The organism is Streptococcus devriesei DSM 19639, from assembly GCF_000423725.1.
In the GTDB taxonomy this organism is placed as follows: domain Bacteria; phylum Bacillota; class Bacilli; order Lactobacillales; family Streptococcaceae; genus Streptococcus; species Streptococcus devriesei.
Genome location: NZ_AUIN01000002.1, coordinates 1 through 56,543 on the forward strand (window position 1 = coordinate 1; position 56,543 = coordinate 56,543).

49 protein-coding genes, 1 other RNA gene and 1 pseudogene are annotated in these 56,543 nt (G+C 42.3%); 44 read left to right on the forward strand and 7 right to left on the reverse strand.

Annotation, left to right across the window (positions count from 1 at the left end; all coding sequences use genetic code 11):
* The first annotated feature begins 202 nt into the window (after nt 1–202).
* Together G573_RS0100385 and G573_RS0100390 are read left to right on the forward strand one after the other, a co-directional pair.
* On the forward strand, nt 203–457 hold the full coding sequence (locus tag G573_RS0100385; RefSeq protein WP_027974867.1) for a DUF896 family protein: 255 nt from the start codon (nt 203–205) through the stop codon (nt 455–457).
* Between the two features lie 152 nt (nt 458–609).
* Nucleotides 610–972 carry a PepSY domain-containing protein gene (locus G573_RS0100390; RefSeq protein WP_027974868.1) on the forward strand — a complete coding sequence of 121 codons (363 nt, stop codon included), beginning with the start codon at nt 610–612 and terminating at the stop codon, nt 970–972.
* A gap of 140 nt (nt 973–1,112) precedes the next feature.
* On the opposite strand, the gene G573_RS0100395 is transcribed toward G573_RS0100390, so the two are convergent.
* Entirely contained in the window at nt 1,113–2,714 is a 1,602-nt protein-coding gene (locus tag G573_RS0100395; protein WP_027974869.1) for an LPXTG cell wall anchor domain-containing protein, read from the reverse strand.
* 199 nt (nt 2,715–2,913) lie between these two features.
* Here G573_RS0100395 and proB point away from each other — a divergent pair, with 199 nt between their 5' ends.
* From proB to pepC, 15 genes are all read left to right on the forward strand, one after another.
* Nucleotides 2,914–3,729, forward strand: a complete 816-nt coding sequence (gene proB / locus G573_RS0100400; protein ID WP_027974870.1) for a glutamate 5-kinase — start codon at nt 2,914–2,916, stop codon at nt 3,727–3,729.
* On the forward strand, nt 3,729–4,979 hold the full coding sequence (locus tag G573_RS0100405; RefSeq protein WP_027974871.1) for a glutamate-5-semialdehyde dehydrogenase: 1,251 nt from the start codon (nt 3,729–3,731) through the stop codon (nt 4,977–4,979). The genes proB and G573_RS0100405 overlap by 1 nt, the downstream gene beginning before the upstream one ends.
* 241 nt (nt 4,980–5,220) lie before the next feature.
* Nucleotides 5,221–6,171, forward strand: coding sequence for a 16S rRNA (cytosine(1402)-N(4))-methyltransferase RsmH (gene rsmH / locus G573_RS0100410; protein ID WP_027974872.1), 951 nt, complete (start codon nt 5,221–5,223; stop codon nt 6,169–6,171).
* Between the two features lie 9 nt (nt 6,172–6,180).
* Nucleotides 6,181–6,504 carry a cell division protein FtsL gene (gene ftsL, locus G573_RS0100415; RefSeq protein ID WP_027974873.1) on the forward strand — a complete coding sequence of 108 codons (324 nt, stop codon included), beginning with the start codon at nt 6,181–6,183 and terminating at the stop codon, nt 6,502–6,504.
* A 3-nt stretch (nt 6,505–6,507) separates the two neighbouring features.
* The gene (gene pbp2x / locus G573_RS0100420) at nt 6,508–8,757 is read left to right on the forward strand and encodes a penicillin-binding protein PBP2X (RefSeq protein WP_027974874.1); all 2,250 of its coding nucleotides are present in this window, start codon (nt 6,508–6,510) and stop codon (nt 8,755–8,757) included.
* Nucleotide 8,758: 1 nt separating this feature from the next.
* Entirely contained in the window at nt 8,759–9,778 is a 1,020-nt protein-coding gene (mraY, locus tag G573_RS0100425; RefSeq protein WP_027974875.1) for a phospho-N-acetylmuramoyl-pentapeptide-transferase, read from the forward strand.
* Nucleotides 9,779–9,911: 133 nt separating this feature from the next.
* On the forward strand, nt 9,912–11,255 hold the full coding sequence (locus G573_RS0100430) for a DEAD/DEAH box helicase (RefSeq protein WP_027974876.1): 1,344 nt from the start codon (nt 9,912–9,914) through the stop codon (nt 11,253–11,255).
* Between the two features lie 225 nt (nt 11,256–11,480).
* Complete coding sequence (locus tag G573_RS0100435) at nt 11,481–12,296, forward strand: transporter substrate-binding domain-containing protein (RefSeq protein ID WP_027974877.1); 816 nt, start codon at nt 11,481–11,483, stop codon at nt 12,294–12,296.
* 15 nt (nt 12,297–12,311) lie between these two features.
* On the forward strand, nt 12,312–13,115 hold the full coding sequence (locus G573_RS0100440; RefSeq protein WP_027974878.1) for an amino acid ABC transporter permease: 804 nt from the start codon (nt 12,312–12,314) through the stop codon (nt 13,113–13,115).
* The gene (locus tag G573_RS0100445) at nt 13,115–13,858 is read left to right on the forward strand and encodes an amino acid ABC transporter ATP-binding protein (protein WP_027974879.1); all 744 of its coding nucleotides are present in this window, start codon (nt 13,115–13,117) and stop codon (nt 13,856–13,858) included. Before G573_RS0100440 ends, G573_RS0100445 begins: the two co-directional genes overlap by 1 nt.
* Before the next feature lie 49 nt (nt 13,859–13,907).
* Entirely contained in the window at nt 13,908–14,132 is a 225-nt protein-coding gene (locus G573_RS0100450; RefSeq protein ID WP_027974880.1) for a DUF4059 family protein, read from the forward strand.
* A 62-nt stretch (nt 14,133–14,194) separates the two neighbouring features.
* Entirely contained in the window at nt 14,195–15,109 is a 915-nt protein-coding gene (trxB, locus tag G573_RS0100455) for a thioredoxin-disulfide reductase (RefSeq protein WP_027974881.1), read from the forward strand.
* A 527-nt stretch (nt 15,110–15,636) separates the two neighbouring features.
* Nucleotides 15,637–17,097 (forward strand): nicotinate phosphoribosyltransferase, encoded by a 1,461-nt coding sequence (locus G573_RS0100460; protein WP_027974882.1) that lies wholly within the window; start codon nt 15,637–15,639, stop codon nt 17,095–17,097.
* The gene (gene nadE / locus G573_RS0100465) at nt 17,094–17,918 is read left to right on the forward strand and encodes an ammonia-dependent NAD(+) synthetase (protein ID WP_027974883.1); all 825 of its coding nucleotides are present in this window, start codon (nt 17,094–17,096) and stop codon (nt 17,916–17,918) included. Before G573_RS0100460 ends, nadE begins: the two co-directional genes overlap by 4 nt.
* 136 nt (nt 17,919–18,054) lie before the next feature.
* On the forward strand, nt 18,055–19,389 hold the full coding sequence (gene pepC, locus G573_RS0100470; RefSeq protein WP_027974884.1) for an aminopeptidase C: 1,335 nt from the start codon (nt 18,055–18,057) through the stop codon (nt 19,387–19,389).
* A 417-nt stretch (nt 19,390–19,806) separates the two neighbouring features.
* Here the strand turns inward: pepC and pbp1a are convergent.
* Both pbp1a and recU read right to left on the reverse strand, forming a co-directional pair.
* Nucleotides 19,807–21,784: pseudogene (pbp1a, locus tag G573_RS0100475) on the reverse strand (penicillin-binding protein PBP1A); the annotation flags it as partial.
* Between the two features lie 73 nt (nt 21,785–21,857).
* Nucleotides 21,858–22,451: a Holliday junction resolvase RecU gene (gene recU, locus G573_RS0100480; RefSeq protein ID WP_027974886.1), complete on the reverse strand. Its 594-nt coding sequence runs from the start codon at nt 22,449–22,451 to the stop codon at nt 21,858–21,860.
* An 82-nt stretch (nt 22,452–22,533) separates the two neighbouring features.
* On the opposite strand from recU, the gene G573_RS0100485 reads away from it, so the two are divergent.
* The 5 genes from G573_RS0100485 to G573_RS0100500 all read left to right on the forward strand — a co-directional run bounded on the left by G573_RS0100485 (nt 22,534) and on the right by G573_RS0100500 (nt 26,802).
* Nucleotides 22,534–23,055: an SLOG family protein gene (locus tag G573_RS0100485; protein ID WP_027974887.1), complete on the forward strand. Its 522-nt coding sequence runs from the start codon at nt 22,534–22,536 to the stop codon at nt 23,053–23,055.
* 105 nt (nt 23,056–23,160) lie between these two features.
* The gene (gene gpsB, locus G573_RS0100490; RefSeq protein ID WP_027974888.1) at nt 23,161–23,499 is read left to right on the forward strand and encodes a cell division regulator GpsB; all 339 of its coding nucleotides are present in this window, start codon (nt 23,161–23,163) and stop codon (nt 23,497–23,499) included.
* Nucleotides 23,500–23,516: 17 nt separating this feature from the next.
* An RNA gene (rnpB, locus tag G573_RS11165) (RNase P RNA component class B) lies at nt 23,517–23,882 on the forward strand.
* 59 nt (nt 23,883–23,941) lie between these two features.
* On the forward strand, nt 23,942–25,096 hold the full coding sequence (locus tag G573_RS0100495) for a THUMP domain-containing class I SAM-dependent RNA methyltransferase (RefSeq protein ID WP_027974889.1): 1,155 nt from the start codon (nt 23,942–23,944) through the stop codon (nt 25,094–25,096).
* 17 nt (nt 25,097–25,113) lie between these two features.
* On the forward strand, nt 25,114–26,802 hold the full coding sequence (locus G573_RS0100500) for a cell division site-positioning protein MapZ family protein (protein ID WP_027974890.1): 1,689 nt from the start codon (nt 25,114–25,116) through the stop codon (nt 26,800–26,802).
* Between the two features lie 89 nt (nt 26,803–26,891).
* Here the strand turns inward: G573_RS0100500 and G573_RS0100505 are convergent, their stop codons facing one another.
* A complete protein-coding gene (locus tag G573_RS0100505; protein ID WP_027974891.1) occupies nt 26,892–27,374 on the reverse strand; it encodes an S-ribosylhomocysteine lyase in 483 nt (160 codons plus the stop codon).
* 143 nt (nt 27,375–27,517) lie between these two features.
* On the opposite strand from G573_RS0100505, the gene G573_RS0100510 reads away from it, so the two are divergent.
* The 13 genes from G573_RS0100510 (at nt 27,518) to G573_RS0100570 (ending at nt 42,012) form a co-directional block, all read left to right on the forward strand.
* Nucleotides 27,518–29,125 carry a ribonuclease Y gene (locus G573_RS0100510; protein ID WP_027974892.1) on the forward strand — a complete coding sequence of 536 codons (1,608 nt, stop codon included), beginning with the start codon at nt 27,518–27,520 and terminating at the stop codon, nt 29,123–29,125.
* A 265-nt stretch (nt 29,126–29,390) separates the two neighbouring features.
* Nucleotides 29,391–30,017 (forward strand): guanylate kinase, encoded by a 627-nt coding sequence (gene gmk / locus G573_RS0100515; RefSeq protein WP_027974893.1) that lies wholly within the window; start codon nt 29,391–29,393, stop codon nt 30,015–30,017.
* Nucleotides 30,018–30,039: 22 nt separating this feature from the next.
* The gene (rpoZ, locus tag G573_RS0100520) at nt 30,040–30,357 is read left to right on the forward strand and encodes a DNA-directed RNA polymerase subunit omega (RefSeq protein WP_027974894.1); all 318 of its coding nucleotides are present in this window, start codon (nt 30,040–30,042) and stop codon (nt 30,355–30,357) included.
* Between the two features lie 41 nt (nt 30,358–30,398).
* Entirely contained in the window at nt 30,399–32,783 is a 2,385-nt protein-coding gene (locus G573_RS0100525) for a primosomal protein N' (protein ID WP_027974895.1), read from the forward strand.
* 37 nt (nt 32,784–32,820) lie between these two features.
* Nucleotides 32,821–33,756 carry a methionyl-tRNA formyltransferase gene (gene fmt, locus G573_RS0100530; RefSeq protein ID WP_027974896.1) on the forward strand — a complete coding sequence of 312 codons (936 nt, stop codon included), beginning with the start codon at nt 32,821–32,823 and terminating at the stop codon, nt 33,754–33,756.
* Nucleotides 33,710–35,056, forward strand: coding sequence for a 16S rRNA (cytosine(967)-C(5))-methyltransferase RsmB (gene rsmB / locus G573_RS0100535; RefSeq protein ID WP_051175678.1), 1,347 nt, complete (start codon nt 33,710–33,712; stop codon nt 35,054–35,056). Before fmt ends, rsmB begins: the two co-directional genes overlap by 47 nt.
* 38 nt (nt 35,057–35,094) lie before the next feature.
* Complete coding sequence (locus G573_RS0100540; protein ID WP_027974898.1) at nt 35,095–35,838, forward strand: Stp1/IreP family PP2C-type Ser/Thr phosphatase; 744 nt, start codon at nt 35,095–35,097, stop codon at nt 35,836–35,838.
* On the forward strand, nt 35,835–37,700 hold the full coding sequence (gene pknB, locus G573_RS0100545) for a Stk1 family PASTA domain-containing Ser/Thr kinase (RefSeq protein WP_027974899.1): 1,866 nt from the start codon (nt 35,835–35,837) through the stop codon (nt 37,698–37,700). Before G573_RS0100540 ends, pknB begins: the two co-directional genes overlap by 4 nt.
* A gap of 151 nt (nt 37,701–37,851) precedes the next feature.
* Nucleotides 37,852–38,547 (forward strand): cell wall-active antibiotics response protein LiaF, encoded by a 696-nt coding sequence (liaF, locus tag G573_RS0100550; RefSeq protein ID WP_027974900.1) that lies wholly within the window; start codon nt 37,852–37,854, stop codon nt 38,545–38,547.
* Complete coding sequence (gene liaS, locus G573_RS0100555) at nt 38,544–39,548, forward strand: envelope stress sensor histidine kinase LiaS (protein ID WP_027974901.1); 1,005 nt, start codon at nt 38,544–38,546, stop codon at nt 39,546–39,548. Before liaF ends, liaS begins: the two co-directional genes overlap by 4 nt.
* Entirely contained in the window at nt 39,541–40,182 is a 642-nt protein-coding gene (locus G573_RS0100560) for a response regulator transcription factor (protein ID WP_027974902.1), read from the forward strand. The genes liaS and G573_RS0100560 overlap by 8 nt, the downstream gene beginning before the upstream one ends.
* Nucleotides 40,183–40,226: 44 nt before the next feature.
* Entirely contained in the window at nt 40,227–41,639 is a 1,413-nt protein-coding gene (locus G573_RS0100565; protein ID WP_027974903.1) for a bifunctional Cof-type HAD-IIB family hydrolase/peptidylprolyl isomerase, read from the forward strand.
* On the forward strand, nt 41,626–42,012 hold the full coding sequence (locus G573_RS0100570) for a S1 RNA-binding domain-containing protein (RefSeq protein WP_027974904.1): 387 nt from the start codon (nt 41,626–41,628) through the stop codon (nt 42,010–42,012). The genes G573_RS0100565 and G573_RS0100570 overlap by 14 nt, the downstream gene beginning before the upstream one ends.
* 172 nt (nt 42,013–42,184) lie before the next feature.
* On the opposite strand, the gene G573_RS0100575 is transcribed toward G573_RS0100570, so the two are convergent.
* A complete protein-coding gene (locus G573_RS0100575) occupies nt 42,185–42,961 on the reverse strand; it encodes a glycyl-radical enzyme activating protein (protein ID WP_027974905.1) in 777 nt (258 codons plus the stop codon).
* A gap of 130 nt (nt 42,962–43,091) precedes the next feature.
* Here G573_RS0100575 and G573_RS0100580 point away from each other — a divergent pair, with 130 nt between their 5' ends.
* From G573_RS0100580 to G573_RS0100595, 4 genes are all read left to right on the forward strand, one after another.
* Nucleotides 43,092–43,838 carry a DeoR/GlpR family DNA-binding transcription regulator gene (locus tag G573_RS0100580; RefSeq protein ID WP_027974906.1) on the forward strand — a complete coding sequence of 249 codons (747 nt, stop codon included), beginning with the start codon at nt 43,092–43,094 and terminating at the stop codon, nt 43,836–43,838.
* Between the two features lie 405 nt (nt 43,839–44,243).
* Complete coding sequence (locus tag G573_RS0100585) at nt 44,244–46,700, forward strand: glycyl radical protein (RefSeq protein WP_027974907.1); 2,457 nt, start codon at nt 44,244–44,246, stop codon at nt 46,698–46,700.
* 18 nt (nt 46,701–46,718) lie between these two features.
* Nucleotides 46,719–47,387: a fructose-6-phosphate aldolase gene (locus tag G573_RS0100590; RefSeq protein ID WP_027974908.1), complete on the forward strand. Its 669-nt coding sequence runs from the start codon at nt 46,719–46,721 to the stop codon at nt 47,385–47,387.
* A gap of 36 nt (nt 47,388–47,423) precedes the next feature.
* Nucleotides 47,424–48,515, forward strand: a complete 1,092-nt coding sequence (locus G573_RS0100595) for a glycerol dehydrogenase (RefSeq protein ID WP_027974909.1) — start codon at nt 47,424–47,426, stop codon at nt 48,513–48,515.
* A gap of 274 nt (nt 48,516–48,789) precedes the next feature.
* Here the strand turns inward: G573_RS0100595 and cysK are convergent, their stop codons facing one another.
* Together cysK and G573_RS0100605 are read right to left on the reverse strand one after the other, a co-directional pair.
* On the reverse strand, nt 48,790–49,716 hold the full coding sequence (gene cysK, locus G573_RS0100600; protein ID WP_027974910.1) for a cysteine synthase A: 927 nt from the start codon (nt 49,714–49,716) through the stop codon (nt 48,790–48,792).
* A gap of 97 nt (nt 49,717–49,813) precedes the next feature.
* The gene (locus tag G573_RS0100605) at nt 49,814–50,443 is read right to left on the reverse strand and encodes a YigZ family protein (RefSeq protein WP_027974911.1); all 630 of its coding nucleotides are present in this window, start codon (nt 50,441–50,443) and stop codon (nt 49,814–49,816) included.
* A gap of 71 nt (nt 50,444–50,514) precedes the next feature.
* Here G573_RS0100605 and G573_RS0100610 point away from each other — a divergent pair, with 71 nt between their 5' ends.
* From G573_RS0100610 to G573_RS0100630, 5 genes are all read left to right on the forward strand, one after another.
* Nucleotides 50,515–51,816 (forward strand): ATP-dependent helicase ComFA, encoded by a 1,302-nt coding sequence (locus G573_RS0100610; protein WP_027974912.1) that lies wholly within the window; start codon nt 50,515–50,517, stop codon nt 51,814–51,816.
* Nucleotides 51,813–52,475 (forward strand): ComF family protein, encoded by a 663-nt coding sequence (locus G573_RS0100615; RefSeq protein ID WP_027974913.1) that lies wholly within the window; start codon nt 51,813–51,815, stop codon nt 52,473–52,475. Before G573_RS0100610 ends, G573_RS0100615 begins: the two co-directional genes overlap by 4 nt.
* An 84-nt stretch (nt 52,476–52,559) precedes the next feature.
* Nucleotides 52,560–53,108 carry a ribosome hibernation-promoting factor, HPF/YfiA family gene (hpf, locus tag G573_RS0100620; RefSeq protein WP_027974914.1) on the forward strand — a complete coding sequence of 183 codons (549 nt, stop codon included), beginning with the start codon at nt 52,560–52,562 and terminating at the stop codon, nt 53,106–53,108.
* Nucleotides 53,109–53,385: 277 nt separating this feature from the next.
* Nucleotides 53,386–54,462: a hypothetical protein gene (locus tag G573_RS0100625; RefSeq protein ID WP_027974915.1), complete on the forward strand. Its 1,077-nt coding sequence runs from the start codon at nt 53,386–53,388 to the stop codon at nt 54,460–54,462.
* 14 nt (nt 54,463–54,476) lie between these two features.
* A complete protein-coding gene (locus G573_RS0100630; RefSeq protein ID WP_027974916.1) occupies nt 54,477–56,174 on the forward strand; it encodes a zinc ribbon domain-containing protein in 1,698 nt (565 codons plus the stop codon).
* Nucleotides 56,175–56,543 lie beyond the last annotated feature (369 nt).

A 56,543-nucleotide genomic window follows, 5' to 3' on the forward strand; every position in this document is an offset into this window, starting at 1 on the left:
TCTGCCTTATGCGCAAAGCGCATGGCGTCAGCCTCCTATTTTCTTCTCGCTTTCTTAACGCCCTTTGTATCTTAATAATTGAACACGGGCTAAAATCCTAGTAAAAAAGATAAACGTCCTTGTGTCTTAGCGACACAGCGTCCGTTTCCTATTTTTATACGGATTTCTTAACGCCCTTAGTATCTTAATAAAAGGGGGAAAAATGGAACAAGCAAAAATTAACCGGATTAACGAGCTTGCTCGCAAGAAAAAACGTGAAGGTTTAACGGGTGCTGAAAAAGTTGAGCAGGCACGGCTTCGTGAGGAGTATATTGAAGGCTACCGACGGAGCTTCCGCCATCATATTGAAGGGCTTAAAATTGTTGATGAACAGGGCAATGATATTACGCCTGAAAAGCTCAAGGAAATCCAGCGTCAAAAAGGTCTTCACGGCAGAAAGCCCGGAGATCACAGCTAAACATCAAAAAAAGACAGCAGTATGTGTACAAACTGCTGTCTTTTTATCTTTGCTTGTCAGCCTTGCATTTGTTATCAAAAAGGCACGGCAAGCATTTTTATTGACTGCTTACCAAGAGCTGGGATATAATCGAAAAATAGAAAGGACTTATTATGAAAAAAAGATTATTAGCCCTCGCACTGACTGTTTGTTCCGTTTCGCTGCTGGCAGCCTGTGATACTGATGATGATAATCAGCAAGCACAGACTAAAACAGAGCAGACAACCAATTCTCAAGCAGATCAATCGGACAGCTCTCAAACAAAAATTTCAGCGGACAAGGCCAAAGCTATTGCTCTTAAGGACGCCGGTTTCGCGGAAAAAGATGTTACCCTTTTAAGTGTTGAACAAGATACTGATGACGGTCTGGCAGAATTTGAAATTGAATTTACCAAAGACACAAGGGAGTACAGCTATACCATCAATGCTGATACCGGAGATATTATTTCCAAAGAATCAGAAAATGTCAATGACTAGATTTTTCTGGCTGTAAGGTAAAAAACGTGAACATTCCAGCTTGATTTTAAAAAGCTGAACAAACATATTAATAAAAGGATTGCCTCTTTGTATGCAGAGAGGCAATCCTTTTTTGTTTTTAGAAACAGTAAAAATAATATTTATCGGTTAAATCGGCGTTTGGCAAAGAAGCTGAGTCCTATAAGAGCTATGCCCACTCCTAAAGCGGCGGGCAGCAAGGAAGCTTTAGTGCCTGTCTGAGGAAGACGTTCCGCCGCCTCGTTTTGAGCAGTGGCTTGGGCTGTTTTGGGAGAATAGCCAGCTAAAGAAGGAGCAGGACTGATTGCTGCCGGGTCACTGTTTAGATCGGGTTTTGCTGCCTGCGGGCTGTTTGGTGCAGGATATTCTGCCGCGGGTGTGGGTTCACTCTTATCGGCATCCGGATTTTGAGGAGGAACAGGATTGCTGTCTTTTTCAGCAAGTGGCGGCTGAGGATCAGCCGGTGCGGCTTTTCTGGCAGCCGCAGAAGTCTTATAATGGAAGGTTGTATCTGGAAGAAACTTGACGGACTTGCCATTGTAGTAGAGCACCCAGTTGCCGTCAGCATCTTTTTGAGCAGAGAAACCTTCTTCATTAGCGCTGCCTCCTGCACCTCCAAAAATGAGTTCAGCATACCATGACTGTTCTTCGCCGCCCTGTCCGTCAGCAATACCAAGCCCCATAGCATCTCCGGAAGCAGAAAGAATACTGATAGCATGACCGAATGATTGCAGTCCGTCGTTTGGATCATTTAGAATATTAAAATAATCAGCAAACCAGTTAAGAGCCAGATAATAAGCAGTTGCTTGGTCTGAGGCGACCGTTTGCCCCTCAGCATTAGTTCGGCGAAGATTGTTATCCATGTGGCCGTTTTCTTCGTACCAAGTCATGCCCTGAGGGAAGGCTAACTTAGTATCGTGTTCCAGACCGTCCGATTCGGCTGCCTCTTCATCTGCCCGAGCCTGAGCGAAGTCCTGCATCACTTGATTGACCGGAGGAACAGGAAAGTCAATGCCATTAATCTGACGAAGTTCTGTTAAATAGCAATTGAGATGTTTAGCAATTTCTTCAGTGTTAGGCTGATAAGGCTGACTGGGGTCATTGACAGTGATGTATTCATCTCTTGTACCATTGTAAACAACGTCTGTGACCTTAGCAATTTTGCCCACCGATTCCAGCTCATCCTTAAAATTGACGCTGTCATAAACAGCTGTTGTATTTTCATCAGCACTGGTTTTTGGCTTATCAGCAGTAGATGTATTAGAGGCTGCTTGAGCTGAAGACTCTGCAGGCTGGGTACTTGACGGCTGCGTCTGAGCCGGCTGTGTTTCCTCTGCTGTATCGGCAGCAGAGGTATTTGCAGTACTTGTCTGCGGATTGCTTGCTGTCGAAGCTGTTTGTTCGGCTGTGCTTGTTTGAGGTGTTTCAGCTATATCTGCTGTCTGCGGCGCAGTTTCCTCTTGAGCAGAATGATTAACATCGGCAGGCGCTGCCGCTGTTGTCTCTGCTGGCTCAGCGGATGTGCTGCTTGTCTGTGTCAGTGTGCTGTCGGCTGCGAAAGACTGGCTTTCTGTCATCTGAGTGGTCTCTGCCACTGTTTGTGCCGGAACATCATCAGCTTGTACAGCTCCGGCTGTTCCCAAAGCAATAGCGGCAGCAGCTAAAATGGCACCGCAAAGTCCCAAGACCTTATTTTTACGTTTGCTAAAAATTTTCTTTTGCATGAATCTACCTTTCTTTTTAATGATTTTGGACAGTCGTACAATCAAAAATTAGCTTATCATTAGTTTGATAAAATTCAGCAAAAATCCGATTGCAATTAGATTACAATTTTTTGTGACTGTCTGAAAAATGGCAGCGAAAATCTTAAATATTCCCTTAATATCAGTGCACATTTAAGATTTTTATAGTATAATTTTTCTTATGAAACGGAATTTTGAAACGGTCAAACGTTTAGTCATTAAAATTGGAACGAGCTCGCTTGTTCTGCCAAATGGTAAAATTAATCTTGAAAAAATTGATCAGCTGGCCTTTGTCATTGCCAGTCTTATGAATAAGGGCAAGGAGGTTGTCCTGGTATCGTCTGGTGCTGTGGGTTTTGGTTTGGATGTTCTGGGACTAGCCAAGCGTCCGGCTGAAATTGCCCAGCAGCAAGCAGTTTCAAGTGTTGGTCAGGTGGCGATGATGAGCCTTTACTCACAGATTTTTTCGCACTATCAGACCAATGTCTCACAGATTTTGCTGACGCGCGATGTTATCGAGTATCCTGAAAGTCTTGCCAATGTAACTAATACCTTTGAAACCCTGTTATCTATGGGAATTGTGCCGATTGTCAATGAAAATGATGCGACCAGTGTTGATGAAATGGATCATGCCACTAAGTTTGGCGACAATGACCGCCTCTCGGCCGTCGTTGCTAAGATTACCAAAGCAGATTTGCTGGTTATGCTGTCAGACATTGACGGCCTCTATGACAAGAATCCGACGATTTATGAGGATGCCGTTTTGTATCAGCAGGTGTCAGAGATTACCGATGATATTCTAAAATCAGCAGGCGGCGCCGGCAGTAAATTCGGAACAGGCGGCATGATCAGCAAACTTCAAAGTGCTCAGATGGTATTTGACAGCAAAGGACAGATGATCCTCATGAACGGTGCCAATCCGCGTGATATTCTGCGCATGTTGGACGGTGCCAATCTGGGAACATGGTTTATCCAAAAAGGAAATGAGGTGGAGTGATGACCTACATTGATGAGTTAGGACGCAAAGCTAAAAAAGCCAGCCTTAGTCTGACTAAGCTGGGAACGGCGGAAAAAAATCAGATACTCAGACAGGCAGCTGAAAATCTGCTGGCTCAGACTGATTATATTTTGGCTGAAAATGCGCATGATATTGCCAATGCCAAAGAGCATGGCATTTCTGATATTATGGCAGACAGACTGCGTTTGGATGCTGAACGGATTGAAGGAATCGCTGAGGGCGTCCGTCAGGTGGCTGATCTTCAGGATCCAATCGGTCAGGTGGTTCGCGGCTATACCAATTTGAATGGTCTTAAAATCGTTCAAAAGCGTGTGCCCCTGGGTGTCATTGCCATGATTTTTGAAAGTCGGCCCAATGTTTCGGTGGATGCTTTCAGCTTGGCTTTTAAAACCAGCAATGCTATTATTTTGCGGGGCGGCCGTGATGCCATTAATTCCAACAAGGCCCTGGTCGGGGTGCTTCGCAAGACCTTATCTGATTTTGGAGCTGATGCTAATATTGTGCAGCTGGTTGAAGACACTAGCCATGCAGTGGCAGAAGAACTGATGCAGGCAGTGGATTATATTGATGTCTTGATTCCGCGCGGCAGTGCCCGTTTGATTCAGACAGTTAAAGAAAAATCCAAGGTGCCTTTCATTGAAACAGGTGTCGGCAATGTACACATTTACGTTGATAAGTCTGCCGATCTTGATATGGCAGTTAACATTGTAATCAATGCGAAGACCTCTCGCCCAAGTGTCTGCAATGCTGCTGAGTCTCTCATAGTTCATGAGAAAATAGCCGAGCAGTTTTTACCAAAACTGGAGGCTGCTGTTCAAAAAGTTCAGCCTGTTGAATTTCGTGCGGATCCATCAGCGCTGGCCTTTCTTCAAAATGCTAAACCGGCAAGCGAAAAAGACTATGGCACCGAGTTTTTAGACTATATCATGTCAGTTAAAACTGTGGGTACTCTTGATGAAGCCATCAGCTGGATAAATACTTACAGCAGCCACCACTCAGAATCCATCATTACCCGGGATCTCGTATCGGCTGAGCGTTTCCAAGATGAGGTGGACTCTGCAGCAGTCTATGTCAATGCCTCAACTCGCTTTACCGATGGTTTTGTTTTTGGTTTGGGGGCAGAAATCGGGATTTCAACTCAAAAAATACATGCCCGAGGCCCTATGGGATTGGAAGCTCTGACCAGTACCAAATTCTATATCAACGGACAGGGGCAAATCAGAGAATAGAGCTGCAAGGAGCTCACTGGCATCTGAATAGTAACGATTATAGGGATCGGACATGTTTGCCGATCCCTTTTGGTCTTATCAGAGCTTTCAGCTTAATGGCACTATCAAGTAAACAGCTGAGCAGGAAAGGACATGCTTTTTGACAGCAGATTAAAAGAAAGAGAAATTTCTTATGGAATTAAACAAATGAGCTTTCTCTTTTTGGTTTATTATAGAATAAAAGTGTGGTAAAATAAAACTTATGACTAATGATTTTCATCATATCACGGTGCTTTTGCATGAGGCCATTGACAGGCTTGACGTTAAGCCTGATGGCATCTATGTTGATGCTACGCTCGGCGGTGCGGGGCACAGTGAGTATTTGCTCTCAAAACTTAGCAAAAAGGGGCATCTGTATTGTTTTGATCAGGATCAAAACGCTATTGCTAATGCCCAAAAACGCCTGCAGCCGTATGTTGAAGCGGGTCAGGTTACTTTTATTAAGGATAACTTTCGCAATCTAAAGGAACGTCTGGCTGAGGAAAAAGTCTTTGAAATTGACGGCATTTGCTATGATCTAGGCGTATCAAGCCCTCAGCTGGATGAAAGAGAACGCGGTTTTTCTTATAAAAAGGATGCACCGCTTGACATGCGAATGAATCAAGAAGCTAAGCTGACGGCTTTTGATGTCGTAAATACCTATGATTATCATGATTTAGTGCGCATTTTCTTTAAGTATGGCGAGGATAAATTTTCCAAACAGATCGCGCGAAAAATTGAAAATGCCAGAAAAGAAAAGGCAATTGCCACGACCGGAGAGCTGGCAGAAATTATTAAGTCAGCCAAGCCTGCTAAGGAGCTTAAGAAAAAAGGGCATCCAGCAAAACAGATTTTTCAGGCCATCCGAATTGAAGTCAACGATGAACTGGGAGCTGCTGAGGAGTCTTTATCTCAGGCTATGGACTTGCTGGCAGTAGACGGGCGGATATCCGTGATTACCTTTCATTCCTTGGAGGACCGCCTGGTAAAGCAGCTGTTTAAAGAAGCGACAGTCGTTGATGTTCCTAAAGGTCTTCCTTTTATTCCCGATGACAGGCAGCCCAAGTTTTCTTTGGTCAGCCGCAAGCCGATTCTGCCCAGTCAGGCAGAGCTTGAGGCTAATAATCGTGCGCATTCTGCTAAATTGCGAGTCATTCAAAAAATTCGAAAATAGAGAAAAACCATGACAAATGAAAAACGCAGCGAAGCTATTTCGCAAGCCTTGCAAAAACGTATCAGAACCTTTACTAGATTGGAAAAGGCTTTTTATGGTGCCATCATCATTACGGCTATCACGCTGTCCATCAGCATTATTTACCTGCAGAGCCGAAGCCTGCAGATTCAGCAGGAAATCAGCCATTTAAACAGCCAGATTAATGACAAGGAAACAGAATACAACAATGCCAAGCAGGAGGTCAATGAGCTGAGCCGCTATGATCGGATCGCCGATATTGCCCAGAAGGCGGGCATGACTGTTCAAAAAGATAATATTAAGAAGGTGGACTAGCCTATGAAAAACTTTAAAAAGCGATTTTTAGACTATGTCATAGGTGATCGCAGGACACCTGAGAAAAACCGCGAGCGTGTCGGACAAAATTTAATGATTTTGTCTGTCTTTGTCTTTTTTGTTTTTATTATCAATTTTATTATCATTATCGGAACAGACAGAAAGTTCGGTGTGAACTTATCTAAGGGCGCATCATCTGTTTACCAGACAGTGCAAAAAGTTCAGGCTAAGCGCGGAACGATTTACGACCGTAACGGCAATCCTATTGCCGAAGACTCAACAACCTATAATGTCTATGCTGTTATTGATAAATCCTATGTGTCAACTGCCGGAGAGAAACTTTATGTGCAGCCTTATCAGTACAATAAGGTTGCGGATATTCTCAATCAGCATCTGGGCATGGATAAAAAATATGTTATTTCTCAGCTGGAGCAAAAAAAATTAACTCAGGTTTCTTTTGGGACCAAAGGGTCAAATATCACCTACAGCACGATGACAGCTGTGACCAAGGCGCTTGAGGATGCAAAGATTAAGGGAGTTGCTTTCACGACAAGTCCCGGCCGTATGTATCCAAACGGCACTTTTGCATCACAGTTCATCGGCTTAGCGCAGGTCAAAGAAAATAGGGACGGCAGCAAGAGCCTGGTTGGTGCAACAGGCATGGAAGCTGCTCTTGATAAGCTTTTGTCCGGGAAAGACGGACAAGTGACCTACGAAAAAGATAAAAACGGCAATACCTTGCTGGGGGCTGCGACAACTGTCAAAAAAGCAGTGGATGGAAAAGATGTCTATACGACCTTGTCTGCTCCCATCCAGACCTATTTGGAAACACAGATGGATACCTTCCAAAGCAAGGCCAAGGGTGTTCAGGCAAGTGCGACGCTTGTCAATGCTAAGACGGGAGAAATCTTAGCAACCTCACAGCGCCCTAGCTTTAATTCAGATACCAAGGAAGGATTGGATGCTAAGGGATTCACCTGGCAAAATACCCTTTATCAGACCAACTACGAGCCCGGCTCAACCATGAAAGTCATGCTGCTTGCAGCAGCTATTGACGAAGGTGTTTTCAATCCCAATGAGACCTATAACAATGCCAGTCTCTCTCTGGCTGATGCCACTATCAAAGACTGGGCTGTCAATGAAGGTATTTCTCAGGGAGGCTATCTGACTTTTGCTCAAGGTTTTGCCTATTCAAGTAATGTCGGAATGACCTTGCTGGAGCAAAAGATGGGCAATGATAAATGGCTTCGTTACCTCAGCGACTACCGCTTTGGCATGCCAACTCGTTTTGGTATGGGAAGTGAAGCCTCAGGACTGCTGCCATCTGATAATACGGTTACAATTGCCATGAGTGCTTTTGGTCAGGGTATCGGAGTGACGCAGACGCAAATGCTGAGGGCTTTTTCATCCGTATCAAACGATGGTGTGATGCTGGAGCCTCAATTCATCACAAAAATTTATGATCCTAAAACAGGAACCAGCCGGACAGCTAAAAAAGAAGTTGTCGGCAATCCTGTGTCAGCAGATGCGGCCAAGCAAACCCGGCAGTATATGGTGACTGTTGGAACAGATCCATACTACGGAACCCTTTATTCAAAAGATTTAGGGGGACCTGTCATCAAGGTCGGCAACCAATCTGTCGCTGTGAAATCCGGAACGGCTCAGATTGCTTCTGAAGATGGTTCAGGCTATCTGACCGGAGGCAATGATTATATCTATTCGGTTGTTGCCATGGTTCCGTCTGAAAATCCAGACTTTATGATGTATGTAACCCTGCAGCAGCCTGAAACATTCAGCATGAGTTTTTGGCAGGATGTTATTAATCCGGTGCTGGAAGAAGCAACACTCATGAAAGATACGCTGCTGTCACCGGTTGAGACACCTGAGGATCAGCAGACGAAGTATCACTTGCCAAAAGTTATTGGAAAAAGTCCGGGCAATACAGCCGACGAACTTCGTCAGAACCTCGTTCAGCCTATTGTCCTTGGAACAGGTAACAAAATCACCAAAACGTCTGTTGCGGCTGGTTCGAACTTAAAGGAAAATCAGCAGGTTCTAATGCTGACCAGTCACTTTGAAACCATGCCTGATATGTATGGCTGGACCAAAAAAAATGTTAAAAAATTCGAGGATTGGACGGGCATAAATGTGACGTTCAAAGGGAAAAAATCCGGAAAGGTCACCAAACAAAGCATCAGCGCAGGCAGTAAACTTAAAAACTTGAAAAAAATTAGAATAACTCTAGGAGACTAACATGTTAACCACTATGATCATTGCAGGAGCAGCGTCTTTTATCTTGACCGTTCTTGCTATGCCCTCTTTCATCCGATTTTATCAGCTGAAAAAAATTAATGGCCAGCAGATGCATGAGGATGTCAAGCAGCATTTGGCCAAAGCAGGTACCCCGACCATGGGAGGAACTGTCTTTTTGGCAGTTGCTGTTTTGGTGACTTTCGTATTTGCCTTTCTGGTTAATCTTGTGAAGGGACCGGCTTTTGGAGCAACGTTAGCTATCTTATTCATTATTTTAATTTATGGAACTGTCGGCTTTCTTGATGATTTTTTAAAGATTTTTAAGAAGATTAACGAAGGTTTGACTGCAGGACAGAAGATGGCCCTGCAGATCATTGGTGGTTTGGTTTTCTATTTTGTCCATGTCAGACCAAGCGGAGCAGATTCGTTAAATATTTTTGGCTTTCCTTTGCATCTGGGTATTTTTTACATGGCCTTTATTTTGTTTTGGATCGTCGGCTTTTCCAACGCTGTCAACCTGACAGACGGTATTGACGGCTTGGCTTCTGTTTCAGTTGTCATCAGCCTGACAGCCTATGGGATTATTGCCTATCAGCAACAGCAGTTTGATATTCTTCTCATTATTATTGTTATGATCGGTGCCTTGCTTGGTTTCTTTGTCTATAATCATAAACCGGCCAAGGTTTTCATGGGAGATGTCGGAAGCCTTGCTCTGGGAGCAATGTTGGCTGCTATTTCCATAGCTCTGCGGCAGGAATGGACCTTGCTGCTTATTGGAATTGTTTATGTTCTTGAAACAGCTTCAGTCATGCTGCAGGTTGCTTACTTTAAATACACAAAGAAAAAGTATGGCGAAGGCCGACGCATTTTCCGTATGACCCCCTTTCATCATCATCTGGAATTAGGAGGTCTGAGTCTGACCAAAGCAGGTGCTAAATGGAGCGAGTGGAAGGTTGATGCTTTTCTTTGGGCTCTGGGCATCTGCGGAAGCCTGTTGACGCTGGCTCTGCTGTATTTATAAGAAGATAAGGGTGCGGTATTTGCCGCATTTTTTAATGGATAAGGCAGGAGGCTTCTTTCCTGTCTTATTTTCTGCTATAATAATTGAGAATGCTCTTTAGAATATCAGGTTTATAAGAGCGTATGAGGTACCTATGACATTTACAGATTTTGCATTTAAAGATTACATCAACCGGGCCTTGGCAGCCCTGCATTTCGAAGAGCCGACAGAGGTGCAAAAGCGCCTGATTCCTCTTGTTTTATCCGGTCAGGATTTAGTCGGAGAATCAAAGACAGGCTCGGGAAAAACGCATACTTTTTTACTGCCTATTTTTGAAAAGCTGGATGAGAACCTTGATGCGGTTCAGGCTGTAATTACAGCACCCAGCCGAGAATTGGCCAGACAAATTTATGAAGCTGCCAAGCAGATTGCGGCTTTTTCCGATAAGGAAATTCGGCTTGCCAATTATGTTGGCGGGACGGATAAGCTGCGCCAGATTGAAAAATTAAAAGCTAATCAGCCGCAAATTGTAATCGGCACGCCGGGGCGTATCTATGATCTCGTTCAATCGGGCTATCTTGCTATTCATAAGGCAGGGACATTTGTTGTTGACGAAGCGGATATGACACTTGATATGGGCTTTTTAGATACGGTAGACAAGATTGCTGCTGCTCTGCCTAAAGATGTACAGATACTGGTCTTTTCAGCGACGATTCCGCAAAAACTGCAGCCTTTCTTAAAAAAATATCTGAGCAATCCGATTATGGAAAAAATCAAAAATAATACGGTTATTGCAGATACAATCAGTAACTGGCTGATTTCTACCAAGGGCCGCGATAAAAACAGCCAGATTTTGGAAATTGCTCAGCTGTTAAACCCTTATCTGGCGATTATTTTTGTCAATACCAAGGAGCGGGCAGACGAATTGCATGCCTATTTGACGGCCAATGGTCTGAAAGTTGCTAAAATTCATGGAGGTATCCCGCCGCGTGAACGTAAGCGCATTATGAATCAGGTGAAAAAGCTGCAATTTGAATACATTGTGGCAACAGACCTTGCTGCGCGGGGAATTGATATTGACGGGGTCAGCCATGTCATTAATGACGCTATTCCGCAGGATCTGTCTTTCTTTGTGCACCGTGTGGGGCGTACCGGCCGTATGGGGCTTTCGGGCACAGCTATTACTCTTTATCAGCCGAGCGATGATTCAGACATCAGAGAGCTTGAGAAAATGGGGATTGCCTTCACACCGAAAATTGTGAAAAACGGTGCTATTCAAGATACTTATGACCGTGACCGCCGCAGCAATCGTGAGAAAACTTATCAGAAACTGGATACTGAAATGATTGGTTTGGTGAAGAAGAAAAAGAAAAAAATTAAGCCGGGCTATAAAAAGAAAATTCAGTGGAAAGTGGACGAAAAACGCCGTAAAGCCCGTCGGTCAGAAGCTCGTGCTAAAGGACGGGCGGAACGCAAGGCCAAAAAACAAAGCTTTTAACAAACCAAAAGTTAGGGATAAAGTTTTAACGCCGGCAGGCTGATATGTTTCATGGCAAGAGGCTGGGACAGCATGCTCCAGCTTTTAATTTTAGATTTGGCTGATTTTTGCTGCGGCAGTGATAGAGAAAAATTATCACTGCGATAGAAAAAAACTATTATACAGGGTCTGCTTATCGTGATAGACTGAGGTATAAACTATATACCGATTTTGGGAGAGAATAATATGAAGATAAAAAAATTACTGGCTTTCTTTATTTTGCTTGCCGCAGTTTTGGCTTTGGCTCTGCCGGCTAAAGCAGCTGCCAAAGAGACAGTAACTGTAGCGACAGATTCAGATACGGCACCTTTCACCTACAAAAAGGATAAGCGCTTTGACGGCTATGATATTGCTTTAGTGAAAGCTATTTTTAAAGGATCCAAACAATACAAAGCTAAGTTTGAGACCGTAGCATTTTCATCCATTTTAACAGGGATAGATGCTGGGCGTTACCAGATGTCAGCCAATAATTTTAACTACAGTGAAGAAAGAGCAGAAAAATACCTCTTTTCAGATCCGGTTTCAAAATCTAACTATGCCATTGCCAGTAAGAAGGGCAACTATAAGGCTTTAGATGATCTGTCCGGCAAATCAGTGGAAGTTTATGCAGGCTCTAATTATGCTGCTATTCTTGAAAATTGGAACAAAGACCACTCAGATGAGAAAGCTATTGACATTCATTATGTCGCTAACACTGTTACCCTGACTCAGCGTCTTCAAAATGTTGAAGCAGGGAAGATTGATTTTCTGCTTTATGATGCCATTTCTCTTAAAACCATTATCAAAGATCAAGGGATGCAGTTGAAGGTTGCCAATGTCCAAGGAAAAGTCGGCGGTAAAAAAGACGGTCTGGAATACCTTCTTTTTGCTAAAGATGAGACCGGTCAAAAACTGCAAAAATTTGTCAATAAGCGCATCAAGGTGCTGCAAAAAGACGGAACATTGAAAAAGCTCAGCCGAAAATATTTTGGCGGTGATTATGTGTCTTCACTTCAGAAATAATAGAAAAGGAAAACGATGTTTAGTACATTTTTAACAATCAGCTGGTATGATAAATTTGTCACCAGCTTGCCCAGCGGCAAACTCTTTAGCTGGCGTGCTGTATTTGATGCTATCCCAGCTATATTAGAAAAGCTACCGACGACCCTGATTTTAACCCTGGGCGGCTCTGTCTTTGGTTTGGTTTTGGCTCTTCTGTTTGCCATTGTCAAAATTAATCGGGTTAAAATTCTCTACCCTATTCAGGCATTCTTTGTTTCTTTTTTGCGGGGAACACCTATCTTGGTTCAGCTCATGCTGACCTACTATGGGATTCCTCTATTGCTGAAAGCTCTTAATCAAAAGCTGGGAACCGATTTTAATATCAATGCTATTCCGGCATCTGTTTTTGCCATTACAGCCTTTGCCTTTAATGAAGCTGCCTACACCAGCGAAACCATTCGGGCAGCTATTCAGTCGGTCAATTCAGGAGAGATTGAGGCTGCCAAGAGTTTGGGAATGACGACTATTCAGATTTATCGCCGGGTCATTATCCCTAATGCTGCAGTCGTTGCGACACCGACCCTGATTAACACCTTAATCGGTTTGACCAAGGGAACCTCTCTGGCCTTTAATGCCGGTATTGTCGAAATGTTTGCTCAGGCTCAGATTCTGGGCGGCAGTGACTACCGTTATTTTGAACGTTTTATTTCGGTAGCGATTATTTATTGGGGAGTCAGCATTTTGATTGAACAGGCCGGACGGCTGATTGAAAAGAAAATGGAGATTTCCGCTCCTGATAACCTCGTGAAGGATCAAGCAGTGGAAGGAGGTGTGCGCTAGTGATTCGAATTTCCAATTTAACCAAAGAATTTTCCGGACAAAAAGTGCTGGATGGCCTTAATCTTGATATCGAAAAGGGAGAAGTTGTTGCTCTTGTCGGTGCATCCGGTGCAGGCAAGTCGACGTTTTTGCGCAGCATGAATTATTTGGAACAGCCTGATTCCGGAACGATTGAGATTGATGATTTTAAGGTGGATTTCACGACTATCAGTAAGGAAGACGTTTTGATTCTGCGCCGGAAATTGGCAATGGTTTTTCAGCAGTTTAACCTGTTTGAACGCCGGACAGCACTTGACAATGTCAAGGAAGGCCTTAAGATTGTTAAAAAATTATCAGACGAAGAAGCGACTAAGATTGCCAAGGAAGAATTGAGCAAGGTTGGTCTTTCTGATCGCGAAAATCACTATCCCCGCCATTTATCGGGCGGTCAAAAGCAGCGTGTGGCGCTGGCCCGGGCTCTTGCAATGAAGCCGGATGTGCTGCTCCTTGATGAACCTACATCTGCACTTGATCCCGAGCTTGTCGGCGAGGTTGAAAAATCTATTGCTGACGCTGCTAAAAGCGGCCAGACCATGGTTTTAGTCAGCCATGACATGAGTTTTGTCCGCCAAGTGGCAGATAAGGTGCTTTTCCTTGAAAAAGGCCACATTCTGGAAGAAGGAACACCGGATCAGCTCTTTAATCATCCAAAAGAAGAACGGACAAAAGAGTTTTTTGCCAGTTACAAAAAAACCTTTATTTGATATAATAAGAATACTCTTTACTTGGAGTATTTTTATTTAGGGTGGTAATATGTTAGCAGAGATTTTTAATTTATATGTACAAGGACTGCTTTTGTCTGCTTTAACAGTTGTTTTAGTCAGTGCCGGCTGGATTCTTTATCGTGCGGTCAGGAAAAAAGATAAGACGTCCAAAGAACGCCTGACGATTCTTTATGAAGCTCTTTTGATGGATTTAGTGACTATTCCCATCTTATCTTTTGCTTTTATGGCTATTATTTTGATGATCAAAGCATAACATTGGTAAATTTTGAAAATTTGATTTAGAATATAAGAACAAAAAAGCAAAGAAGGGAAACTATGTACGATACAATTATTATTGGTTCGGGCCCGGCAGGAATGACGGCAGCTCTTTATGCTGCCAGGAGCAATCTCAAGGTTGCTGTCTTGGAGCAGGGAGCACCGGGCGGCCAAATGAACAATACGTCTGATATTGAAAATTATCCCGGCTACGAAATGATTTCGGGACCGGAATTATCAATGAAGATGCATGAACCTCTTGAAAAATTTGGTGTTGAAAATCTTTACGGCATCGTTTCTGCGGTCGAAGACCACGGCGAATTTAAAAAAGTGCTCACCGAAGACGCCAGCTATGAAACGAAAACAGTTATTGTGGCTACAGGTGCCAAGCACCGTCCTCTGGAAGTAGCAGGGGAAGAAACTTATAACAGCCGAGGAGTTTCTTACTGTGCGGTCTGTGACGGAGCCTTTTTCCGCGGTCAGGACTTGCTGGTGGTCGGCGGCGGTGATTCTGCTGTTGAAGAAGCCCTTTTCCTAACCAGATTTGCCAATAAGGTGACCATTGTCCACCGACGTGATGAACTGCGTGCCCAAAAGGTCCTTCAAGACCGCGCTTTTGCCAATGACAAGGTCGACTTTATTTGGGATTCAGTTGTCAAGGAGATCAAAGGTAACGATGTCAAGGTTACCAGCGTGGATATTGAAAATGTCAAAACCGGTCAGGTGACCAACCATGAATTTGGCGGTGTCTTTATCTATGTCGGGCTTGATCCGGTTTCAAGCATGGTGGAAGGTCTGTCTATTACAGACGAAGCCGGCTGGATTCCGACAGATGAGCACATGAATACCAAGGCTGCGGGAATCTTTGCGGTCGGTGATGTCCGTCAAAAAGATTTGCGTCAGATTACCACTGCTGTTGGTGACGGAGCAACAGCTGCTCAGTCAGCTTATCAGTATATTGTCAACAATTTTTAAATTAAAGAAGCCGCTCCAGATTCTGATCTCAGCTTGGTCAGAGTCTGGAGCTGGTTTTTTAATACTCTGTGACAATCAAAATACCTTGTTAACCTCAGCTTGCTATACCAAGTACAGCCTGCGTCTTGACTGTCTTTCTTTGAGTATAATATGTTTAAAGATCCGGATTTTTCAAGCAACAAAATGCAGCTGTCACCTAAAAGAGAAAGGGAAGCTGATTTTTTGTGAATGTTCTCACTTTAGCTTATCAGCCGGCAATTTTGTGATATAATAGTAGCCATAAACATAATTAAGCACGGGCTAAAATCCTAGTAAAAAAGATAAACGTCCTTGTGTCTTAGCGACACCGCGTCCGTTTCCTATTTTTATACGGATTTCTTAACGCCCTTAGTATCTTGTTAATTGAACACGGCTACGACACTGTGCAAAAAGATAAAGACTTCCTAGATGCTAAGCATCTTCGTCAGCTTTCCTATTTTGCTGTGTGTCGCTTACGCCTTTGTATCTTAATAAAAAGGAGAGTATGTATGTATAAGGATGACAGTTTAACCTTACATACAGATTTGTATCAAATCAATATGATGCAGGTCTATTTTGACCAAGGTATCCATAATAAAAATGCTGTTTTTGAAATCTATTTTCGCAAGGAACCCTTTGCAAATGGCTATGCCGTTTTTGCAGGTTTAGAGCGGATGATTGCCTATTTGCAGGGATTAAGATTTTCAGAGACAGATATCGCTTATTTAGAAGATCTGGGTTATCCGGAAGATTTTCTTGCTTATCTTAGAAATTTTAAACTGGAATTAAGTGTAAGATCGGCTAAAGAGGGCGATCTGGTTTTTGCCAACGAGCCCATCGTTCAGATTGAAGGCCCGCTTGCCCAGTGTCAGCTGGTTGAAACGGCTCTTTTAAATATTGTCAATTTTCAAACCTTGATTGCCACGAAAGCAGCCCGCATTCGCTCAGTAATTGAAGATGAGCCGCTTTTAGAATTTGGCACCCGGCGTGCGCAGGAATTGGATGCAGCTATTTGGGGAACACGGGCTGCTGTTATCGGCGGTGCCAATGCAACCAGCAATGTCCGCGCCGGAAAACTCTTTGGTATTCCTGTTTCCGGTACACATGCCCACGCTCTTGTTCAGGCTTATGGCAACGATTATGATGCCTTCATGGCTTATGCCGGAACTCATAAGGACTGTGTATTTTTGGTTGATACCTATGATACGCTTCGTCTGGGCGTGCCCGCTGCTATTCGGGCAGCCAATGAATTGGGCGATAAGATTAACTTTTTAGGTGTGCGGATTGATTCCGGAGATATGGCTTATCTGTCTAAGAAGGTGCGCAAGCAGCTGGATGAGGCCGGCTATCCTCATGCTAAGATTTATGCTTCTAATGATCTTGATGAAAATACCATTCTCAACCTCAAAATGCAAAAGGCCAAGATTGATGTCTGGGGAGTTGGCACTAAGCTAATAACAGCTTATGATCAGCCGGCTCTGGGAGCTGTTTACAAGATTGTTTCCATCGAAGATGATAAGGGCGTTATGCAGGATACCATCAAACTCTCCAATAATGCTGAAAAGGTCTCAACACCGGGCAAAAAACAGGTTTGGCGTATCACCAGCCGTGCTAAAGGAAAATCAGAAGGCGACTATATCACTTTTACCGATATTGATGTCAATGATCTGGAAGAGCTGGATATGTTCCACCCAACTTATACCTACATCAATAAAAAAGTGAAAAACTTTGATGCAGTGCCGCTCTTGGTAGATATTTTTGACCGCGGCCGTCTTGTTTATGATCAGCCAAGTCTGCAGGATATCCAAGATTACGCCCGCAAGGAGTTTGATAAATTGTGGGATGAGTACAAGCGTGTTCTCAATCCGCAGGATTATCCGGTTGACCTTGCGCGTGATGTTTGGCAAAACAAGATGGACCTTATTGATCGTATCCGCAAAGAAGCCTATGAGAAAGGTGAGGTTCAATGACTTTACAAGAAAAAATAATTGCTCAGCTCGGTGTCAAACCCAGCATTGATGCTAAGGAAGAAATTCGCAAGTCAGTTGACTTTTTAAAGGATTACCTGAAAAAACATACCTTTTTAAAGAGTTATGTCTTAGGCATTTCCGGCGGACAGGATTCCAGTCTGGCCGGTCGCTTGGCTCAGATTGCCATAGAGGAGCTGCGCAAGGAAAGCGGCAATAATGACTACCGCTTTATTGCCCTGCGCCTGCCCTATGGTGTTCAGGCAGACGAAGCAGACGCCAAGCGTGCTCTTGACTTTATTCAGCCGGATATCAGCCTGACAGTGAATATCAAAGCTGCTGTTGACGGTCAGGTGGCTGGTCTTGAGGCGGCCGGAGTAGCTATTTCTGATTTTAATAAGGGTAATATCAAGGCTCGCCAGCGTATGATTACCCAGTATGCCGTTGCCGGTGAAAATAGCGGAGCTGTCATTGGAACCGATCATGCTGCCGAGAATATTACAGGCTTCTTTACCAAGTTTGGAGACGGCGGAGCAGATATTTTGCCGCTTTACCGTCTGAATAAGCGCCAAGGAAAGCAGCTGTTGGCCGAATTAGGAGCAGATAAAGCCTTATATGAAAAGATCCCGACTGCAGACCTTGAAGAAAATAAGCCGGGGCTGGCCGATGAAGTAGCACTCGGAGTCAGCTACAATGATATTGATGACTATCTTGAAGGGAAAACCATTTCTCCTGAAGCTAAGAAAAAAATCGAAAATTGGTGGCACAAGACGGAGCATAAACGCCATCTGCCCATTTCCATTTTTGATGATTTTTGGCGCTGAACATTAGGGCAGAAAAAGCAGAGAAAGACAGAAAAAAGCCTAGAAACAGCAGGCTTTTTCAGATATCTCAGCTGCTGTGAAACTTAAAAGCAGCAGCTGGAGTTTCATGTTGATAGTATAAGAAAGGGAGATTATCTTGTCAGAATTAACAAAAACATTTACAGATAAATTATTTGAGCAATATGAAGCAAATGCTAAATTTCAGGCAGTCGAAAATGCCGTTACTCACAATGGCCTGCTGAAATCGCTGGAAACACGTCAGAGTGAAATTGAAAATGATCATGTTTTTTCAATTGATCTGACCAAGGATGAAGTTGCCAATCAAAAAGCGTCCGGCCGCTGCTGGATGTTTGCGGCTTTGAATACTTTCCGCCATAAACTGATTGCCGATTTTAAATTAGAAAATTTTGAACTGTCTCAGGCACACACTTTCTTTTGGGACAAATACGAGAAAGCCAACTGGTTTTTCGAGCAGATCATTGCGACGGCAGATCAAGACCTTGGCAGCCGCAAGGTGAAATTCTTGCTTGATGTTCCGCAGCAAGACGGCGGTCAGTGGGACATGGTTGTAGCCTTATTTGAAAAATACGGTGTGGTTCCTAAATCCGTCTATCCTGAGTCTGTATCGTCAAGCAACAGCCGAGAACTAAATCAATATCTCAATAAGCTGCTGCGTCAGGATGCGCAGATTTTGCGGGAATTAATTGCTTCCGGCGCTGACGAAGAAGCGGTTCAGTCCAAAAAAGAAGCTTTCTTGCAAGATGTTTTTAACTTTTTAGCCATCAATCTTGGCTTACCGCCGCGCAGCTTTGACTTTGCCTACCGCGACAAGGATAACCACTATCAATCTGAAAAAAATATAACACCGCAGGCCTTCTATCAAAAGTATGTCGGTCTTAAGCTCTCAGATTATGTTTCCATTATCAACGCTCCGACAGCTGACAAGCCTTACGGTAAGTCCTATACTGTAGAAATGCTGGGAAATGTTGCAGGCAGTCCTGCTGTCCGCTATCTCAATCTGGATATGGCACGTTTCAAGGAATTGGCCATTGCTCAAATGCAGTCGGGTGAAACCGTATGGTTTGGTTCTGATGTTGGTCAGGTTTCTGATCGGCAAAAAGGTATTTTAGCGACCAATACTTATGATTTTGCATCAAGCATGGATATTGAACTGACGCAGGATAAGGCTGGGCGCCTTGATTACAGCGAAAGTCTGATGACCCATGCCATGGTTCTGACCGGTGTTGATTTGGATGAAAAAGGCCAAGCTGTTAAATGGAAGGTCGAAAACTCATGGGGGGATAAGGTCGGTCAAAAAGGCTACTTTGTTGCTTCAGACGCTTGGATGGATGAATACACTTATCAGATTGTTGTCCGCAAGGATCTGCTTACGGCTGAAGAATTAGCAGCCTATGAGGCTGAGCCAATCGTTCTTGCGCCTTGGGATCCAATGGGCGCCTTGGCTAAGTAATCTCTCAAGCTATTGGTGGTCTTTAGCAGGCTGATTTTCAGCGGAATCAAAAGAACCCGTTTTAAGTCTGCTGTTCAGCTCTAGCTCGTTAACAAGTATGAGTATGTATTATCTTGAAAAATAGAGCCTAAAAAAGATACTTGGACGTTAAGTCTTCAAGTATCTTTTTTCTTATATCATGAAACGTTTATTCAGAACCGGATGATGCAGCAGCAGAGGTTGCTTCACTGTTTGCCGAGGAAGCTTCACTGCTTTGCGGAGCTTGGGTAGCCGGCTGTTCTGTTTGTTCCTGATCGGAATTTTGCTCATCATCTTGATTGTCGGTGTCCTCTTCCTCGTCGCTGTCAGCATCATCATCAGCTGCTGACGAGCCTGAGGTTACCGGAGCAGCACCGTAGCGGCTGTTTGAACCGGAAGAACCATTTAAGTAGAGATAACCGCCGCTGCGATAGAGCCCGTCAGGCATCACCCAGTCAGAATTGCCTGAGCTTGATAGATAAGACATCATAGCCCGGTAAACCTGAGTGGCTATTTTCAAACTTTCCCCATAAACAGGTTTCAGACGATCCTTGTAGCCTGTCCAAACGGCCATTGAGTACTGCTGTGTGTAACCGACGAAGTTTTCATCGGGAGCTATTGTACCAAGTCCGTATGGATTAATACCGTATTTTTCAGCCATTTCAGTCAGTTCGTGATCATCATAGTTTGATGTACCTGTTTTACCAGCCTGATAGAGACCTGGAATGGCAGCTTCTGTCCCTGTACCATAGGTCAGTACAGTCTTCAGCATGTCTGTCATCATATAAGCCGTTGTCTCTTTCATAGCTCGGTTACCTTTGGCATCATAGGTTTCTGATGTACCGTCGCTAAATTCTATTTTATTGACATACTGAGGTTGGTAATAAGTACCGCCGTTGGCAAAGGCCGCAAAGGCCGCAGCCATTTTTTCACTGCTGGCTCCGTATTTTTGGTCAGCGCTGCTGGTATTACTTGAGATGGCATTTGAATAACGCATTTCCGGATAGTCAATTCCAAGACCGTTTAAGAAGCCTTTAGCAGTATCCAGCCCGGCAGCATCAAGGGCTCTTACAGCAGGAACGTTACGGGATTGCTGGATAGCTGTTTGGATGGTCATCCAGCCGTTGTAACGGCGATCCCAGTCATAAACCTGAGTGGTTGTTCCCGGATAGTAGTAAATGGAGTCATTGAGCATTTGTGCTGTGGTGGTGAAGACTTCGCTCTCTAAGGCAGGACCGTAAGCCGAAATCGGCTTCATGGTTGATCCCCAGTCACGGTCTGTCAAGACTGCCTGGTTGGTACCAAAAGAAACTTTAGTGTCCTGATTGCGTCCGCCAAGCTGAGCGATGACTTTACCGGTAGTAACGTCCATAACAGTTGAGGCAACTTGGAAATCAGCATCCGGATAGGCAACGTATTGATCGGTATTGTAAATATTCCAAAGGTACTGCTGCGCATCAGCGTTGACATTTGTATAGACTTTCATGCCGGCTGAGAAGATATCCTGACCGGTACGTTTCTTGACTTCAGCGATAACTTGCTTCAGGTAGTTATCCATGTATTTTGGATAGCTTGAAGTGCGTTTGAGCTCTTGCAGACCATCTGAAATCGGTGTAGCAACCGCAGTGTCGTATTCAGACTTAGTAATTTTTTTATGTCTGTACATTTGAGACAAAACAGTGTTTCGTCTGTTAGTTGCTGCTTTTGGCCGAGCGTAAGGATCATACTGCGTCGGAGCCTGCGGAATCCCGGCTAAGGTTGCCAGCTGAGCGATAGAGAGATTTTTAAGGTCTTTTCCGTAGTAGGATTTAGCAGCCGTACGCATACCGTAGTTGCCGTTCCCCATGTAAACCTTATTGATATAGAAGGTCAAAATCTCTTCTTTTGTGTATTTTCTTTCCATTTGCAGCGACAGCCAAACTTCCTGAGACTTACGCTTTAAGGTTTGGTCCGATGCTTTGGTGGAGAAATATGCCAGTTTAATCAGCTGCTGATCGAGTGTTGATCCCCCTTGAGTGGATTTACTGACCAAGTTATTCCAAGCTGCACCAATAATCCGATAGATATCAACCCCGCGATGTTTGAAAAAGCGGTGATCCTCAATAGAGGTTACAGCATTGACCAAATTGATAGGAATATTGTCAGAAGAAATACTCTCACGTTTTTCAGCTCCCAAATCGGCAATCAATTTATTGCTGCTGTCATAGACCAAACTGGAATTGGTTGCCTTGAGCTTGGTCTCAGAGAGTTTAGGGGTGCTGCTGACGTAGTAGGTAAAGAGGAGTCCCCCGATAATAATAGCTAAAATAACGGCGCTTAGAATAATGCCAAGTCCATATTTTAAAACTTTTAATCCAAAACGCTTATCGAATTTCACGTTTTTAAAACTGGATTTATTAAATTTGAGATTTTTTAATTTGGATTTGTCAAATTTCAATTTATTTTTAATTTTAATCACCGCCTAAAATATTTTTTTCAAGAACGTCTAAATAAGGAACTTGAGGAAATGCTGACTCATTGACCTGATAGCCGTTTTTTTTGATATAATCAAGTGGCATAGACTTCCCGCCCTTATCAATCTGATAAAAGCGAATCAGGTGGGAAGCAGGAAGCAAATAGGTTTCTCTAAGTGTTGAAAAATGCAGTAAGACAAAACAGATACCCTGTTGGTCTAAAACTTGTGACATATGCTTGATCTGATGAGCATGAAAATTTTTCATGGGTATCGATGTTTTATGTCTCGTTTCTTTCGCCTCGAAATCGATGTAATATCCCTTATAAACTCCTGAATAATCTGTCGTTGAGGCCTGTCTGAAATAGGCTTCGACAATTTTAGCGCGACTCCTCTTAGGATAATCCACCCTTACAATTTGAACAGGTGTCGGCTTCTTGTGGATAACAGCAATCTGCTGGGACAGATAATATTCATTTGTCGCATTGATCGCTGCTTCAAAGGACATCCCTCGATTGGCAAAATCAGTTGTTTTAGCCGTTTGGTCAGGCCTGCTTTGTTTACGAATTAAATGATGCGGATAGTTGACCATAGTTCTCCTAACTCTGCAATAAAGTAAAACATAACATAAAGCATATCCTATTATATCATAAATTTAAAAAGGAAAACAGTCTATGACCGCAATTCTTATTACTGGTTACAAAAGTTTTGAATTAGGAATTTTTAAAGATAAGGATCCTAAAATACCAATTATCAAAAAAGCCATCAAACGCGACCTCCTTCGCTTTTTGGATGAGGGAGCAGACTGGTTTATTTTTCTGGGAAATCTGGGCTTTGAATACTGGGCGCTGGAAGTGGCTTTAGAACTCCAAAAAACATATGACGTTCAGTTGGCTACCATTTTCCTTTTTGAAAATCATGGACAGAACTGGAATGAAAGCAATCAGGAAAAACTGGCGAAATTTAAACAGACAGATTTTGTTAAATATGTCTATGATAGCTATCAAAATCCCAGTCAACTCAAGCAGTACAATCAATTTTTGCTGAACAATACAGACGGTGCCTATTTATTTTATGACGAAGATAAAGAAACGAATCTCAAATATTTGTATCAAATGATCAAGGCTAAAGATACTTATCCGCTGAAATGTCTTACTTTTGAAGAATTAAATGATATCGTGCAGGATTTAGATTAGAATTTGTACATAAAAGACTTGATTTTTAAATTAATTTTCTGTATGATTATGAATGATAGTGTAGGCCAGTTCTACACATAATGATATGTTTGGAGAGATGAACGAATGGCAAGTATTATGTACACCCCTAAAGATATTTTTGAACAAGAATTCAAATCGAGCATGAGAGGCTATGACAAAAAAGAAGTTGATGAATTTCTTGATGACATCATCAAGGATTATGAGACTTACATGTCAACGATTGAAGAGCTCCGTCAGGAAAATGCTCGTTTGAAGGAAGAAGTCAAGCAGGCTAAAAAACGTCAGGAGACCGTTCATCCGTCAGCGGCATCGGCTTCTGCTGTAGGTTCCAGCCATGTGGCGACAACTGCAACAAATTTTGATATTTTGAAGCGTATCAGCCGGCTTGAAAAGGAAGTTTTCGGCAAGCAAATTACCGAATAAAAAGGGAGAACTGTGCAATTTTTGGATAATCGCGTGGTAGTTTTATCATGAGGAAAGTCCATGCTAGCACTGGCTGTGATGCCGGTAGTGTTTGTGCTAGGCGAACAAATAAGCCTAGGGATGTGTTTTGCACATTACGGCGGATAAAATCACTAAGTCTTCGGATAGGTGAGAGTCATCCTGAAAGTGCCACAGTGACGTAGTTTTTGCGGAAACGTAAAAAGTGGAACGCGGTAAACCCCTCAAGCTAGCAACCCAAACTTTGGTAGGGGCATGGAAGAGCCGGAAGCAGAACGGTCTTTTCTGACTGCATAGCAGTAGACAGATGATTATCGAAGAAGGTGAGACCTAGTCACCTTTGGAACAAAACATGGCTTATAGAAAATTGCATAATAGGTGAGCTAGCGATTTGCTAGCTTTTATTGTCATTTAGTGAGGAATTATGAAAAAATCTTTTGATTTAATAGCAACAGCGGCAGCAGGAATTGAAGCAGTTGTCGGCAAGGAATTAAGGCAGCTGGGAATTGACTGTCAGGTGGAAAACGGCAGAGTTCTTTTCAAAGGAGACATCGAAACAATCGCTACAGCAAACCTGTGGCTGCGCTCGGCAGACCGTATTAAGATTTTGGTTGGAGAGTTTCCGGCTAAAACCTTTGAAGAGCTTTTTCAGGGGGTCTATGCTCTTGACTGGGAAAGCTATCTGCCTTTAGGCTGCCGCTTTCCTGTGGCTAAGGCCAAGTCTGTTAAATCCAAACTGCACAATGAGCCCAGCGTTCAAAGCATCACGAAAAAGGCAGTTGTCAAAAAACTGCAGAAGCATTTTCACAGGCCTGAAAACATCCCCCTGCTTGAAAACGGACCTGAATTTAAGATAGAAGTATCCATTTTAAAAGACAAGGCCAGACTGATGATTGATACAACAGGGTCCAGTCTTTTTAAACGCGGCTACCGAACAGACAAAGGCGGAGCACCGATTAAGGAAAATATGGCTGCCGCTATTCTTTTGCTGAGCAACTGGTTTCCGGATAAATCTTTTGTTGACCCGACCTGCGGTTCGGGAACGTTCTGTATTGAAGCTGCTATGATTGGCATGAACATGGCACCGGGCCGTAACCGTGATTTTGCTTTTGAAAAGTGGCCTTGGGTGGATAAGGACTTGGTTGATAAGGTGCGCAAGGAAGCAGATGAAAAAGTGGATTACGATGCAGAGCTTGATATTTCAGGATTTGATATTGACGGACGGATGATTGAGATTGCTCAAAAAAATGTCAGAGAAGCCGGACTCGAAGATGTAGTCAAATTGAAACAAATGCGCCTGCAAGACTTTAAAACCGATAAAATCAACGGTGTTATTGTCTCCAATCCTCCTTACGGGGAGAGATTGCTTGATGACAAAGCAGTTGACATTTTGTATAATGAAATGGGTAAAACTTTTGCTCCTTTGAAAACCTGGAGTCAATTTATTTTAACCAGTGATGAGGATTTTGAAGAAAAATTCGGAAGAAAAGCAGACAAAAAACGTAAACTTTACAATGGAACCTTAAAAGTTGATTTGTATCAGTTCTACGGTCAGCGTGTCAAGCGCGTGCTAAAATAGAAAGGCGGAAACATTGCGTGTCCAAGGAAGAAAATAACTCAGTAGAGAACACGGAAAATGCAGAAAAACTTGATTTTCAAGATGCCAAAGACATGACAGTCGGTGAGGCTGTACGCAAGGATTCTGAAATCAAGGCAGGTGTAACGGAAGACGATGGCGTGCTTGATCGCTATATAAAGCAGCACCGTGATGAAGTTGCGTCACAAAAATTTGATACCAAAAGTGATGATTTTCAGAACATCGATACCAGTGCGCTGGATAATTTCATCAAACAGCAGCGTCAGGAATTAGCTGATACCGGCTTAATTGATCCTATAGAAGAAGATGATCCTGCTGATAAAGAGCCTGAAGATCCGAAAGCTGCAGCTGAAGAGGTTCATCATGAGCATGAATTGGAAGATACCATTGTTGCTCCGGCTGTTAATCCTGATCAGGAAGTCTGGCATAAGGCAGAATTTGATGATGTCCCTTTGACAGACACGCAGGAAAAAACAGTTCCTTTGGAAGAGCAAGAGGAGGCTCCTGTTCCGGCTGCTTCCACTTACAGCAGAAGCGGTGCGGCTTCTGATGATTTATTTGATGACTTTGATGAAGATGACGAGCCTGAAGAAAAGCCCTTTTATAAGCGTAAGCGGGTTATTATTCCCTCTCTTATTGTCCTTTGCTTGTTAGCCGGCGGCATAGCTTACGGTGCCTATCAATTTAGCAATCAGCCAGCTAAAACAAATAAAACAACAAAGACATCAACATCGACAAAGAAGAAAACAGATTTTGCCGCAGTATCGGAAACATTTGAAAAATCGTATGCAGCTTTCTTTGCAGATGCTAAGCGCGTTAAACTGAAAAACAGTCAGTTTGCCAACATGCCTAAGCTGGAAAAAACGTTAAAAAAACTTAAGGGCAGCAAGTATTATGATGAGGCTAAGAAGAAATATGACAGCCTCAAGCGGCAGTTTTCAGCCATTAACGCGGTAAATGGGAAATTTAAGTCCAATGCGATTGTTGATGGTGCTAAAAAAGCGGCAACTGTTAAAGATGACGCCAATTTTGATGATATTTCAGAAAAAACCTTAAACACAGGCAACGCTACCTTGGATGCACTTTTGAAATCCGTCATTGCTGACGGCCGCAAACAGTTGGAAGCTAAGAAAAAAGCGAACAACGCAGCCTCTTCACCTGCTGCAAACACTAACAGCAATAATGCTGCCCCAAGCTCAGGCAACAGCGGGCAAAATGCTCAGAATTCAGCATCTGATTCAGCCAGTTCGGCAGCTGCTGATAACTCATCTAATTCAGCGGCTGGCAATAATAAGGCACCAAGTGCACCGGCACAGGCAGCTCCAAGCAGCGGATCTTCCAATGCCGCTTCTTCATCCGGCGCTTCCGGTCATGGTATTTCTAATTATGAGGTATCTAAGCTTCAGCGGAACCGCAGCCGTGTTCCTTATGATCAGGCAAAAATTGCTGACAGCGGAAATCCGGCTTGGACCTTCAATGCAGGTGTGTTGGAAAAGATTGTTGCGATTTCACAAAAACGCGGTTACATTACCGGCAATAATTATATCCTTGAAAAAGTTAATATCATTAACGGCAACGGCTATTACAATATGTTCAAGCCAGATGGAACCTACCTTTTCTCTATTAATTGTAAGACGGGCTACTTTGTCGGTAATGCTTCCGGAAATTCGGACAAATTAGATTTTTAAAAAAAGCAAAAAAGCGACTGTCAATTCCGCTGGATTCAGCTAGGGGATTTGGCAAACTCGCTTTTTTTAATTGAGCAGATTTTTAGTAATCAGACAAGATGGCGCTCAAAAGGATCATCGGAAATGCCCTGCTCGAGAATAAGAGCTGACCATTCTTTAGCGGAAAAAAGGCTGTGATCCTTGTAGTTTCCGCAAGATTCAATAGTTGTCCCGGGAACATCTTCCCAGGATGTAACTGTGGCAATCTCTTCCAAACTGGACTTGATGACTTTGGCAATTTCTGTTGTGGTATGACTGCCCCACATGATAAGATGAAAGCCGGTGCGGCAGCCAAAAGGTGAGCAGTCAATCATACCATCAATCCGTTCGCGGATGAGCTTAGCCAGCAGGTGTTCAATCGTATGAAGGCCGGCGGTTGGGATAGAGTCCCTATTAGGCTGCACCAAGCGGATATCGAAGTTTGTAATTACGTCGCCCTTAGGCCCCTTATCTTCTGAAATGAGACGGACATAGGGGGCTTTTACGGCTGTATGATCCAGTTCAAAACTCTCAACAATAACTTTTTTAGACATAATGTTCTCCTTTGTCAATTTACGATAATCATATCATAAATTAGGAAATACTGCTGATAATTTTATTGTGGAAAATGATATTTTATGATAAACTATAATTTGGATTTTCTAATTGAAATCCAATAAAATTTTTGAGGTAAAACATGTTAAATATTCTTTTAGCACTTGTTTTCTCCCTCATTGGTTTGGTTATTGGCTATGTTGTCATTTCAGCCCGATTAAAAAAGGCTAAAGAAACAGCAGAGCTGACTCTTTTAAATGCAGAACAAGATGCTGTCAATGCTCGGAGCAAGGCGGAAATGGATGCCGAGCATATTAAAACAACAGCAGAACGTGAGAGTAAGGCCTATAAAAAGGAATTGCTTTTAGAAGCAAAAGAAGAGGCTAGAAAATATCGCGAAGAGATTGAAAAAGAATTTAAATCTGAAAGACAAGAGCTCAAGCAAATGGAAACACGCTTAACCGAGCGTGCAAGCTCTCTTGACCGTAAAGATGAGAATTTAAGCAGTAAAGAACAGTTGCTTGACAGCAAAGAGCAAAGTCTGTCCGATAAATCTAGACATATTAATGAGCGTGAGCAGCAAGTTGAACAATTAGAACTTGAGAAAACCCAGGAGCTGGAAAGAGTAGCAGCTCTCAGTCAGGAACAAGCGCGTGATATTATTCTTTCTGAAACAGAAAAAAACTTGTCACACGATATTGCTAATCGCATTAAAGAAGCTGACCGTGAAGTGAAAGATAAGGTTGATAAGACCGCTAAAAATCTATTAGCTCAGGCTATGCAGCGATTGGCAGGAGACTATGTCACAGAACAGACGATTACGACTGTTCATCTGCCTGATGACAGTATGAAGGGCCGGATTATCGGCCGTGAAGGCCGTAATATCCGAACGCTGGAGAGTTTGACCGGAATTGATATCATTATTGATGATACTCCGGAAGTTGTAGTATTATCAGGGTTTGATCCGATCCGCAGAGAAATTGCGCGAATGACCTTGGAAGCTCTTATCCAGGATGGCCGCATTCATCCGGCTCGAATTGAAGAATTAGTTGAGAAGAACCGTTTGGAAATGGATAACCGCATCCGCGAATACGGTGAAGCAGCTGCTTTTGAAATCGGCGCTCCAAATCTTCATCCGGATCTGATTAAATTGATGGGACGTCTGCAATTCCGTACGTCTTATGGTCAAAATGTCCTGCGCCACTCGGTTGAGGTCGGGAAATTGGCCGGGCTGCTTGCCAGTGAACTGGGTGAGAATGTTGACTTGGCTCGCCGGGCAGGTTTTCTTCACGATATTGGAAAAGCTATTGACCGTGAGGTTGAAGGCAGTCACGTTGAGATTGGTACAGAATTTGCCCGCAAGTATAAGGAACATCCGGTCGTTATCAATACTATTGCCAGCCACCACGGCGATGTTGAACCAGAGTCAGTTATTGCTGTTCTGGTAGCTGCAGCAGATGCTCTCAGCTCTGCCCGTCCCGGTGCCCGCAATGAATCTATGGAAAACTACATTAAGCGTCTGCGTGATCTGGAAGAGATTGCAACCAGCTTTGAAGGTGTGCAAAACAGCTATGCCCTTCAGGCCGGACGTGAAATCCGCATCATGGTAGAACCTGCCAAACTGTCGGATGATGATGTAACTATCATGGCTCATAAAGTCCGTGAGAAAATTGAAAGCAATCTGGATTATCCGGGTAATATTAAAGTTACGGTTATTCGTGAACTGCGTGCCGTTGACTATGCCAAATAAGATTGAGCTGCTGACTTAATAGGTTATTGCAGAGCAAATGTGAGAGAACAAAGCAAATTGATATCTTCAAGGAATCAATAACGCTTTGTTCTTTTTTTCTTCAAGAACGGTCTTTGTCTGTATCTCCAAAAAGCGCAGCAGTCAGGCGGAGATTTTTCGCCAGGTGTGGTTTTGCTTGTCTTTTACGAGCGCAGACGGGTAAAATTTTCTTGATAAACAAGTGGCTTTTTGTTAAACTAGAAACAGAAACTTTAAGGAGCTAAAAATGTCTGAACGTGGTTTGTTAATCGTTTTTTCAGGACCTTCCGGTGTTGGCAAGGGAACTGTCAGGCAGAAAATTTTTTCAACACCTGACCATAAATTTGAGTATTCGGTTTCAATGACAACGCGTCCGCAAAGGCCCGGTGAAACTGACGGTGTTGACTATTTCTTTCGGACACGTGAGGAATTTGAAGAGCTCATCAGACAAGGCCAGATGCTGGAGTATGCAGAATATGTCGGCAATTATTACGGAACACCCCTGACTTATGTCAATGAGACGCTCGATAAGGGAGTTGATGTTTTCTTGGAAATTGAAGTTCAAGGAGCGCTTCAGGTCAAGAAAAAAGTTCCGGATGGCGTTTTTATCTTTCTGACACCGCCTGATTTAGCCGAGTTAAAAGATCGCTTGGTGGGCCGCGGAACCGACAGTCAGGAAGTCATTGCCCAGCGTATTGAACGTGCCAAAGAAGAAATTGCTCTTATGCGCGAATATGACTATGCTGTGGTTAATGATGAGGTTGACTTGGCTGCGGAGCGCGTTAAGCATATTATCGAAACAGAGCACTACCGTGTCGAACGCGTCATCGGGCGCTATGATAAAATGATTAAAGAAGAATTACCCTTAAGATAAATTAGAAAAGAGAAAAAGACCTATGATGTTAAAACCTTCGATTGATACTTTATTAGATAAAGTACCGTCAAAATATTCCCTTGTTATGCTGCAGGCTAAACGTGCCCATGAGCTTGAAGCCGGTGCGAAACCAACACAGGAATTTTCATCCGTGAAACCAACCCTTCAAGCGCTTGAGGAAATTGAATCAGGCAATGTTGTTATTCATCCTGACCCAGAAGGAAAGCGGGCAGCTGTTCGTGCCAAAGCTGAAGCTGAACGTCTGGCTAAGGAAGAAGAAGAGCGCAAAATCAAGGAACAAATTGCTAAAGAAAAGGAAGAAGAAGGTGAAAAAATCTAAGGTTGGCAGCAATCTTAGATTTTTCATATTTGAGGTAGATGATGGTAAAAATTGCAGAGGTTATTGTCGATGTGCCTTTGATGCAGACGGATAAACCTTTCTCTTATAAAATTCCGGAAGAACTGTCATCGGTCCTTGTGGCAGGTTCCCGTGTTCATGTTCCTTTTGGCAAGGGAAATCGTCTGCTGCAGGGGTTTGTAGTCAATATTGCTGAAGGAGAAGATGAGCATTTAAAGTCTTTGGCAGAAGTTTTAGATCCAGAGCCGGTGCTCAATCAGGAACAGCTGCTGCTGGCAGATCAGCTGCGCAGGACGGTTTTTTCTTATAAGATTTCGATCTTGAAATCGATGATTCCAAGCCTTTTAAATTCAAACTATGATCGGCTCCTAAAAGCCCAAGATGGCTTGTCTCAGGCAGATAAAATACTGATTTTTGGCGGCAGAAAAGAAATTAATTTCTCACAGTTAAGTCAGGAAGCTCAGCTGAAAAGTCTGCGTTTGATTCAAGCCGGGAAAATTGCTGTTTCTTACATTGCCAAAGATAAAAAGAGCATTAAGACACAAAAGTATTATGAAGTGGATCTGGAAAAATTAGCAGCCTTAACGGTCAGCAAACGTGCCAAAAAGCGGCAGGAGTTAAAAGACTACCTGATTAAACATCCGCAGAATCAGGCGCTTTCTGAGCTGTTTTCCCTTTTTTCGCGGGAGGTTGTCAATTATTTCATTTCAGAAGATATCCTTAAAATATCGGAAGTAGAAGTCAACCGCAGCGCTGCTTACTTTGCAGATGTTCCCCAGTCTGACTTTTTGGATTTGAATGAAGAACAGCAGGGAGCGGTTGAAACCATCACAGCTGCTATTGGACTAGGCAGTAAGCCCTACTTGTTAGAGGGGATTACCGGCAGCGGGAAAACGGAAGTTTATCTGCATGTTATAGACAGAGTCTTGAAAATGGGAAAGACAGCCATTGTTTTGGTGCCTGAAATTTCCTTGACCCCCCAGATGACCAATCGTTTTATTTCTCGCTTTGGCAGTCTGGTAGCCATTATGCACTCCGGCTTGTCAGACGGTGAGAAATTTGATGAATGGCGCAAGATAAAATCCGGTCAGGCTAAGGTTGTTGTCGGTGCACGTTCAGCCATCTTCGCACCTCTTGAAAATATTGGTGCCATCATTATTGACGAGGAACACGAAGCGAGCTATAAGCAGGAGTCAAATCCTCGTTATCATGCGCGTGATGTTGCCTTGCTGCGCTCTGAGTATCACAAGGCCGTACTTGTTCTGGGCAGTGCTACGCCCAGCATTGAAAGCAGAGCTCGAGCCAGCCGCAATGTCTATCAACTGCTGAGACTGTCCAGGCGAGCCAATCCTTTGGCTCAGGTGCCTAAGGTAGAAATTGTTGATTTCCGCGATTTTATAGGACGGCAGGAAGTGAGTAATCTAACGCCGGTATTGATTGATAAGATCAAGGAGCGCTTAGACAGGCAGGAACAGGTTGTGCTTATGCTCAATCGCCGCGGCTATTCCAGCTTTATCATGTGCCGTGACTGCGGCTATGTTGATAACTGTCCTAACTGTGATATTTCCTTAACCCTGCACATGGATACAAAAACCATGAACTGTCATTACTGTGGTTTTTCTAAGGGCATTCCGCACACCTGTCCCAACTGCGGCAGCAAGAAGATTCGCTATTATGGAACCGGGACACAAAAAGCTTATGATGAATTGCTGCAAGTGCTGCCTAAAGCCCGGGTGCTGCGCATGGACGTGGATACGACAAGGAAAAAAGGGGCACATGAAAAAATTCTTCGAGCTTTTGGCAAAGGAGAGGCAGATATCCTTCTGGGCACCCAGATGATTGCAAAGGGTCTTGATTTTCCGAATGTCACCTTGGTGGGCGTTTTGAATGCGGATACTTCTTTAAATCTGCCTGATTTTCGCTCCAGTGAACGGACTTTCCAGCTATTAACTCAGGTGGCCGGCAGAGCAGGGCGGGCTGATAAGCCCGGGGATGTTTTGATTCAGACCTATAATCCAAATCATTATGCCATTCAAATGGCTAAGGATCAGGATTATGAAGCTTTTTATCACTATGAAATGGCCATTCGCCGAAGTCTGGCTTATCCGCCCTACTATTTTACGGTGGGGCTGACGCTGTCACATAAAGATGAGCAAGAGGTCATTAAAAAAGCTTATGAAGTAGTAGGTCTGCTTCGGACTGAACTGACCGATAAGATTAAAATTTTAGGACCGACGCCAAAGCCTATCGCGAGAACACATAATCTATATCACTATCAAATTATTATTAAGTACCGCTTTGAAGAGCACTTGGAATCTGTTTTGAACCAGATTCTGGATTTAACGCAGAAAAAAGAAAACCGTAATCTGCGCTTGATTATTGATCATGAGCCGCAGAGTTTCATGTAAGAAAGTTTCAACTATCAACACGATTAACGAGGTGAATATGACAAAATTAATTTTTATGGGGACGCCCGATTTTTCAGCGACTGTTCTCAAAGGTCTCCTGGCAGACGGCCGCTATGAGATTTCAGCAGTTGTCACTCAGCCCGACCGAGCTGTCGGCCGTAAAAAAGAAATCAAGATGACGCCTGTAAAGCAAGTAGCTTTGGAGCACGGCTTGAACGTTTATCAGCCTGAAAAACTCTCAGGCTCTCAAGAGCTGACTGAGCTGATTGACTTAGGAGCAGATGGCATTGTCACCGCAGCTTTTGGACAGTTTTTGCCGATGAAGCTGATTGACAGTGTTGATTTTGCTGTCAATGTTCACGCGTCACTGCTGCCCAAATACAGAGGCGGAGCTCCTATCCACTATGCTCTTATCAACGGAGACAAGGAAGCCGGTGTAACGATCATGGAAATGGTTAAAGCAATGGATGCCGGTGATATGGTAGCCTCGGCGTCAATACCGATCAGCGATGATGATAATGTCGGAAGTTTGTTTGAAAAGTTAGCTCTGTTGGGGCGGGATCTGCTGCTAAAGGTGCTGCCGGATTATATTGCCGGCAGGATCGAACCTACAGCCCAGGATGAAAGTCAGGTCAGCTTTTCACCCAATATTACCCCTGAGGAAGAAAGAATTGACTGGAATAAATCTGCCCGTGCTATTTTCAATCAGGTGCGGGGTATGAATCCTTGGCCTGTTGCCCATACTCTTTTAAATCAGCAGCGCTTTAAAATCTATGAAGCAAAAGAAGCTGAAGGTCAGGGGAATCCCGGTGAAATCATTGAAAAGACGAAGAAAAAGTTAGTTGTCGCTGCAGCTCAAGGGGCTCTGTCTTTGACAACGGTGCAGCCGGCCGGCAAACCCAAAATGAGTATTGTTGACTTTTTGAATGGCTTGGGGCAAAAGCTTAAAGTGGGTGATTATTTTGGAGACTAAACAGCTTGCACGCAGCGGTGCTCTCGCTGTTTTGGCTGAAATTTTTGACAAGGGAGCATACAGCAATATCGCCCTTAATCATTATCTGACAAAGCACCGGCTATCGCAGCAGGATAAGGCTCTTCTGACAGAGCTGGTTTACGGAACGTTAACGCGGAAAATCACTCTGGAGTGGTACTTGGCTCACTATATTGAAGACCGTGAAAAAATAGATACTTGGATTTATTATTTATTAATGCTCAGCCTTTATCAGATTCTTTATCTGGATAAGATTCCTGAGCATGCTATTGTCAATGATGCGGTAACGATTGCCAAAAAGCGGCATCGAGGAGCTGATAAGCTGGTCAATGCTGTTTTAAGGCAATTTTTGCGGCAGGAAAAACCGGATATAACAGCTATTAAGCGAAAGAACAAGCGCTATTCGGTGGCTTATTCGCTGCCGGTCTGGCTGGTCAAGAAAATGATTGATGAATTCGGCGAAGACAGAGCTATTGCCATGTTTAAAAGCCTTTTAGTCCGCAGCAAAGCCAGTATCCGTGCAGTCAATCCGGCTGAATTAGAGACAGTAAAGCAGCTGACTGGTGCAGATAAGTCTTTACTGTCTCCGGTGGGGCTGGTCAAAGCGTCCGGTAATTTTACCGGCAGCGATCTTTTTAAAGAGGGAAAAATTACCATTCAGGATGAAAGCAGTCAGCTGGTCGCACCGACTTTGAGCATTCAAGAGAATGACTGTGTTCTTGATGCCTGCAGTGCTCCCGGCGGCAAGGCGGTCCACATGGCTTCTTATCTGAAAAGCGGTCAGCTGATCGCACTGGATTTGTACGATCACAAATTAAAGCTAATCAGAGACAATGCAGAGCGCCTCAAACTTGCAGACAAAATACAAACGCAAAAATTGGATGCCAGAAAAGTTCATGAACACTTTGCTCCTGATACATTTGATAAAATTTTGGTGGATGCGCCCTGCTCAGGAATCGGGCTGATCAGGCGCAAGCCTGATATTAAATACAATAAGGAAAATAAAGACTTTGTCAGCCTGCAAAAAATCCAGCTGGAAATTTTAGATAGCGTTTGCCAAACCATAAAAAAAGGTGGTATAATAACATACAGTACGTGTACTATTTTTAAAGAAGAAAATCAAATAGTACTTAAGCAATTTTTGGATAACCATCCGAATTTTGAACAGGTTAAATTATATCATGAGAAAAAGGATATTGTTGTTGATGGCTGTCTTGTGATTACGCCTGAGCAATATCTTACAGATGGCTTTTTTATCAGCCAAGTAAAGCGGATTTCATAGAATTTAGAAGGAGGCTGACTTTGTCAGACAAGAAAGACATGAAAATTTCCCTTTTTACAGATATTGGGCAAAAACGCTCCAATAATCAAGATTTTATCAATAAATTTGATAATCGTTCTGGGAAAACCCTGATTGTATTAGCAGATGGAATGGGCGGACATCGTGCCGGCAACATTGCTAGTGAAATGACGGTTACTGACTTGGGCCGGGAATGGGTTGATACTGATTTGACTGATTTAGGTCAGATCCGTGACTGGCTGGTCAGCAACATTGAAACTGTTAATCGCCGTATTTATGAATTAGGGCAGACAGAAGATTTCCAAGGCATGGGAACGACAATCGAAGCCTTGGTTGTTGTTGATAACAATGTCCTTTTCGCCCATATCGGCGATTCACGTATCGGCTTGGTTCATGAGGGTGTTTACACTCAATTAACGAGCGACCATTCCTTGGTCAACGAGCTGGTCAAGGCCGGTCAGCTGACTGAAGAAGAAGCAGCCAGCCACCCGCAAAAGAATATCATCACCCAGTCTATCGGTCAGGCTAATCCGGTGGAACCCGATCTTGGGATTCAAACCTTAGAAGCGGGAGACTATCTGCTGGTCAACAGTGACGGTCTGACCAATATGATTTCTAATAAAATCATTGTCAATGCCTTGAGTGATGACAGCAAAAACTTGGATGAAAAAGCCAGATACCTCATTCAATTAGCCAACGATGCAGGCGGTCTTGATAATATCACCGTTGCTTTAGTCCACGCCGAAAGAGAGGGAGATGAATGATTCAGATTGGCAAATTATTTGCTGGTCGTTATCGAATTCTCCAGTCTATCGGACGAGGCGGGATGGCCGATGTTTATTTAGCTAATGATTTGATCCTGGATAATGAGGAAGTAGCCATCAAGGTGCTGCGGACAAATTATCAAACAGATCAGGTCGCCGTGACGCGTTTCCAGCGGGAAGCGCGGGCCATGGCAGAGCTCAACCATCCTAATATTGTTGCCATTCGTGACATTGGAGAAGAAGACGGTCAGCAGTTCCTTGCAATGGAATATGTTGACGGTGCTGACTTGAAAAAATACATTCAAGATCATGCCCCTTTATCAAATGCTGAAGTAATTCGGATTATGAAAGAGGTTCTTTCCGCCATGACTCTTGCCCATCAAAAGGGCATTATTCACCGGGATCTGAAACCTCAAAATGTGCTTTTAACAAAGGACGGTACAGCCAAAGTAACCGACTTTGGGATTGCCGTAGCCTTTGCTGAAACCAGTCTGACACAGACCAATTCAATGCTGGGCAGTGTCCATTACCTGTCTCCTGAGCAGGCACGCGGTTCAAAAGCAACGGTTCAAAGTGATATCTATGCTATGGGTATCATGCTCTTTGAAATGCTGACCGGGCATATTCCTTATGATGGTGACAGTGCTGTGACCATTGCCCTGCAGCATTTTCAAAAACCGCTGCCGTCAATCATTGCGGAAAATAAAAATGTTCCTCAGGCTTTGGAAAATGTGGTCATTAAGGCAACAGCCAAACGTCTGACGAATCGCTATACGTCAACAGAAGAGATGCTGCAGGATTTAAGAACCTGCCTGCAGCCCAGCCGCAGCCGTGAGAAGAAACTAGTCTTCAATGATGCTGCGGATACGAAACCTCTGCCAAAGCTTGAACAGGCTGCAACAGCCGCCTCGGTTTCCCAGTCCTTGAAAAATAAAGCGACAAATCCGGATAAGCCGGCCAGCCAGCCCAAGCCTAAACCTAAACTTCCGGACAAGCCTAAAAAGAAGGGACGCTTTTTATCCCGCTTCTTCAAGCTTTTCTTCGCCTTAGTTTTTATTGGTATTATTATCTTGGCCTACCTTATTTTGACGAAGCCGAGTACTGTTTCTGTACCGGATGTTTCCGGGGATAAGCTGTCAGCTGCTAAGACAGTCATTAGAAATTCAGGCTTAAAGGTCGGTCAAGTTCGTAAGATTGAAGATGACAGCGTATCCGATGGCAAAGTCGTTCGCACGAATCCGAGTGCAGGAACGAAAAAGCGTGAAGGAGCCAAAGTTGACATTTTTGTAGCCAGCTCCAAAGGTTTTAAGATGGAAGACTACACCGGCCAAGATTATCAAGATGTTATTGATAACCTAACCAATAATTACGGCGTTTCCAAAAGCAAGATTGTTCTGAAAGAAGTTTCATCAGATGAGTACAGCGGCGGGACAGTAATCGGTCAGACGCCAAAAGCCGGAAAAACTTATCGTTCCGGCAGCGGCAAGAAGATTACTCTCAAGGTTGTTGAGATGACCATGCCTAATTTTAAAAATACAACCTATGAAGAAGCGGTCAATACTTTAACAGCTATGGGCATTTCGACAAAACGCATAAAGGTTTATGATGCCAGCGATTACTCAACAGAAATTTCGTCACCGGACTCCTCAGCTGTGGTTGTAGGTCAAAGTCCTTATTATGGAGAGGCTGTCAGCCTGTCATCTGATGATGATGTCATTCTCTATGTTTCAGAATCAGGAATCTCCAATCCTCATCCGTCTTCGTCCGAAGAAACAGAAGAAGAGACAACCGTGACAGAGGAAGAGACGACACAACCGACAAGCAGTGAAGAAAGCACAACGCCGCCGACTTCATCAGAGTAAGCAACTTTAATTATTAATTGAATAAAAGGAGAAGGAGCAGCAGATTTTTGGATGAAATCTGCACCTTCTCTTTTTTGATTGCTGATGGCAGATGAAATTTATCTTGAATTTTGATACAATGACAAAGAATTATACGACTTGAAGGTAACCTATGCGAAAATTCCAATTTTTTTTAGTCGTTGAGACCATCCTAATTGCTTTGGCCTTTATGACGATTCTAGCCAGCGATTTATCGAGTTTTATCTTGATTCTGGTGATTACGCTTTTAGCCCTGAGATTTTATCATCTGGGCAGTAAGAATGATTTTCTGCTAACAGCCAGTTTGCTGCTGCTTTTTCTGATTTTCATGCTGAATCCCTATACCATCGCTGCGGTGCTTGTGGGAATCCTCTATGTCATGATTAATCACTTTGCCCAAGTTAAAAAGAAAAATCGCTATGCTTTATTAAAGCTGCAGGAAGAAGGGCTTGATGTCACTAAAAAACCGCATCAATGGATCGGTAACAATGAGTATATTGAGACTGATTCTTATGCCTTTGATGATATTAATGTGATTCGCTTAAGCGGCAGTGATGTGATTAATCTGAGTCAGGTGATTGTGACAGGCCAAAATAATCTTGTCATCATTCGCAAGGTCTACGGGCCAACCAAGATTTTAGTTCCTGTTGATGTTGCTGTCAAATTAGATGTCAGCAGTATTTATGGCAATGTTCGCTTCTTTGATTCGCCCGAGTATGATCTGCGCAATGAAAGCATTAAGCTAATCGATAACAAGAAGGATCTGACCAAGTCGGTCAAGATAATTGTGAATGTCATTGCAGGAGTAGTGGAGGTGGAACGGATATGAGAAAACGAACCATTTTCATGATATTTCTCTATGCTGCGGTTACCGTTGTTTCGATTGTTTTTGTCATCATCAACAGTCTCAATCTTGATTTAGATGATTTACTGAAAGATTGGGTTGTTATGGAGCAGTTCATTTTATCGCTTCTTGCAGCTTTCATTTCGCTGACCTTTCTTTTGCTCTTGGTATGGATGATTGTTGATGATAACAGTAAAAGGCACTTGAATCAAAATTTAAGGCGGATTTTGCTCAACCAGGCCATTAGTCAGGAAGATGACACTGAGCTGGGGAAAAATGTTAATCGCCTATCAAATAAGATGCAGCAGCTGACCAATAATCTTCAAAAAACAGAGAATGCTTATATTGCCAGCAGCCAGGAAATCGTCAAAAAGGAGAGAAAAAGGATTGCCCGTGATCTGCATGATACGGTCAGTCAGGAGCTCTTTGCCTCTTCGATGATTCTGTCGGGCGTTTCGCATAATCTGGAACAATTAGAAAAGAAGCAGCTGCAGCCCCAGCTCTTAGCTGTTGAGGATATGCTGAATAATGCTCAAAATGATCTGCGGATTCTGCTGCTGCACCTGCGTCCTACTGAGCTGGAAGGCAAGACCCTTTCAGAAGGGCTGGCTATGATTATTAAAGAACTGACAGACAAAAGCAATATTGAGGTTGTTTACAAAGAAACGATTGATAAGCTTCCCAAAGCGATTGAAAGTAATTTCTTTCGCATTGCCCAAGAATTTATCAGTAATACGCTGAAACATGCCAAGGCAAGCCGAATGGAAGTCTACCTGTATCAGACACCGTCAGAGGTTCAGCTTAAAATGATTGACAACGGTATTGGTTTTGATACGGATGCTGTTCGCGATCTGAGTTACGGCCTGAAAAATATTGAAGACCGCGTCAATGATTTAGCCGGGACAGTGACCTTCTTAAGTGCCAAGGACAAAGGCGTTGTTATGGATATTCATGTACCGATAATGAAAGGAGATGTTGATGAGTAAAATAAAGGTTATTCTGGTTGATGACCATGAGATGGTAAGGCTGGGTTTGAAGAGCTTTCTTAACCTGCAGGCAGATGTTGAAGTTGTCGGAGAAGCCGGCAACGGTCGCGAAGGGATCGAGCTGGCCTTACAATTAAAGCCTGATGTTGTCGTAATGGATCTGGTCATGCCCGAAATGGACGGCGTTGAAGCAACGCTTGAACTGCTGAAAGAATGGAAAGACGCTAAAATTTTAGTGCTGACCAGTTATCTGGATAATGAAAAAATTTATCCTGTTATCGAAGCTGGGGCTAAAGGCTACATGCTGAAAACATCCAGTGCCGCAGAAATTCTGAATGCCATCAAAAAGGTTGCTAAAGGTGATTTGGCGATTGAGACTGAGGTTGATAAGAAAATCAAAGCCCATCATGATAATCCTGATTTGCATGAGGATCTGACTGCTCGGGAGAGAGATATTTTAGAGCTGCTCGCCAAAGGCTATGACAATCAGACAATAGCTGATGAGCTGTTCATCTCCTTAAAAACTGTAAAGACCCATGTTTCTAATATCCTGTCCAAACTGCAGGTGGACGATCGGACACAGGCAGTAGTCTATGCTTTTCAGCATCATTTGGTACCGCAGGATGACGATTAGTATGTTATAATAATAAACGAAATTAGTTTCACAAGGGGTGAAAGATGGATTCTGAATTAAAACACAAGGCTAAAAAAGTTAAGGCTGTCTTTTTTGATATTGATGACACGCTTCGTATCAAAGACAGCGGTTATATGCCGCCATCAGTCACAAGGGTTTTTGAAAGTCTGAAAAAGCAGGGGATTCTGACAGGTATTGCCTCCGGCAGAGCACCTTACGGTGTTGTTCCTGAAATCCGTGCTTTAGAGCCAGACTTTTTTGTAACCATCAATGGTTCTTATGTGATTGATCATGAAAACAATGAAATTTTTAACGATCCTATTGACAAAAAGATCATTGAAAAGTATGTTGCCTGGTGTCAGGAAACCGGTATTGACTACGGTTTTGCCGGTAAGGATAAGGCCGTTGTTTCAAGGCGCACCGACTTAGTTGACAGGGCACTTTCTCCTGTTTACGGCCTGTGTGATGTTGAACCGGATTTTTATCAAAGGCATGATGTTTATCATATGTGGACATTTGAGGCTGTTGGTGACAGTTTACAGCTTTCAGATGAGCTCAGGCAATATGTCCGTTTGGTTCGCTGGCATGAGAATTCTTCGGATGTCATCAAAAATGGTGTTTCTAAGGCATCAGGACTGGCTCATGTGTTAAAAAAAGTTCATTTGAAACCCGACAATGTCCTTTTCTTTGGTGACGGACTCAATGATTTGGAAATGTTTGATTATGTCGGCATCACAGTTGCTATGGGCAATGGTCATGGCGATTTGAAGGAAAAGGCTGATTTTATTACAAAAAATGTAGAAGAAGATGGCATTTTATATGCCTTGGAGGAATTAGGTTTGACAGAAAAAGAAGTACAGTTTCCGCAGCTGAGTTTGAACAGTCTCAATGTTCCCGCAGCAGTTATCAAGACCAATCACGGTGATTTAACAGTAAAATTATTCCCGGAACAAGCGCCAAAAACGGTTGCGAATTTTATTGGGCTGGCTAAAAAGGGCTATTATGATGGTGTTGTTTTTCACCGGATTATTAAAGATTTTATGATTCAAGGGGGCGATCCGACCGGTACCGGTATGGGCGGCGAGTCTATTTACGGTCAGCGTTTTGAAGATGAATTTTCAGAGGAGCTCTACAACCTTCGCGGTGCTCTGTCAATGGCAAACGCGGGCCCAAACACCAACGGCAGTCAGTTTTTCATTGTTCAGAACCAAAATTTCCCTTACAGTGCTGAAGAATTGGGGCGCGGCGGCTGGCCGCAGGAAATTGCGGCTGCTTATGCTGATAATGGCGGCACACCGCACCTTGACCGCCGCCACACTGTCTTTGGGCAGCTGGCTGATCAGGCTTCTTATGATGTCTTAGATAAGATTGCCAATCTTTCAACAGATGCTTCAGACCGTCCGCTGACAGAAGTTGTCATTGAAGCCATTGAGGTGACTGACGATGAAGATCGGTGATAAGATAAAGGGAGAAATTACCGGTATCAAACCCTATGGTGCCTTCGTTCAGCTGACAGATGGCTCAGTAGGTCTCATTCATATTTCTGAAATTAAAACAGGCTATATTGATAATATTTATCGCACCCTGTCTGTAGGCGAGGAAGTTCTTGTTCAGGTTGTTGATTATGATGAATACAGTCAAAAAGCCAGTCTGTCTTTGCGAACTCTGGAAGAAGAAAAGCATCATTATCAGTACCGGCACCGTTTTTCCAACAGCCGTTTGAATATTGGCTTTAAGCCCTTAGCTGAAAATTTACCTGTCTGGATTGAGGAAAATCTTGAGTATTTAAAACAAGCTCAAGGTGAAGATGATAATCAAAATAAGACATAAATGTAAGCAGTATTAAAAAGATAATACTCTTTGAAAGTCATATTCCCTTGTGTCCTACTTCAGTACTGTCTGCGGCTCGTCGCCTAGTCTGATTTAGTATAAAAAGACAACCTATACCCTTAAGTTTTGAAAAAGTTCCAAACCTAAGGGTACAGGTTTTTTGTTTTGCATTTTAAAAATAACAGTCAATACCGTGTTCCAGGAAAACAGCTTGGTAATCATAAAGATCTTCTGGATGAAGGGCTGCATAGTCAGACATTTCGTATTTGCGGTTTAGAAGTTTATACTTATTTTCTCCAAATTGATGAAAGGGCAGCAGCTGAACTTTGTCCACTTGAATATCATTAAACAGTTTTGCAAAGTGTTGAGCATCATCTAATGAATTATTAAAATCAGGAATGACAGGAATTCTTAAAACAATTGTTTTATTGTGTGTAAAGGCGTAATTGATATTTTGAATAATAAGATTGTTGTTGACACCTGTCACTTTACGATGTTGAATTGTATTATAGTGTTTTAAATCCGTGTAAATAAAATCGACATATTGGATCAAGTCAGTAAATTTTTCGTGTTCAGCAAAAGCTGTTGTTTCAATAGCTGTATGAAGACCTTCTTCCTTAGCACGTTTGAGAATAGCTTTAGCAAATTCAAACTGTGCAAAAATTTCACCGCCAGATAGAGTAAGACCGCCACCGGATTCTTCATAAAAATCAACATCTTTTTTTACTTCAAATATAATGTCGTCCACTGTTTTTTCTTCTCCCATAATCGTTGGAAGCTTTGTTTCAGCATCCAGCATTTGTTCGGGCTGACGTTTTTGAGATTCAGGGTTGGAGCACCAAGGGCATCGCAAAGGACAGCCCTTTAAAAAAACGGTTGTACGAATACCTGGGCCATCATGGATAGAAAAATGCTGAATATTGAAAATGATTCCTTTTTCACTAGTCATGTTTTTGCCTTTCTTTTTTATCTTAATGTCAGTCTATCACAAAAACGAAATTAAATCAATTACGAACGTAATTTTTGATTTGCTTTCATTTTTAATACTTATCTGTTAAAATGAATTCAGAGGTAATTATATGAAACGTTTAGATGATATTATTAATTTAGTTTCTCAGGCTAAAAAAATAGATGTTAATACCCTATCTGAAAAGTTAGGTGTATCAAAAGTAACTGTCCGTAAAGACTTGGATAAATTAGAAAGCAAAGGCTTACTGCATCGTGAGCACGGCTATGCAGTATTGAATAGCGGCGATGATTTAAATGTCAGACTATCTTATCATTATAGGACCAAAAAAGCCATTGCAGAAAAGGCAGTTGAAATGGTTAGTGATAATGAAACGATTATGATTGAATCAGGCTCGACCTGTGCTTTATTAGCGGAAGCTATTTGTCAAAAGAGACGAAATGTTAAAATCATTACCAATTCTTGCTTTATTGCGACTTATATTCGAAAGTATGATTCTTGCCATGTGATTTTGCTTGGTGGCAATTATCAACCTAATTCCGAAGTCACTGTCGGTCCCTTGTTAAAAGAGATGGTCAAGTCATTTCATGTTGAAAAATTATTCGTAGGGACAGATGGCTTTGATGAAGCATTAGGTTTTATGGGAAAAGACATGATGCGGTGTGAAGTTGTTCAATATATGGCTAAATCAGCTGATGAATTAATTGTTTTAACAGATTCAAGTAAGTTTACTAAACGCAGTTTGGTCAATCAATTTGCTTTAAGCCAAGTCTCGCAAGTCATAACAGATTCTGATGTTTCAAAAACCTTACGTGAACATTTAAAGGCTAATCATATTAATCTACAATTGGTGGACTAAAAATAATAATAGTGTAAGACTGCTATGAATAAAGAAAAAAGACGTTTGCTGGCTAAAACATCAATCAATTGGTGACTGACAAGTTACTATTTTAAAAGTTTTAGAGTTAGATCAGGATCTTGATACAGCCAATCTAGGATAAAAATTCAGTTGACATTGTTGGCTAATAAAAAAACTTTTGGTTTAAAATGAAATATAAAAATCTGGCCTTGTCCAGATTTTTTTGCTAAAATGTTTAGATTTGCACAAAAAGCAAAAAAGGGTCAGTGGTTTCATTTACAAAAGCTGATCTTTTTTTAAAAAACGATTGTATTTTACGAAAAATAGTTGCATTTCAGAAAATATACTGTTATTATAGTTACGAAAGAAAGAAAAAAGATTACGAACACAAAAAGGAGAAGAAAAATGACAGTTCAGCTTTTAACTCAAAAATACACTAATGATGTTCAAAAAAATTCTCAAAAACACTTTGGCTATTTAACAGAACGCATGTATAACTACCGTGATAAGGTTCTTGACAAGAAGCCTTACATTGATGCAGAGCGTGCTCTTCTTGCTACTGAAGCATATAGAGAACATCAGGAAAAACCAAATGTTCTTAAGCGTGCTTACATGCTTAAAAATATCTTGGAAAAAATGTCCCTCTATATTGATGACGAGACCTTGATTGTTGGTAACCAAGCTTCCGGTGATAAAGACGCGCCAATCTTCCCTGAATATACTCTTGAATTTGTTTTAAACGAACTGGATCTTTTTGAAAAGCGTGATGGGGATGTTTTCTACATTACAGAAGAAACCAAAAAGCAAATTCGTGAAATTGCTCCTTTCTGGGAAAATAATAACTTGCGTGCTCGAGCAGGTGCCCTACTTCCGGATGAAGTGCAGGTGTATATGGAAACAGGTTTCTTCGGCATGGAAGGTAAGATGAATTCCGGAGATGCTCATTTGGCTGTCAATTATCAAAAACTACTTGAACTAGGGCTCATTGGTTTTGAAAAGCGTACGCGTGAAGCTAAAGCTAATCTTGATTTGACAGATCCAGCCAGCATTGATAAATACCATTTTTATGATTCTATCTTGATTACAATAGAGGCTGTCAAGACTTATGCAGAGCGTTTTGCAGCCTTGGCAAAAGAAATGGCAGAAACAGCTAATGCTAAGCGCCGCAAAGAACTGCTTGACATTGCAGCGATTTGTGAACACGTACCTTACCATCCAGCCAGAACCTTTGCAGAAGCTGTGCAGTCTGTCTGGTTTATTCAATGTATTCTTCAGATTGAATCAAATGGTCACTCTCTTTCCTACGGTCGTTTTGACCAATATATGTATCCATATATGAAGGCAGATATAGAAGCAGGTCGTGAAACTGAAGAGTCAATTGTTGAGCGCCTGACCAATCTTTGGATTAAGACACTGACGATTAATAAAGTGCGCAGCCAAGCTCACACCTTCTCATCTGCTGGATCACCGCTTTATCAAAATGTCACTATCGGTGGTCAAACACGTGATAAAAAAGATGCTGTTAACCCTTTGTCTTTCTTTGTTTTGAGATCAGTCGCTCAAACACATTTGCCGCAGCCTAACCTGACGGTTCGTTACCATGCTGGACTTGATCCAGATTTCATGAATGAAGCTATTGAAGTGATGAAACTAGGCTTTGGTATGCCAGCCTTTAACAATGATGAAATCATCATTCCGTCTTTTATCAACAAGGGTGTAACAGAAGAAGATGCTTATGATTATTCAGCAATCGGCTGTGTGGAAACGGCAGTTCCTGGTAAATGGGGCTATCGCTGTACCGGCATGAGTTATATGAACTTCCCTAAAGTATTGCTTATTACTATGAATAATGGTATTGATCCAGCTTCTGGCAAACGCTTTGCCCCAGAATTTGGTCACTTTGTCAACATGAAGTCCTATGAAGAACTCAAGACTGCTTGGGATAAGACCCTTCGTTATTTGACGCGGATGAGTGTCATTGTAGAAAATAGCATTGACCTAAGTCTTGAACGTGAGGTTCCAGATATTCTTTGTTCAGCTTTGACTGATGACTGTATCGGTCGTGGTAAGCATTTGAAAGAAGGCGGTGCAGTCTATGACTACATTTCCGGACTTCAAGTTGGGATCGCTAATCTTTCTGACTCTCTGGCTGCTGTTAAGAAATTGGTCTTTGAAGAAAAACGTTTAACAACGGCTGAGCTTTGGGAAGCTCTTCAATCAGATTATGCTGGTGAGCGCGGTGAAGAAATCCGTCAAATGCTTATTAATGAAGCTCCTAAATATGGTAATGACAATGATTACGCAGACCAATTGGTATGTGATTGCTATGATGTTTATGTTGATGAAATTGCTAAATACCCTAATACGCGTTACGGCCGTGGCCCAATCGGTGGTATCCGCTATTCAGGAACATCTTCTATCTCAGCCAATGTTGGACAGGGTCGCGGGACTTTAGCTACTCCGGATGGCCGTCATGCCGGCACACCGCTTGCTGAAGGCTGCTCGCCATCTCACAATATGGATAAGAATGGTCCTACATCTGTGCTTAAATCCGTTTCTAAATTACCAACGGATGAAATTGTTGGCGGAGTTCTTCTCAATCAGAAGGTAAATCCGCAAACCCTAGCAAAAGAAGAGGATAAACAAAAACTTATTGCCTTACTTCGGACCTTCTTCAACCGTCTTCACGGTTATCATATTCAGTATAATGTAGTTTCCCGCGAGACTTTGATTGACGCTCAGAAACATCCTGAAAAACATCGCGATTTGATTGTTCGTGTTGCAGGTTATTCAGCCTTCTTCAATGTTCTTTCTAAAGCAACTCAAGATGATATTATTGCACGGACAGAACACGCATTTTAAGAAAAAGAGGAAAAGAAAATGGAATTTATGCTTGACACACTCAACTTAGAGGAGATTAAAAAATGGGCTGTCATCTTGCCATTAGCCGGTGTGACATCCAACCCATCTATCGCTAAAAAAGAAGGGGAGATTGACTTTTTCGAACAGATGAAAAAGGTTCGTGGTATTGTTGGCGAAGAACCAAGTCTTCATGCTCAAGTTGTTGCAGAAGATGTGGAAGGTATCATCAAAGATGCTCATAAACTTCGAGATACACTTGGAGGCAATCTCTATATTAAAATACCTGTTTCTCCAGAAGGTCTGACAGCTATTAAGCAGCTTAAAAAAGAAGGGTTTCAAATTACAGCAACGGCTATTTATACTGTTTTTCAAGGGCTTTTGGCCATTGAAGCTGGAGCAGATTATTTAGCACCTTATTACAATCGTATGGAAAATCTTAATACAGATCCAGTTGAGGTAATCAGCCAGCTTGCTTTGGCTATTGAGCGTAAACAAGCCACTACAAAAATTTTAGCCGCAAGCTTTAAAAATGTTTCTCAAATGACCAAAGCTCTAGCTGCCGGTGCTCAAGCTGTCACCGCTGGAGCAGATATCTTTGCTGCTGGTTTTGCCAATCCGTCTATCCAAAAGGCTGTTGATGATTTTGCTGCCGATTGGGAAAGTACCCAAGGACGTTCAACTATATAGTATTTAAAAATTTTTGAGATGAAAGGAGATCCTACGATGAGAATTTTTGCCAGTCCCTCTCGCTATATTCAGGGAGAAAATGCCTTATTTAATAATCCAAAGGCCATTATCAATTTAGGAAGTCGCCCAATTCTACTTTCTGACGAGACTGTTTATCAGATTATTGGACAGCAGTTTGAAACCTATCTTAATCAAGAAGGCCTGCTTGTAAAATATGTTCCTTTTAATGGAGAAGCTTCGACAAAAGAAATTGACCGAGTTGTCTCAATTGCAGAAGAAAACAAGAATGATTTGATTATCGGCCTTGGCGGAGGCAAGACGATTGACAGTGCAAAGGCAATTGCAGATATCCTAGAAATACCTGTTGTCATTGCTCCGACCGTAGCTTCCACAGATGCTCCAACTTCAGCTTTATCAGTTATTTACACAGAAGAAGGAGCGTTTGAAAAATATATCTTTTATTCAAAAAATCCTGATTTAGTTTTGGTGGATACGGCTGTTATCAGTAAGGCACCCGTACGGTTGTTAGCTTCAGGAATTGCTGATGGCTTGGCAACCTGGGTAGAGGCAAGAGCCGTGCTCCAAAAAAATGGCCAGACCATGGCTGGTGCCGGGCAAAGTTTAGCCAGTCTTGCAATTGCTAGATCTTGTGAAGAAACTTTATTCGCTGATGGTTTGCAGGCCTTATCAGCTTGTAAAGCCAAAGTAGTGACTAAGGCTCTTGAGAATGTCATTGAAGCCAATACTTTATTAAGTGGTCTAGGATTTGAAAGCGGAGGCTTGGCTGCTGCTCATGCCATTCATAATGGATTTACAGCCCTAGAAGGAGATATTCATCATCTAACACATGGTGAAAAAGTTGCTTATGGAACATTGACACAGCTTTTCCTTGAAAACCGTCCAAAAGAAGAAATTGACAAATATATTCATTTCTATAGAGCTATTGGAATGCCAACCACTTTAGCAGAGATACACTTAGAAAATGTTGATTATTCTGAACTTCTAAAGGTCGGTAAACAGGCTACAATTGAAGGTGAGACAATCCATCAAATGCCGTTTGAAATTAGTGCCGGTGATGTTGCCCATGCACTTTTAGCAGTCGACCAGTACAGCAAGTCGCTGGAATAAAAAGCAGTAAAAGTTAGTGAAGTATTCCTAATGAATAAGGAATGAAAATCAAAAAATATTAAAAGGACAGTCTGATTTTTTGAATACTAAAGAATCAGACTGTTTTGTGTTTGAAAGGATAGTTCAGAAGGCTGAGACAAGACCAAAAAACCTCTTATCACATTTTAGCAAATTTTTATTTTTGCCAAGGTGCGCTAAGAGGAGTCAATTAATTATATTTTTTAAATCAAACTTTTGTTCAGCTTTGAGAGCTGCTAGAAGATAGAACTATATTTTAGTCAAATTCATACAAGGCTGTTGAAAGATAGCGTTCGCCGTTATCCGGTGCAATAGCCAAAACTTTTTTGTCTTTGCCCAGTTTTTTAGCTACTTCGATAGCAGCCCAAACGGCAGCTGAGGCAGAAATACCCAGAAGGAAGCCTTCTTTACCGCCAAAATTACGGCCGGTTGCCAAAGCATCGTCAGATTTAACACGGATAACTTCATCATAAGATTGAGTATCAAGCGCTACCGGAATGAACCCGGTTGAGATGCCTTGAATCTTGTGAGGACCTGGTTTATCGCCGGAAAGAACGGCAGATTCATCGGCTTCAAGACCGTAGATCTTAATATCAGGATTATCCTTTTTGAGAACTTGTGAAACGCCGGTGATTGTACCGCCGGTACCAATACCGGCTACGAAAGCGTCAAGTCCGTGTGAACCAAAAGCATCTAGGATTTCTGGTCCTGTTGTCAGTTCATGCGTCTTTGGATTAGCCGGATTGTCAAATTGGAGAGGCACCCAGCCGCCAACTTCCTTAGCAATTTCGTGAGCTTTTTCAATAGCCCCCTTAGTTCCGGCACTGCCTGGTGTTAAGACAAGTTCGGCGCCGTAGGCTTGGATAATTTTACGGCGTTCAACGCTCATGGTCTCAGGCATAGTGATGATCACCTTATAGCCCTTTGCCGCACCAACCCAGGAAAGTCCGATACCTGTATTGCCGCTGGTTGGTTCAACAATAGTGTCTCCAGGTTTTATGATACCGCGTTTTTCAGCATCTTCAATCATGTTTAAAGCGATACGGTCTTTAACTGATGAACCGGGATTGAAAGCTTCAAGTTTAAGATAGACATCTGCTGCATTATCAGGAACAACCTTGTTTAGTTTAACAATAGGTGTGTTTCCGATCAATTCGGTGATGTTATCGTAAATTTTTGTCATAATACTATACCTCGCAAAATTGATTTGTTTCCAGTATAGGCTGAAAAAGAGGCTTTGTAAAATATAAATTATTTATCACCGTGATAAATAAATCATATCACATGGCAGGAATTTCAACGACCTGACTGCCGGAGATACGGCTGGTAACTTTTCCCTGGTAAAAATCATTTAGACTGCCTTGAATCCTGTCAATATCCTTTTCGTCTACATAAATAGTTGTCGTAACATGGACTGAAAAATCGGTATCATACTCTTGCAGTCCATGTGCACTTAAGAAATTGGCAAAATTTTGATACTGGGGATAGCTTAATTCCAGCTTAAGCCCCGTCTGTTCCTTAACTTCGACCATCCCGAGTGCTTTGATTGTACTTGCCACACTTCCCGAGTAAGCACGAATAAGACCGCCGGCTCCTAATTTGATGCCGCCGAAATAGCGAGTAACAACGACCGCAAGATTGGTCAGATGATTTTTTTCAAGGACACTTAGCATCGGAACTCCTGCGGTGCCGCTGGGTTCCCCATCATCGCTGGAGCGCTTGATATCACTGCTTTCCCCGATAATCATGGCAGAGCAGGAATGAGTAGCTTTATAGTGCTCTTTTTTTATTTGGGCAATAAAATCGCGTCCTTCTTCTTCTGAGTAAATTCTTTTGGCCTGACAGATAAAGCGGGATTTTTTAATAACTTCTTCTGTGCAGCCGTTTTTAGCAATTGTCCGATAGTTCATAGACAAAGTGTACCCGTTTTTTTGAAAAGGTGCAAGCTGATTTTTACTACTTTTTGCGAATAGTAAAACAGATGGACAACTTAAAAAATTATTATGGCCGCCTATGGACTGAAAGTCAGCTGGATGATGATCTCAAAAAACATGCCCAAACTTTGCCGGCCATGACAGAGAAATTTCCCTATTTTATTTGCAATCGCTGCGGCAGCAAAAACAGCAGAGACAACAGTCTGCCTGATGGTTCGGTTTACTGCAGAAGCTGTCTGGTATTTGGCCGCATCAGCAGCCGAGAAAAACTGTTTTATTTTGAACAGCAGACCTTTCCGGAAATTGAGGCGCTGAGATGGCAGGGTCAGCTGACGCCTTTCCAGCAGAGCGTTTCAGATAGTTTGAGAAAGGCTGTCAAAAATAAAGAAAATATCCTTGTTCATGCGGTGACCGGGGCTGGAAAGACCGAAATGATTTATGGGACACTGGATGATACCCTTAGGCAGGGCAAAGCAGCGGCGCTGGTCAGTCCTCGGGTTGATGTTTGCTTGGAGCTGTATAAACGCTTAAGCCGTGATTTTTCCTGTTCTATCAGCCTGCTGCATGGAGAATCAGAAACCTATGAGCGCAGTCCTCTGGTCATTGCAACGACACATCAGCTTTTAAGATTTTATCAGGCTTTTGACCTTTTAATTGTCGATGAGGTTGATGCCTTCCCTTTTGTTGATAACAAAATGCTGCACTATGCTCTGGATCATTGTCTTAAATCTGACGGGACCAGAGTATATTTAACAGCCACGTCAACAGAGCAGCTGGACAGGCAAATTAAGCAGGGTCAGCTGAAAAAACTGCACTTGGCCAGACGTTTTCACGCCAAACCTTTGGTTGTACCTCAAACTGTTTGGCTGAATTTTTCTCTTGAAAAGGCAGATAAGCAAAAGCTGCCTGCCCGCTTTTTAAGGTATGTTCGAAAGCAGCGGCAAAGCCGGTTTCCCTTGCTCATTTTCTTTCCTCACATTGAATTGGGGTTACGTTTTACAGAGTCTCTGAAAAAATATTTTCCGGACGAATCCATTGATTTTATTTCCAGCCTAAGCCCGGACCGTCTGGAAAAAGTTGAACAGTTTAGGAACGGTCAGATTCAAATGTTAGTATCAACAACTATTTTAGAAAGAGGGGTCACCTTTCCCGGCGTTGACGTTTTTGTCATGGTAGCCAATCATCGTTTATTTACCAAGACAGCCTTGATACAAATTGCCGGCCGTGTCGGACGCTCACAAAACCGACCGACAGGAACACTGATTTTCTTTCATAATGGCCTTAATAAAGCGATTAAAAAGGCTGTTTTTGAAATTAAAGAAATGAATCGAAAGGGAGGATTTAAATGATTTGTCTTATATGCCATTTACCCTTTGAAAGCAATCTGAACTTTTCTTCTGTTTTTTTCCTGAGTGCTGTAGAGGATGCGGTTTGCAGCAGCTGTTTTTCTAAATTTCAGCCTATTTCAAACAGTCATTGTCCCGCCTGCTGTAAAAATAATGTCAATACTTATTGTCAGGACTGCCTTTATTGGCAAAACAAGGGACAAAAGGTCAATCACAGAGCCCTCTTTTGTTATAATCAAGCCATGAAAGATTATTTTAGCACTTATAAGTTTCAGGGAGATTATCTTTTGAGGAAGGTTTTTGCAAAGACTGTCAGGAAAGTGTTAAAAAACAGCCGCGGTTATACGTTGGTTCCTATTCCGCTCAGCCGCTCGAGCCTAAACAGCCGCGGATTCAATCAAGTACAGGCTTTTTTAGATGAAGCTAAATTGCCTTACAGCCAATTATTAGGAAAAAATGACAGTATTAAACAATCCAGCAAAACACGGCAGGAGAGGCTGTCCAGTCAGCAATTTTTTTATTTAAGAAAAACTAAAGAATTGCCTGATAAGGTTATATTAGTTGACGATATCTATACTACGGGTGCCACTATCCAGTTAGCCAGTCAGCTATTGCTTGAAAACGGCGTGAAAACAGTGAAGTCCTTTTCTTTGGCAAGATGATAAAAAAACTTGCAAATTTTCATGAAAGCGATATAATAATAATGAAGAAAGCGCTTATCTAAAGCGTAAGAAAAGAGGTAGCTTATGATTAAATGTAGTATTCGTGGGGAGAACATTGAAGTAACAGATGCGATCCGTAACTATGTTGAGTCTAAACTCAAAAAAATCGAAAAGTATTTTAATGCTGATCAGGAATTAAATGCGCGTGTCAATCTAAAAGTATATCGCGAAAAAACGGCTAAGGTTGAGGTTACTATTCCTCTCGATTCAGTCACCCTTCGCGCTGAAGATATTTCTCAAGATATGTATGGTTCGGCCGATTTAGTCGTTGATAAGATTGAACGTCAAATTCGCAAAAACAAAACAAAAATTGCCAAAAAACATCGTGAAAAGAAACCGGCATCCCATGTTTTTACAACTGAGTTTGAAGCAGAAGAAATTGAAGAAACGCCGGCAGTCAAGGTTGTAAGAACGAAAAATATTACATTGAAACCAATGGATATTGAGGAAGCCCGCCTGCAAATGGAGCTTTTGGGGCATGACTTCTTCATTTATACAGATGCTAATGACAATACAACTAACGTACTTTATCGCCGTGAAGACGGAAATCTAGGAGTTATTGAAGCAAAATAATATATGATAGTCATAACAAGGCTGGGACAAAAGTGTTCCAGCCTTTTCGCTTGAATGAATTGACTGCAAGGAAGCTTTATAGTTTGCCGTCTGCAGAATAAAGAAATGAACTTTAAACAGCCGATCATTTAATGATCTGGACGAGGGTAGACTGAGAAGTCTGTTTTCTTGGAAATGATGATAGAATCTCTCTTAGAGCTTGCTGTTATCACCTTGTCAGATTAAAAAGCTCATGCTATAATTTTTTATTATGTAACATAATTGTAAGGAGATTGATATGAATAAAGAAGATTGGCTGGATTACTTTGAGGCTGTTAACGGACGCGACCCGTCTGCCAAAGAGATTGCAGAAGCTCTGGCTGCAGGAGAATTTCAAAATGATGCCGTTGCTGAAGGCTCAAAAGAGAAAAACGAGCTGACTCCAGAGCCAGTGGCAGCAGTATCAGAAGAGGCCGAAACCAAAGTAAATCAGGAAGAGGCGTCTGTTGCCAAGCAGGCTGATAATCAGGGGGCACCCCATCAACAGGCTGAACAGTTGAAGGAAAAAGGGAAAGGTTATTTTGCTTGGTTTCTGGAAGGCTTAAAAAGGCCAGCAGCCCAGTCTGCAAATAGTCAGTTTGCTTATGGGGCGGTGACCTTAATTCTTGCAGCGCTTTTTCTAGCTGCCGGTCTAGTCAATTATGTTCATCGAATTTTTACCTCGATTATCAATATGACCATTGGCGGTGAAAGTCTTAAAATGAATGAACCGGAAGCTTTTTCTGTCGTTGAAGATGCTGTCCGTACCAATTTTGGTTTTAGTAAAGTAATTGTCATAACAGTTATTATTTTCATTGCTTATGCTCTTGTAGCTGCTGTACCGGCTTTGCTTGACAAATTTTCTGCTAAATCTCAAGAAAAAGTGACCTTTTTATTGGGGAAATATGTTGCTTATACACCGCTTTTAGCAGCTGTTAATCTGCTCATCTTTTTACTGAGTTTCTTAACGTCAGCTAAATTAATTGTTTCAAGCGATTATTCCTATCAAATCGCATCATCTTTTGGGTCTATCGGCTCCAATCCTTTTGAAGGGCTGTCGTCTGTTTCGCATTTGATTAAAGAAGTGCCGGCTATCCGCTCTATTCAAACAGTATTTATATATTTAACTCTTTTAAGTGTTGTTAGCTTAGCCATTCTAATAGTAGCCTTTTTAGCAAATATCAAGGTATCATTGGGAAGCTTAAATAATTTTTATGTGCGTCTGATTGCGTTTCTTGTGTTTATTCTAATTATTTTCTTCATGGATAAATCAATTGCAGCAAACCTTTTGGGCGGATTAGATGGCATAAAAGATTCATTGACAAAGTTATATTAAAATAGGATGGTACTATGGCAAGCAAAGAAAAATGGGTAGAATTATTTGAAAAGGTTATCGGCCGTAAGCCGACGCCGCAAGAATTTTTAGAAGGTAAAAAAGCTGATTTTGACTTAAAAGAAATTAAGAAAATAGCAAATGTTTCTGCAGACTTGACAGAACCCTTGTCAGCAGATTCTCAAGGCAGTCCTGCAAAGACTTTAAATGCGGCCGGCCAAGCTTCTGCGGAGCTTGCAGCTCAAATGACAGAAGAATCCCAAGCTTCAAAGTCACCTGCTGCTGGCAGTGAAAAGTCCCCCAAGCAATTGTGGGTGGAAGCTTTTGAAAAGCAGATTGGCCGTAAGCCGACTCCTGACGAATTTCTCCTTGCCAAAAATCAGCAGTTTGATCTGGCTAAGATTAAGCAATCAACAGAAAATAAACCTGCCGGCAGTCCGGCAGAACCGGCTGAAAAATCTTGGTCAAAAGGGAAGAAAATCTTAGCTGCGCTGGCAGTCATTCTTTTACTTGCGCTTGGAGCAGGTTATATCTACGGCAATCAGTATTTTTCTCGCGAGGCAGTTGCAGAAAGGTATTTGAAAACTGCCAATCATAATTTTACCAAAGCTTTAGCTTTTGAAGTGTGGAGTGATACAGAAAAGCCAATAAAACAATCAGAATTAATTTATAGAAATTCCGAAGAAAACAGGACACTGCAGATGGATGACCTTATGTCTGACTATCGGCAAATGAAAAATGTAGGCAGAAAGTTTTTGATTTTCCCTGATTGGCGAGTTGCCGTCAAACCCGTTTCAGCTACGGTATCTGTCAACACAAAAGGCTTGGAGTTATTTGTTAATCATAAGAGACTTGCTAAAACGGACAGCGATTCTTACACGAAGACTATTTCACGGCTTTATCCGGGAACCTATCATTTTGCTGCTAAGGGGACACTATCTGGTCAGAAACTTGAAGTCTCATCCGAAGAAACCATTACCAATAACATAAAAGTTAATTTAAATGTTAAATATCTCAGTTTTCAGGTTAACAGCAATCTTACTGATGGAGATCTGTACGTAGGCAGTCGAAAAATCGGAAAGCTACACGATGGCAAATACAAGGTTTCAAAATTAGCTGTCACAGATGCTTCCAAGATCTATGTTCAGAAATCATTCTCTGGGAAATCTCCTCTAAAATCAGAGACACAATCAATAGAAGATATCTATGATGGTGATACTATTACTCTGGATGCCAAAGGTGTTCTTGACCGTGATACTGCGGATTCACTCATTACAGAAGCTTACCGCAAAATGAGCTCATACGCTTCTTCACAAACTACACCGGATGATTTGGATGATATTTTTACCGGCGGAAACAATAATAAATTCTATCAAGATGTAAAAAACACGATAGATACCAATACCACCGGTGCGAAAAATCGAAGTGCTGACTCCATCACATTTAGTGATGTTGATGTCACCAAGGTAACCCAAACCGGACCAACAACTTTTTCAGTTGAATTTACAGTTGTCTATGATTTTTACTATGGCTATGACTCAGAGCACAAATCATCTGGGGACATCATTCAAAAATTATCATGGTCAGCTCTTGTTGAATATGCTGGCGATGATAAAAATAGGGACAGCTATCCTTATAGTACTTATGATGATTACCGCATTACTTCCGGTAACAGTAAATCAAGTGTTTTAAGCACTAAAAACACAGTCGACTAAAAAGAACAAAATCTTACTAGTATTTTGGGAAGCGGTCGGATAGGATTGTTTCAGCAGTAGATAATTGACACACTGAGATGAACTTTATTCATCTCAGTGTTTGATGTCTGACAGTTTCCTAAGCCAGTTATGTTTAGAGTAACAGCTGTTTCATGTATTCTGTTAGATACTGAGCGGCCTCCGCACGCTAACCGCCAGCCTTTTAGCCTGCAGTCTATCGGGCTTGACGGCGCGCGGTTATGGGGAAGAAGGGTATTTACAACAATAACGGCCAAAAAAAGTTGAAAAAAGGAGTTGACAAAGGGGGGAAGAGCTGATAGAATATAGTAGTTGCCTCGCAAGAGGTGAAGCCCTTTGAAAACTGAACAA

Excerpts from the sequence above, each read along its gene's own strand:
- G573_RS0100435 (WP_027974877.1), top strand. The coding sequence starts at position 11,481 with ATGAAGATAAAAAAATTACTGGCTTTCTTTATTTTGCTTGCCGCAGTT.
- G573_RS0100630 (WP_027974916.1), top strand. The coding sequence starts at position 54,477 with ATGGCAAGCAAAGAAAAATGGGTAGAATTATTTGAAAAGGTTATCGGC.
- G573_RS0100585 (WP_027974907.1), top strand. The coding sequence starts at position 44,244 with ATGACAGTTCAGCTTTTAACTCAAAAATACACTAATGATGTTCAAAAA.
- G573_RS0100610 (WP_027974912.1), top strand. The coding sequence starts at position 50,515 with ATGGACAACTTAAAAAATTATTATGGCCGCCTATGGACTGAAAGTCAG.
- pbp2x (WP_027974874.1), top strand. The coding sequence starts at position 6,508 with ATGAAAAACTTTAAAAAGCGATTTTTAGACTATGTCATAGGTGATCGC.
- G573_RS0100625 (WP_027974915.1), top strand. The coding sequence starts at position 53,386 with ATGAATAAAGAAGATTGGCTGGATTACTTTGAGGCTGTTAACGGACGC.
- G573_RS0100510 (WP_027974892.1), top strand. The coding sequence starts at position 27,518 with ATGTTAAATATTCTTTTAGCACTTGTTTTCTCCCTCATTGGTTTGGTT.
- G573_RS0100450 (WP_027974880.1), top strand. The coding sequence starts at position 13,908 with ATGTTAGCAGAGATTTTTAATTTATATGTACAAGGACTGCTTTTGTCT.
- G573_RS0100605 (WP_027974911.1), bottom strand. The coding sequence starts at position 50,443 with ATGAACTATCGGACAATTGCTAAAAACGGCTGCACAGAAGAAGTTATT.
- G573_RS0100575 (WP_027974905.1), bottom strand. The coding sequence starts at position 42,961 with ATGACTAGTGAAAAAGGAATCATTTTCAATATTCAGCATTTTTCTATC.
- G573_RS0100590 (WP_027974908.1), top strand. The coding sequence starts at position 46,719 with ATGGAATTTATGCTTGACACACTCAACTTAGAGGAGATTAAAAAATGG.
- rsmH (WP_027974872.1), top strand. The coding sequence starts at position 5,221 with ATGACTAATGATTTTCATCATATCACGGTGCTTTTGCATGAGGCCATT.
- G573_RS0100615 (WP_027974913.1), top strand. The coding sequence starts at position 51,813 with ATGATTTGTCTTATATGCCATTTACCCTTTGAAAGCAATCTGAACTTT.
- nadE (WP_027974883.1), top strand. The coding sequence starts at position 17,094 with ATGACTTTACAAGAAAAAATAATTGCTCAGCTCGGTGTCAAACCCAGC.
- G573_RS0100570 (WP_027974904.1), top strand. The coding sequence starts at position 41,626 with ATGAAGATCGGTGATAAGATAAAGGGAGAAATTACCGGTATCAAACCC.
- pknB (WP_027974899.1), top strand. The coding sequence starts at position 35,835 with ATGATTCAGATTGGCAAATTATTTGCTGGTCGTTATCGAATTCTCCAG.
- G573_RS0100560 (WP_027974902.1), top strand. The coding sequence starts at position 39,541 with ATGAGTAAAATAAAGGTTATTCTGGTTGATGACCATGAGATGGTAAGG.
- G573_RS0100565 (WP_027974903.1), top strand. The coding sequence starts at position 40,227 with ATGGATTCTGAATTAAAACACAAGGCTAAAAAAGTTAAGGCTGTCTTT.
- fmt (WP_027974896.1), top strand. The coding sequence starts at position 32,821 with ATGACAAAATTAATTTTTATGGGGACGCCCGATTTTTCAGCGACTGTT.
- G573_RS0100595 (WP_027974909.1), top strand. The coding sequence starts at position 47,424 with ATGAGAATTTTTGCCAGTCCCTCTCGCTATATTCAGGGAGAAAATGCC.
- G573_RS0100505 (WP_027974891.1), bottom strand. The coding sequence starts at position 27,374 with ATGTCTAAAAAAGTTATTGTTGAGAGTTTTGAACTGGATCATACAGCC.
- gmk (WP_027974893.1), top strand. The coding sequence starts at position 29,391 with ATGTCTGAACGTGGTTTGTTAATCGTTTTTTCAGGACCTTCCGGTGTT.
- G573_RS0100385 (WP_027974867.1), top strand. The coding sequence starts at position 203 with ATGGAACAAGCAAAAATTAACCGGATTAACGAGCTTGCTCGCAAGAAA.
- liaF (WP_027974900.1), top strand. The coding sequence starts at position 37,852 with ATGCGAAAATTCCAATTTTTTTTAGTCGTTGAGACCATCCTAATTGCT.
- liaS (WP_027974901.1), top strand. The coding sequence starts at position 38,544 with ATGAGAAAACGAACCATTTTCATGATATTTCTCTATGCTGCGGTTACC.
- G573_RS0100460 (WP_027974882.1), top strand. The coding sequence starts at position 15,637 with ATGTATAAGGATGACAGTTTAACCTTACATACAGATTTGTATCAAATC.
- G573_RS0100525 (WP_027974895.1), top strand. The coding sequence starts at position 30,399 with ATGGTAAAAATTGCAGAGGTTATTGTCGATGTGCCTTTGATGCAGACG.
- G573_RS0100440 (WP_027974878.1), top strand. The coding sequence starts at position 12,312 with ATGTTTAGTACATTTTTAACAATCAGCTGGTATGATAAATTTGTCACC.
- G573_RS0100395 (WP_027974869.1), bottom strand. The coding sequence starts at position 2,714 with ATGCAAAAGAAAATTTTTAGCAAACGTAAAAATAAGGTCTTGGGACTT.
- G573_RS0100540 (WP_027974898.1), top strand. The coding sequence starts at position 35,095 with ATGAAAATTTCCCTTTTTACAGATATTGGGCAAAAACGCTCCAATAAT.
- G573_RS0100485 (WP_027974887.1), top strand. The coding sequence starts at position 22,534 with ATGACCGCAATTCTTATTACTGGTTACAAAAGTTTTGAATTAGGAATT.
- rsmB (WP_051175678.1), top strand. The coding sequence starts at position 33,710 with ATGGCTTGGGGCAAAAGCTTAAAGTGGGTGATTATTTTGGAGACTAAA.
- hpf (WP_027974914.1), top strand. The coding sequence starts at position 52,560 with ATGATTAAATGTAGTATTCGTGGGGAGAACATTGAAGTAACAGATGCG.
- G573_RS0100430 (WP_027974876.1), top strand. The coding sequence starts at position 9,912 with ATGACATTTACAGATTTTGCATTTAAAGATTACATCAACCGGGCCTTG.
- mraY (WP_027974875.1), top strand. The coding sequence starts at position 8,759 with ATGTTAACCACTATGATCATTGCAGGAGCAGCGTCTTTTATCTTGACC.
- proB (WP_027974870.1), top strand. The coding sequence starts at position 2,914 with ATGAAACGGAATTTTGAAACGGTCAAACGTTTAGTCATTAAAATTGGA.
- cysK (WP_027974910.1), bottom strand. The coding sequence starts at position 49,716 with ATGACAAAAATTTACGATAACATCACCGAATTGATCGGAAACACACCT.
- G573_RS0100580 (WP_027974906.1), top strand. The coding sequence starts at position 43,092 with ATGAAACGTTTAGATGATATTATTAATTTAGTTTCTCAGGCTAAAAAA.
- gpsB (WP_027974888.1), top strand. The coding sequence starts at position 23,161 with ATGGCAAGTATTATGTACACCCCTAAAGATATTTTTGAACAAGAATTC.
- rpoZ (WP_027974894.1), top strand. The coding sequence starts at position 30,040 with ATGATGTTAAAACCTTCGATTGATACTTTATTAGATAAAGTACCGTCA.
- G573_RS0100390 (WP_027974868.1), top strand. The coding sequence starts at position 610 with ATGAAAAAAAGATTATTAGCCCTCGCACTGACTGTTTGTTCCGTTTCG.
- recU (WP_027974886.1), bottom strand. The coding sequence starts at position 22,451 with ATGGTCAACTATCCGCATCATTTAATTCGTAAACAAAGCAGGCCTGAC.
- G573_RS0100405 (WP_027974871.1), top strand. The coding sequence starts at position 3,729 with ATGACCTACATTGATGAGTTAGGACGCAAAGCTAAAAAAGCCAGCCTT.
- G573_RS0100495 (WP_027974889.1), top strand. The coding sequence starts at position 23,942 with ATGAAAAAATCTTTTGATTTAATAGCAACAGCGGCAGCAGGAATTGAA.
- ftsL (WP_027974873.1), top strand. The coding sequence starts at position 6,181 with ATGACAAATGAAAAACGCAGCGAAGCTATTTCGCAAGCCTTGCAAAAA.
- trxB (WP_027974881.1), top strand. The coding sequence starts at position 14,195 with ATGTACGATACAATTATTATTGGTTCGGGCCCGGCAGGAATGACGGCA.